Here is a 56,672-nt window from a genome sequence, read left to right on the forward strand (position 1 = left end):
GCAGATGCACAGCGTCGGCCTGATCAACGCCCACTTCTGGCTGGCCACCATCGGTACCGTGCTGTACATCGCCTCCATGTGGGTGAACGGCATCACCCAGGGCCTGATGTGGCGCGCAGTCAACGAAGACGGCACCCTCACCTACTCCTTCGTCGAAGCTCTGGAAGCCAGCCACCCGGGTTACCTGGTGCGCATGATCGGCGGCGCCTTCTTCGTGACCGGCATGCTGCTGATGGCTTACAACACCTACCGCACCGTACGTGCTGCCAAGCCGGCTGAATACGACGCCGCTGCGCAGATCCCGCAAGGAGCTCACTAATGAAGCAACACGAATTAGTCGAGAAGAACATCGGCCTGCTGGCCCTGTTCATGGTGATCGCCGTGAGCATCGGTGGCCTGGTGCAGATCGTGCCGCTGTTCTTCCAGGACGTGACTAACACTCCGGTCGAAGGCATGAAGCCGCGCACCGCGCTGGAACTCGAAGGCCGTGACATCTACATCCGCGAAGGCTGCGTAGGCTGCCACTCGCAGATGGTCCGTCCGTTCCGTGCCGAAACCGAACGTTACGGCCACTACTCCGTCGCCGGCGAAAGCGTCTGGGACCACCCCTTCCTGTGGGGCTCCAAGCGTACCGGTCCGGACCTGGCCCGCGTTGGCGGCCGCTACTCCGACGACTGGCACCGTGCGCACCTGTACAACCCGCGCAACGTAGTGCCCGAGTCGAAAATGCCGGCCTACCCGTGGCTGGTTGAGAACAAGCTCGACGGCAAGCACACCGGCGACAAGATGGAAGCTCTGCGCAAGCTGGGCGTGCCCTACACCGACGAAGACATCGCCGGCGCCAAGGCAGCAGTCAAAGGCAAGACCGAGATGGATGCCGTCGTGGCATACCTGCAAGGTCTGGGCACCGCTATCAAGAACAAACGGTAACGCAAGATGGACATCGGGACTCTCCGCGGCATAGGCACCTTCATCGTTTTCGTCGCCTTCATCGGCGTCGTCCTCTGGGCCTATAGCAGCAAGCGCAAAAGCAGCTTCGATGAAGCGGCCAACCTGCCCTTCGCGGATGAGCCGCCCAAATCCTCCGAGCGCGACGAGCAAGCTTCTAGGAGTAACAAAGAATGACTTCGTTCTGGAGTTGGTACGTAACCCTGCTCACCAGCGCTACGCTGGTGGCGCTGACCTGGCTGATCTTCGCCACCCGCAAGGGCCAGCGTCAGGAAAGCACCGAAGAAACTGTCGGCCATGCCTTCGACGGCATCGAGGAATATGACAACCCGCTGCCCAAGTGGTGGTTCATGCTGTTCGTCATCACCCTGATCTTCGCCGTCGGCTACCTGGTCATGTACCCGGGCATGGGCAACTGGAAGGGCATTTTCCCCGGCTACGGCGAAGTGACCGAAGGCAAGCCGTTCGCTAACGGCCAAAGCGGCTGGACCGGCGTGCACCAGTGGGAAAAGGAGATGGACAAGGCCGATAAGGAATACGGTCCGATCTTCGCCAAGTACGCTGCCATGCCGATCAAGGAAGTGGCCCAGGACCCGAAAGCCCTGAAAATGGGCGGCCGCATGTTCGCGTCCTACTGCTCCGTGTGCCACGGCTCCGACGCCAAGGGCGCCTACGGCTTCCCGAACCTGACCGACCACGACTGGCGCTGGGGTGGCGAAGCCGCCACCATCAAGACCACCATCCTGGGTGGCCGTCACGGCGTGATGCCGGCTTGGGGCGAAGTCATCGGCGACCAAGGCGTACGCGACGTTGCCGCCTTCCTGCGCGTGACCCTGCACGGTCGCGAGCTGCCGAAGGACGTGAAGGCTGATCCGGAAGCTGGCAAGGCCATCTTCGCTGCCAACTGCGTGGCTTGCCACGGTGCGGAAGCCAAGGGCACCCCGGCAATGGGTGCGCCGAACCTGACCCACCCGAACGCCTTCATCTACGGCAGCAGCTACGCTCAGCTGCAACAGACCATCCGCTACGGTCGCCAAGGCACCATGCCTGCCCAGGAGCAAGTCCTCGGCAACGACAAGGTGCACCTGCTGGCTGCCTACGTTTACAGCCTGTCGCAGAAACCTGCTGCAGAAGCTGAAGCCAAGTAATACCCTCGCCTGCCATGCGCGACGCACTGTCGCACATGGCAGGCCGCTATCAGGCGTACCATATATAGCGGACTAGAGAGACTCGGACCGGCAATGCACTGGTCAGAGCACCTGAAACCGCCGTGGTATGAGAACGATGAGCGAACAGATTCCCGTCAAGAACGTCACCCCTCCCCCTGCCAAGGGCGGTGAATCCACCGACCTGTACGCCAGCCGCGAAAAGATCTACACCCGAGCCTTCACCGGGATCTTCCGCAACCTGCGGATGACCGGCGGCGCCTTCCTCTTCCTGCTCTATTTCGGCACCGTCTGGCTCAACTGGAACGATCGCCAGGCTGTCTGGTGGAACCTCCCCGAGCGCAAGTTCTACATCTTCGGCGCCACCTTCTGGCCCCAGGATTTCGTACTCCTCTCCTGGCTGCTGATCATCTGCGCCTTCGGCCTGTTCTTCATTACCGTATTCGCTGGACGTGTCTGGTGCGGCTACACCTGCCCGCAGAGCGTCTGGACCTGGATCTTCATGTGGTGCGAAAAGGTCACCGAGGGTGACCGCAACCAGCGCATGAAGCTCGACAAGGCCCCCATGAGCGGCCAGAAAATCCTGCGCAAGTCCGCCAAGCACGGCCTCTGGCTGCTGATCGGCTTCGCTACCGGCATGACCTTCGTCGGCTACTTCACCCCAGTCCGCGAACTGGTTTTCGAATTCTTCACCGGCAACGCCAGTGGCTGGGCCTACTTCTGGGTCGGATTCTTCACCCTGGCGACCTACGGCAACGCCGGCTGGCTGCGCGAGCAGGTGTGCATCTACATGTGCCCCTACGCCCGCTTCCAGAGCGTGATGTTCGACAAGGACACCCTGATCGTCTCCTACGACCCGCGCCGCGGCGAGTCCCGTGGTCCGCGCAAGAAAGGCATCGACTACAAGGCCCAGGGCCTCGGCGACTGCATCGACTGCACCATGTGCGTCCAGGTCTGCCCCACCGGCATCGACATCCGTGACGGCCTGCAGATCGAATGCATCGGTTGCGCCGCCTGCATCGACGCCTGCGACAGCATCATGGAGAAAATGAACTACCCGAAAGGCCTGATCAGCTACACCACCGAGCACAACCTCAACGGTCAGACGACTCACCTGATGCGCCCGCGCCTGATCGGTTACGCTATCGCCCTCGTCGCCATGATCGGCCTCTTCGCTTATGCCGTGGCCATCCGTTCCCTGGTAGAACTGGACGTGATCAAGGACCGCGTGCTGTTCCGTGAAAACGAACAGGGCCGGATCGAGAACGTCTACACCCTGAAAATTATGAACAAGTCCCAGGCGGACCAGACCTTCGTCATCGACGCTGAAGGCCTCGACGGCCTGGTCTACGAAGGCAAGCGCGAAGTGCGCGCCGACGCTGGCGAAGTGCTCTCGGTACCGGTGGAGCTGTCCATCGAGCCCGACCAGCTGCCGTCCAGCACCAACAAGATCCTCTTCCGCGTCCACAGCGCGGATGACCCGAGTATCAAGACCGACGCCGACAGCCGCTTCATCGGCCCCAGCGTCCGCTAGCAAACGGAAGACCCATGCAGTCCGAAACTCCCAGCCCCTGGTACAAGCAACCCTGGCCCTGGTTCATCCTCGGTATCCTCGGCACCTCCGTGGTGCTGGGCACCACCATGCTGGTGATTGCCACCAAGAACCCGCCGAGCCTGGTCTCCGACAACTATTACGAAGTCGGCAAGGGCATCAACACCTCGCTGGAACGCGAGAACCTCGCCAAACAGCTCGGCATGCGGGCCAGCCTGCAAGTGAATGAAGCGAATGGCGAAGTCGACCTGGAGCTGGTGGGTGAAAGCCGCCCGCAACAACTGGTACTGAGCCTGCTCTCCCCCACCCAGCCGGAGAAGGACCGTCGCGTCGTTCTCCAGCCCCAGGCCGACGGTCGTTACCGTGGTCACCTGCAGGACCCCGTCAGCGGTCGTCGTTTCGTCGAGCTGATCGGCCAGGAACAGGGGCAGGACTGGCGCCTGTTCGAGGAAGAAACCCTGAATCAGGGCAGTGTCCTCCGCCTCGGCGAATAAGCGCCTGATGACTGCACCACTCCCCTGCTACCACTGTGGCCTGCCGGTTCCCGCCGGCAGTCGTTTCGAGGCCCGCGTGCTGGGTGAGACGCGGGCCATGTGCTGTCCGGGCTGCCAGGCAGTAGCCGAGGCCATCGTCGACGGCGGCCTGGAGAACTACTACCGCCACCGCAGCGACACCGCCCCCAACCCCGACGCCCTGCCCCGCGAACTGCCTGACGAGCTGGCGCTTTACGACCGCGCCGAAGTCCAGCAGCCCTTTGTCCAGCATCAGGGCGAGCTGAGCGAAACCTGCCTGCTGATCGAAGGCATCAACTGCGCCGCCTGCGGCTGGCTGATCGAGAAACACCTGAAGACCCTGCCGGGTATTGCCGAAGCCAGCCTCAACCTGTCCAACCATCGCCTGCAAGTGCGCTGGTCCGACAGCCAGATTCCGTTGAGCCAGTTGCTCAAGGAGCTGCGCAAGATCGGTTACGCCGGCCATCCCTACAAGGCGGATGAAGCCGCCGAACGCCTGGCCAACGAAAATCGCCGCGCCATGCGCCAGCTTGGCGTCGCCGGCCTGCTCTGGATGCAGGTGATGATGGCAGCCATGGCCACCTGGCCGGAGTTCAACATCGACCTGTCCCCCGAGCTGGATACCATCCTGCGCTGGGTCAGCCTGTTCCTCACCACCCCCATCGTCTTCTACTGCTGCGGGCAGTTCTTCCGGGGTGCCCTGCGCGACCTGCGCACCCGCCACCTGACCATGGATGTCTCCGTCTCCCTGGCCATCGGCGGCGCCTACGTCGCCGGTATCTGGTCCACGGTGACCGGCGTCGGCGAGCTGTACTTCGACGCCGTCGGCATGTTCGCCCTGTTCCTGCTGGCGGGCCGCTACCTGGAACGTCGCGCTCGCGAGCGCACCGCCGCTGCCACTGCGCAACTGGTCAACCTGCTGCCAGCGTCCTGCCTGCGCCTGGACGCCAAAGGACATAGCGAACGCATCCTGCTCAGCGAGCTGAAAGTCGGCGACCGCGTCCTGGTACCGCCGGGCTCGTTGCTCCCGGCAGACGGAACGATCCTTTCCGGCCAGTCCAGCGTCGACGAATCGCTGCTCACCGGTGAATACCTGCCCCATGCTCGCGGTGAAGGCGATACCGTCACCGCCGGCACACTCAACGTCGAAGGGCCGCTGACCATCGACGTTCAGGCCCTGGGCGACGATACCCGCCTTTCCGCCATCGTCCGCCTGCTGGAACGCGCCCAGGCGGACAAGCCTCGGCTGGCCGAAGTAGCCGACAAAGTCGCCCAGTGGTTCCTGATCTTCATCCTTGCGGCAGCCGCCATCGTCGGCATCGCCTGGTGGGAGATCGATCCGGATCGCGCCTTCTGGGTCGTGCTTTCCCTGCTGGTGGCCACCTGTCCCTGCGCCCTCGCACTGGCCACCCCGACCGCACTCACAACCGCCACGGGGAGCTTGCACAAACTCGGCCTGCTACTGACCCGTGGCCACGTGCTGGAGGGTCTGAAGCAGATCGACACGGTGATCTTCGACAAAACCGGCACGCTGACCGAAGGCCGCTTGACCCTGAGCGCCATCCAGCCGCTGGGTGCGCTGGATCGCGATACCTGCCTGGGGCTGGCCGCGGCCCTCGAGAACCGTTCGGAACACCCCATCGCCCGTGCTTTCGGCCGAGCACCGCAAGCAGCCGATCTGGTGGAAAGCGTGCCCGGTCGTGGGTTGGAGGGTCGTGTTGGCGAACGACGCCTGCGTATTGGCCAACCCGGCTTCGTCGCCGAGCTCTGCGGCATGACGGCACCCGACATCCCCGGCGACCAGGGTCAGTGGTTACTGCTGGGAGATGAACAGGGGTTCCTGGCCTGGTTCGTCCTCGACGACCGTCTGCGTGACGATGCCCCCGCCCTGCTGGATGCCTGCCGCGCATGCGGCTGGAAGATCCTGCTGCTGTCCGGCGACAGTTCGCCCATGGTGAGCGGTATCGCCCAGCAGTTGGGCATCGACGATGCGCGAGGCGGCCTGACGCCAGATGCCAAGCTGGAAGTCCTGCATCAACTCCATCAACAAGGCCACAAGGTGCTGATGCTGGGTGACGGGGTCAACGACGTGCCGGTCCTGGCTGGAGCCGACATCAGCGTCGCTATGGGCAGCGCCACCGACCTGGCCAAGACCAGCGCGGACGCCGTGCTGCTTTCCAACCGGCTCGATAGCCTGGTGCAGGCATTCGCCCTGGCTCGTCGGACGCGCCGCATCATCGTCGAGAACCTCGCCTGGGCGACCTTGTACAATGGCCTGGTGCTGCCCTTCGCCGCCCTTGGCTGGGTCACTCCCCTCTGGGCGGCCTTCGGCATGTCGGTCAGCTCGCTGCTGGTGGTGGTCAACGCCCTGCGCCTGGCCCGCACCTGAACCACGACTATTCAATCGGAGTCCCTGATGCCAGCGCTATACATACTGATCCCGGTCGCCATCGGCCTGGTCGGTTTCGCCATCTGGCTGTTCTTCTGGGCCGTGGACAGCGGCCAGTACGACGACCTGGACGGCCCGGCCCACAGCATCCTCTTCGATGACGAAGACCCCAAGCACCAGGCTGGTATCGCCGAAGCCGAGGGCAGCAATAAGGACAAGACGGACGAGCAGGACAAGCCCCGTGGCTGAACTTGCTCCCCTGCTGCTCTCCGCGCTCATCCTCGGCCTGCTTGGCGGCGGCCACTGCCTGGGCATGTGCGGCGGCCTGATGGGCGCCCTCACCCTGGCCATCCCCCCGGAACAGCGCGGCCACCGTTTGCGCCTGCTGCTGGCCTACAACCTCGGCCGCATCCTCAGCTATACCATCGCCGGCCTGCTCATTGGGCTCGCCGGATGGGCCATCGCCAGCAGCCCGGCCGCCATGGCACTGCGAGTAGTGGCTGCCTTGCTGCTGATCTGCATGGGCCTCTACCTGGCCGGCTGGTGGAGCGGCCTGACCCGCATCGAAGCCCTTGGCCGTGGCCTCTGGCGCCACATCCAGCCTGCGGCGCGCAAGCTGCTGCCGGTGTCCACCCTGCCCCGCGCACTGCTACTGGGTGGACTCTGGGGCTGGCTGCCCTGTGGCCTGGTCTACAGCACCCTGCTCTGGTCCGCCAGCCAAGGGTCGGCGACCGACAGCGCACTGCTGATGCTCGCCTTCGGCATTGGCACGCTGCCAGTTCTGATCGCCACCGGCCTGGCCGCCGAACGCCTGACCGCCCTGCTGCGCAAACGCGGCGTGCGAATCGCCGGCGGCCTTCTGGTTATCCTCTTCGGCCTCTGGACCCTGCCCGGCCCGCACCAGACCTGGTTGATGGGACACGGCAGCCACGGCAGCTCCGCCAGCAGCGGGCACCAGCACAGCCATTGAATGGTCTTGATACAAATCAAGATCGCCCTGACGGGGGCCCCCTAGACTCCCTGGCACTGACAGCCAAACCGGGGACCCCCGCATGCTCGACAACATTCGCTGGGACGCCGGCCTGATCCGCCGCTACGACACCCCAGGCCCCCGCTATACCTCCTACCCCACCGCCGTGCAGTTCAACCACAAGGTGGGCTCCTTCGACCTGCTCCATGCCCTGCGCGATAGCCGCAAGGCCCGCCGGGCACTGTCGCTGTATGTTCACGTGCCGTTCTGCGCGAACATCTGCTACTACTGCGCCTGCAACAAGGTCATCACCAAGGACCGCGGCCGCGCCCTGCCCTACCTTGAGCGCCTGGAGCGGGAGATCGAGCTCATCGCGTGCCACCTCGATCCGCAACAAAGAGTCGAGCAACTCCATTTCGGCGGCGGCACCCCCACCTTCCTGAGCCACGATGAGCTGCGCCGGCTCATGGGCCATCTGCGCAAACACTTCAATCTGCTGGACGACGACTCCGGCGACTACGGTATCGAGATCGACCCGCGCGAAGCCGACTGGTCCACCATGGGCCTGCTCCGTGATCTGGGTTTCAACCGCGTCAGCCTCGGCGTGCAGGACCTCGACCCGGCCGTGCAGCGCGCCGTCAACCGCATGCAGAGCCTCGAAGAGACCCGCGCCATCGTCGAAGCCGCGCGCACCCTGCAATACCGTTCATTGAACCTGGACCTGATCTACGGACTGCCCAAGCAGACCCCGGACAGCTTCGCCCGCACCGTTGACGAGGTGATCGCCCTGCAGCCGGACCGACTCTCGGTGTTCAACTATGCGCACCTGCCCGAGCGCTTCCTGCCGCAACGGAGGATTCGCAGCGAGGACCTGCCCAACCCCGGACAGAAGCTGGAAATGCTCCAGCGCAGCATCGAGCAGTTGAGCGCCGCCGGTTATCGCTACATCGGCATGGACCACTTCGCCCTGCCGGACGATGAACTGGCCATCGCCCAGGAAGACGGCCGCCTGCAACGCAACTTCCAGGGCTACACCACCCACGGCCATTGCGACCTGATCGGTCTAGGGGTATCCGCCATCAGCCAGATCGGCGACCTCTACTGCCAGAACACCGTGCAGCTAAACGACTACCAGAACGCCCTGGAGCAGAACCTGCTAGCCACCAACCGGGGGCTGATCTGCGACGAGGATGACCGCATCCGGCGTGCGGTAATCCAGCAGTTGATCTGCGAGTTCGAACTGGATTTCAGCAGCATCGAATCCCGCTTCAATATCGAATTCAGAGGCTATTTCGACGAAATCTGGCCGCAACTCCAGCAAATGCACCAGGATCGACTGATCGACCTCAGTGACGGCCGGATAGACGTACAGCCTGCCGGCCGCCTGCTGGTTCGCTCACTGTGCATGCTGTTCGACGTCCACCTCGCGGGGCAGAACCAGCAGCGGTTCTCCCGCGTCATCTGATCCGCCTCAGGCGGCGAGCAACTGGCCGAGTTCTACCGCCTGCTCGTCGCTGAGGTCGGATTCACGGACCAGCTTCGCCAGGTTGAGGTTGGCGCTGCTCAGGGCGCTCTGCAGCGACGTGAGCTGACTACGCAGGGCCTCCATGCGCTGGGTGCGGGTTTCGTCATCGAGGTTCTGGTCGCTTGCGATAGCCTCCAGCTCCGCCCGACGCTCCGCGATCTGTGCCTTGAGCTCGCGGATCATCTTCAGCAGCTCCTTGATACCGTCCGGCAGGCTGCTTTTCTCGATGTCGTCATTCTTCTGAGATTTGCTGGGTTTGCCCAGATCCGACAGGCTGACGCGTATGCCCTGACGCACGGCATCGGCGTCCACCGGCTCGCCTTCCCGGCGTGCGACCTGTCGCCGCACCGCCTCGGCCACGTTGGAAATCATGCTGTTGGTGTCCAAGCGCAACATAGGCTGCTCCTTGCCTGAATTTCGCCCCCGATATCGGCCCGTGCCGGCGAAACTTGAGCAACAAGTCAGGTAGGCTTTTTCTGGCCGTTGCATACACCCTGCGTTACCCTTACGAGCATTGTGTGTATGTCTTGCAAGGAATTGCCCATGTCCGAAATCATCAAGGTGCGCAACGTACCCCAGGCCCACTGCAAGGACTGCAGCCTGGCCGCCCTTTGCCTCCCCCTGTCCCTGAACATGGAGGACATGGACGCGCTGGACGATATCGTCAAACGCGGCCGCCCGCTGAAGAAGGGCGAACTCCTGTTCCGCCAGGGTGATGCCTTCGGCTCCGTCTTCGCTGTGCGCTCTGGCGCCCTCAAGACCTTCACCGTCACCGAAACCGGCGAAGAACAGATCACCGGCTTCCACCTGCCCAGCGAACTGGTGGGCCTTTCCGGCATGGATACCGAGCTCTACCCGGTCTCCGCCCAGGCCCTGGAAACCACGTCGGTGTGCGAAATCCCCTTCGAGCGCCTCGATGAGCTTTCGGTCCAGCTGCCGCAGCTGCGCCGCCAGCTGATGCGCGTGATGAGCCGCGAGATCCGCGACGACCAGCAGATGATGCTGCTCTTGTCCAAGAAGACCGCCGACGAGCGTATCGCCACCTTCCTGGTCAACCTCTCTGCGCGCTTCCGCGCCCGTGGCTTCTCCGCCAACCAGTTCCGCCTGGCCATGTCGCGCAACGAAATCGGCAACTACCTGGGTCTGGCGGTGGAAACCGTTTCCCGTGTGTTCACCCGCTTCCAGCAGGCCAACCTGATCGCCGCCGAAGGCAAGGAAGTGCACATCCTCGACCCCATCGAACTCTGTGCCATGGCTGGCGGGAGCATCGAAAGCTGACCCTCGCGAGCCCACCGTCCTGGTGGGCTCGCCCGTTCCATCCCGCCCTTTTTCGCAGGCATCATTGATGATCTTCGACGACTTCTCCATCAAGACACTGATCCGCCCTGTCCTGGACTTTCCCAAGCCCGGCGTGGTCTTCCGCGACATCACTCCGCTGTTCCAGTCGCCCCGAGCCCTGCGTCTGGTGGCCGACAGTTTCATCCAGCGTTACGTCGAGGCCGATTTCAGCCACATCGGCGCCATGGACGCCCGTGGATTCCTGATCGGCTCGATCATCGCCTACGAACTCAACAAGCCCCTGGTGCTGTTCCGCAAACAGGGCAAGCTGCCGGCCGACGTGCTTTCCGAGCCCTATCAGACCGAGTACGGCGAAGCTTTCCTCGAAGTGCACAGCGACAGCCTGTGCGACGGCGACAAAGTGCTGATCTTCGATGACCTGATCGCCACCGGCGGCACCCTGCTGGCCGCCGCCCGCCTGGTTCGCCGCATGGGCGCCAGCGTGTACGAAGCCGCCGCCATCATCGACCTGCCCGAACTGGGCGGTTCCGAGCGCCTGGCCGACGCCGGCATCCCCACCTTCGCCCTCACCGCCTTCGCCCTCGACGAGCGTTGATCGGCGCGCGGGTCCGCACCGGCGGACCCGCCCCAACTGAAGCACGGCCGCCCTGCCCGGGTTACATCCCTGCCACCCGGCGTTACTCCTCGCCCCAACCACCGCCGCAATCACCCGCCGAAAGTTGGCGCCCAGGCCCTCGCGCCTGCTCCTGTGATCCTCAATAGTTACATCGACTGATGGCACGGTCGTCGTGCCCACCGATAACAACAAATGGACGGCTCGCAGAGCCCGAGAGGATCCCCGCATGACAGCCAGCGCCAGCGCTCCCCTGCCCAAGGCCAACTTCCCCGTTCGCCGCATGGACTTCAGCTTCGCGTCGACCCAGAAGTACTGGTGGAGCGGCGACCCTTTCATGACCCACTTCATGAATAACCTCTCCTCGCTCTTCCCCTACGGCGAGAAGTTCTTCGTCGACAGCGTGCGCGCCGTTCGCGACCAGGTCAGCGATCCGCAGCTGCAGAAGGACATCAGTGCCTTCATCGGCCAGGAAGCCATGCACTCCAAGGAACACGCGACCTACAACGACTACGCCGCCGAACACGGCATCGACCTGGAGCGCCTGGAACTGCGCATCAAGGTGCTGCTGGAATGGGTCACCCGCTTCACCACCCGGAAGCAGCGCCTGGCGGCCACCTGCGCCCTGGAACACTTCACCGCTACCATGGCCGAGCAGCTGCTGCGCCGGGAAGACATCAACACCCAAATGGACGACCCGAAGATGTACAAGCTGTGGATGTGGCACGCCATCGAGGAAAACGAGCACAAGGCGGTCTGCTACGACGCCTACAACGCCATCGGCGGCGGCTACCTGATCCGTACCATCACCATGGCACTGACCACCTTCCTGTTCTTCGGCGTGATCATGACCTTCCAGGTCCATCTGATGCGCAAGGACGGCCAGCTCTTCAATTGGCGCAGCTGGGCCCGCGGCCTCAAGACCCTGCTCGGCCCACGCAATGGCTACTTCCCGAAGATGATCAAGCCGTACCTGGACTACTACCGCCCCGGGTTCCACCCCTTCGACCACGAAACCAAGGCGCTGGAGAAACGCTGGAAGGAACGCCTGGGCTTCAACGGCTGACGAATCCGTCATCGCCTTCTGTGGGGGCGAATTCATTCGCGAAGGAGCGCGCAGCGGTCCCATGGCGCTCCCAGGCCGAACCTGCGGTCCGGTCAGCGAATGAATTCGCCCCCACAAAGATCCGGCCAACCCTATCCGGCGAGCCCTTCACCCCCCCTCGAAATACTCCGCGAAGAACCCGTCCAGCTCGCCCTCGTAGCTATCCAGCGAGTACAGGGTGTCGGCTGCAAGCAGATCCAGCAGGATCAGCCCGTTGAGGCTGGAATCCTCCTCAGCGGCGGCCCGCAGGCGGCCGGCCATTCCCAGGTTGACCAGGCGCAGGTTGCGGTACAGCTCGCGCAGCCCGTCCATGTCCCAGTCGGGCTCCAGCCCACGCTGGCGGCGCAGATGCTGGCCCAGCAGGTAAGTGCCCAGCGAGCGATACAGGGTTTCCGCCGAGGTGCTGAACGGCCAGTGGAACCACGCCATCGCCCGCAGCATCCGGGTATGGGGGCAACCGCTGGTCGCCCCGAGCAGCCCCAGCAGAGACCCCAGGGCCCTCTGCAACGTGGTCTGCTGGCGAATCTCCCGCCCCCGCCAGAACACCGCCATCTGCACTTCCTCATAGGAGGGTGAGCGCGCCAGCACCGCCACCGGCCGCGCCAGCGCCAATGCAAAGGGGCAGTCGCGCACCTCTGCAGCGTTCAGCGGGCAATGGCTGCACTGCTGGAAGCCCAGCAGTGCCCATTCCGGTCCAGTCTCCACGCGGCCGCCCTTGCCTGCCAGGTCCACCTCGTGAACCCAGAGGCGGCCATCCGGAAAGCCGAACTCGTAGCGCACCCGTTCATCAGCCCTCGGCTCCAGCCCCATGGTCTACCCTTGCCTTCCTGTTGAAGGGAAATGTCGGCGCCGTCCCACACGTTTTTCGACAGGATTCAGACGCCTAAAATCTGTCATACACTTCGTACAACAAAGTAGGACACGAGCCGGAATTCAACCCTGCCAACCGTTCCACAGCAAAAAAAGCGGGCGACATCATGGAAAGCAGCCCTTTGGATCTTGCCAGAGCCCTGGTTGAACAGATCGAGGTGGGCGTCATCGTCCTCGACCCAGGTCTGCACGTCCTTCACTGGAACGAATTCGTCAGTCAGCGCAGCGGCAAGGCCCTCGGCCCTGCCGTTGGGCAGCTCCTGACCTATGTCTTCCCGGAAGCGGATACACCTCGACTCGCCCAGATGGTGGCCAAGGCTCGCGATCAGGGCCTGCATGCGTACACCCACTGGCGCGAAGACCCTTACCTGATCCAGCTGCCCTACAGCCCCGAAGGCCAGGTGACGCCGCTGCGCCTGCAGAGCACCCTGCTCTTTCCCTTCGACTGCCGGGGTGAACGCTGCTTCGGCCTGCTGCTCTACGACACCACCGAGTTCGCCCGTTCCAACGAGCAACTGGCGGCCGCCCTCAACGCCCTGGGCAGCAAGCAGCTGGAGCAGGAACAGCTGATCCACAAGCTGGAGAAGGCCAACGCGCAGCTGCTGCAATCGGAGAAGCTCGCCGCCATCGGCCAACTCGCGGCCGGCGTCGCCCACGAGATCAACAACCCCATCGGCTACGTCTTCTCCAACCTCAAGACCCTCAGCGGCTACGTCAACGACCTGCTGCGCATCGTTGACGCGGTGGACGGCGTCGGCAGCCTGGAAGAGTTGCAACAGCTCAAGCGCAGCCTGGAATACGACTACATCCGCAACGACGTCGAAGCCCTTATCCACGAATCCGAAGACGGCATCGAGCGGGTCAAGAAGATCATCACCGCCCTCAAGGACTTCTCCCACATCGAGGAAGAGGAATTCCACGCCGCCGACCTGCACAAGGGCTTCGACAGCACCCTCAACCTGGTCAACAACGAGCTCAAGTACAAGGCCGAAGTGGTGCGCGAGTACGGCGACCTGCCGCTGGTGGAATGCATCCCCTCGCAGATCAACCAGGTGGTGATGAACCTGCTGATCAACGCCGCCCACGCCATCGAGAGCTTCGGCCGCATCACCCTGCGCAGCGGCCACCAGGGCGACTGGATCTGGCTGGAGGTCGAAGACAACGGCAAGGGCATTGACCCGAGCATCCTCAACCGCATCTACGAACCCTTCTTCACCACCAAGCCGGTAGGCAAGGGCACGGGGCTCGGCCTCGCGCTCTCCTACAACATCGTGCAGAAGCACAACGGGCGCATCGAGGTCGTCAGCCATCCCGGCCATGGCACCCGCTTCCGCGTCTGGCTGCCGCAGCACCAGCCCCAAGCCAGCGGGGTGCAAGCATGAGCGAAGCCCAGCGCCGCCCCACCCTGCTGCTGGTGGACGACGAAGAGCACATCCTCAGCGCCCTGCGCCGCGTCCTGCGTGGCGAACCCTACGAACTGCTCACCGCCAACGGCGGCAATGAGGCCCTGGCCGTGCTGGCCGCGAATGACGTCGACCTGGTGGTTTCCGACGCCCGCATGCCCGGCCTCGATGGCCCTGCCCTGCTGGCCGAAGTGCAGCGGCGCTGGCCAGCCACCCTGCGCCTGATGCTCACCGGTGCCACCGACCTGGACACCAGCATCCGCGCCATCAACCAGGGGCAGATCTACCGCTACCTGGGCAAACCCTGGAATGACGACGAGCTGCGCTTCACCTTGCGCCAGGCCCTGGCCCACCAGCATGCCGAACGCGAGCACCAGCGCCTGGAACGCCTCACCCTGGAACAGAACCACCGCCTGCAGGAACTCAACGCCAGCCTGGAGCAGCGGGTCCGCGACCGCACCGCCGAGCTGCAACAGACCGCCGACATGCTCGACCTGGCCTACGACGAGTTGCGGCGCAGCTACGTGACCGCCACCGAAGTCTTTTCTTCCCTGCTCACCCAGCGCCTGCCGGGGGACAAGCAAGGCAACGCCCAGGTCATCGCCCTGGTGCGCGCCTTTGCCGGCGAACACCAGTTGGCGGAGACGGAAAGCCGCGACCTGGCCATGGCCGCCGCCCTCTACAACCTCGGCAAGCTGACCTGGGACGACCACCTGCTCAACCGCCCCAGCGACCTGCTGCACCGCGAGGAGCGCGAGCGTTACTGCCGCTATCCGCTGCAGGGGGAAAGCCTGCTGATGGCCCTGGAGCCGCTACACGACGCCGGGCGGCTGATCCGCCATCACCAGGAACGCTGGAACGGCACCGGCTTCCCCGACCAGTTGCACGGCGAGGCCATCCCCTTCGGTGCCCGCCTGCTGAAGCTCGCGGTGGACTTCGTCGAGCTGCAATGCGGCCAGGTGCTGCAACGTCCGCTGCCGCGCCAGGAAGCCCTGCAATTTCTCGCCCGCTATTCCGGGCGCCTCTATGACCCGGAGCTGTGCAAGCAATTCATCGACCTTTGCACCCGTTGCGCGCCGGACCTCCTGGAGACCGACCCCAGCATTCTCGCGGTGGACACCCGCCGGCTGGAACCGGGCATGGTCCTGGCCCGCAACCTCCAGGCCGACAGCGGCATGCTCCTGCTCAACGCCGGCAAGCAGCTCAGCCGCACCCTGATCGACAAGCTCATCGCCTTCGAGGCCAGCGAAGGCGCGCGCTACACCCTCCACGTCCGCCAGCTCGAGGCTGACGCGATCCCGGCCAAGGAGCAGCCCCAATGATCAAGATCCAGCTGGTGGACGACGAGCCCCACATCCTCAGCGCCCTGCAACGTCTTCTGCGGCCACAGGGCTGGGTCCTGCACCCCTTCGACAACCCCGAGACCGCGCTGTCGGCACTGGCCGAGCACCGCTACGCCGTCATCGTCTGCGACCTCAACATGCCGCAACTGGACGGCCTGACCTACCTGCAGTTCGCCCGTCAGCGCCAGCCGGAAGCCCTGCGCATGCTGCTCAGCGCCCACGGTGACCGCGCCACGCTGATGCAGGCAATCAACCGCGCCGAGGTCTATCGCTTCCTTTCCAAACCCTGGGAGAACTACGAAATCGAAAGCGCCCTGCAGGCCGCCGTCGACCTCTATCAGTTGCGCGACGAGAATCGCCGACTGCTGGAACAGGTAAGCGGCCAGCAGAACACCCTCGACCGCCAGCGCCGCGAGCTGCTGCGCCTGGAGACCGAGCATCCGGGGCTGACCCGCGTGCGCCGCGATGCCGACGGCGCCGTGCTGCTGGAGGGCTATGACCTGGATGACTGACCACCGTCAGCCAGGACAGCCCCAGCCAACGGACCGGCACGACACCATGGCAAAGCACAATCGCGACCTCGGCTACCAGGCCTACCTGCATTGCCTGGCCTTCGCCCTCATGGCGCTGGGCGTCATCAGCCTGGGCGCCTTCCTGGCCAACGCCAGCCCCGCACGCCATGAACTGGTGCTGCTGCCCGACAGCGCCCTGATCACCCTGTTCGCTGGTATCGCGCTGCTGGGCGCCACCCGCAGCCTGCGCCGCACCTCTTTGCTGGCGGGCCTGGCGCTGATCGCCCTGGCCGGTTACAGCCTCGGGCACAACGTGCTGGCCGGCGGCAGCGACCAGGGCCGCTCGCTGGTCAGTGGCTACTTTCGGATTCGCAGCGAGCTGGCCATAGTCGCCTGCCTGTTCGGCCTGGCCATGCTCCTGGCGGTCACGCGCCAGGGTGGGCGATGGCTCAGCCAGGTCTGCGGCCTCACCCTGTTCGGCCTGGCCCTGCTCTCGCAACTCTCTCTGCTGGGCGCCGAGTACGGCCTGCCGCGCTTTGCCTTCCGGCCGGAATCCGGGCACGTCGCCAATCTGTTCATCGCCCTGCTCGGCGCCGCGGTGCTGATGCTCTGTGCGCTGCCCGAAGAACACAGGCGCCTGCTCGATCGGCGCAGCATGGCCACCGGCGTGATGGGCGCAGTCACCACCTGCATCGGCTGGTACCTGCTCAGCCTGAACGAAGTCTCCACCCTCGGCGCCCATAGCCACCAGTTGCTGCTGCGCGCCCAGTCGTCCATCGAAAACACTGTCACCGTGCGCCGGCAACTGGTCCAGCGCATGGCCGAACGCTGGCAGAGCCTGCACGGCATGCCACCGGAAAGCCTCTGGCAGCAGGAGGTCGACAGCTACCTGCGCGACTTCCCCAACCTAAACCTGATCGCCGTGCTGGACGCAGACCTCAAGCCCGTCCGTCAGCACTCCCGCAATCGCCAGGCCGACCGCTGGTTGGAGCGCTTCCTGTCCCAATCCGAGCTGCGCGACTGGCTGCAGCAGGTTCGCCAGGGCAGCGAGGCGCAAATGAGCCCGGCGCAGAGCTTCAGCGCCGACAACATCAGCACCCTGGTGGCCACGCCGCTGCGCGTCGACGGGCAAGGCACCGCCCTGCTGGTGGCCAGCCTGGATATCGGCGCCACCCTGGACCGCCAGCTCGGCCGGGACCTGGACGGCTTCGCCCTGGAAGTCTTCGAAGGCCAGAAGCGCATTTACCAATCCGGCACCGGCATCGATGGTCACAGCCTGTTCCCGGTGGGTGAGCAGCGCAGCGAACTCGGCCCCGAAGGGCGCTGGCGCATGCGCACCTACCAGGCCCTGCCGGGCAGGGACAATGCCGCCGTCTACCTGCCACCGCTGTTCATGCTCTTCGGGCTCGGCTTCACCTTCCTGCTGATGGTCAGCCAGAGCTTCTCGCGCCTGGCTATCGAACGCAGCAAGCGACTGCGCGAAAGCAACCTCGAACTGGAGCAGAGCCTGCAACACCAGGCCCGATTGCAGGCACAGAACCAACGGATCATGGATCACTCCATGGACGTGCTCTGCTCCGTCGACGCGGAGGAGCGCTTCATCCAGGTCAGCCCCTCCTGCCACAGCGTGCTCGGCTATCGCCCTGACGAGATGATCGGTCGCCCCTATACCGACTTCGTCCTGGTCGAAGACCGCGATCGCACCCGCGCCGAGGTCCAGGCCATCATCCGGGGCGAGTCCTGGGACGCGGTGCGCAACCGCTGCAAGCGCAAGGACGGCAGCGTCGTGCACCTGCTCTGGTCCGCCGGCTGGTCGGACAGCGAACGCACCCTGTTCGCCGTCGCCCACGACATCACCAGTCTGGTGCGCCACGAAGCCTATGCCGAGGACCAGCGCGACATCCTCAGCATGATCTCCACCGACCAGCCGCTGCCCGAAATTCTCAAGGCCATCTGCCTGATGAGCGAAACCCTGGACCCGACCGCCCTGTGCTCGGTGCTGCTGGTGGATGCCGAGCACAAGCGCCTGCGCCTGGGCGCGGCGCCGAGCCTGCCGGACGCTTTCAACCAGGCGTTGGACGGCCTGCCCATCGGTCCCCTGGCGGGCGCCTGTGGCACCGCCGTGTTCCGTCGGCAGATGGTGGTCAGTGAAAACATCAGCGAAGACCCTCTCTGGCATGAGCACCGCGAGCAGGCCCTGCGCCACGGTCTGCTCGCCTGCTGGGCGATCCCGCTGATTTCCCACCACGGCGACGTGCTCGGTACCTTCGCTGTGTACCTGTGCCAGCCCTGCGCCCCGGATGACGAGGCCCTGCAACTGATCGGCACTGCCGGGCAGCTGGCGGCCATCGCCATCGAGCGCCAGCACGACCGCCTGCGCCTGCAGGAAAGTGAACAGCGCTACCGCTCCCTGTTCATCTTCAACCCCGACACGGTGTTTTCCCTGGACCGCGAAGGGCGCTTCCTCAGCCTCAACCAGGCCGGCTGCGAACTCATCGACTACAGCGCCACCGAACTGCTCGGCCAGCCCTTCTCCGATCTGGTGCAGGAGGATGACGTCGAGCATGGCCTCCAGCACTTCCGCGCCGCCCTCGACGGTCAGGCGCAACGCTTCGAAGTCCGCTGCCGCAACCGCGCCGGCGGGCTGCTGGAACTGGACATCACGCACCTGCCCATCGTCGTCGAAGGCCGGATCGTCGGCGTGTTCGGCATCGCCAAGGACATCGGCGGGCGCAACCGCATGACCCGCGAGTTGCAGGAAACCCTGACCCAATCCGAGCGCAAGGCCCTGCTGCTGCGCGGCCTCAGCGATACCGCACTGCGCATCGGCGGCATCCTCGATACCCGCGCGCTGCTGGATTTCATGTGCGAACAGCTGCGCCTGCTGGTGGGCGCGCACCAGTCGCTGCTCAACCTGACCGACGGCCAGGGCCTGGAAGCCTTCTCGCTTTCCGCCAAGTACCAGGCCTGGCGAGCGCCGCAGTTGCCCGCCGAAGGCCTCGCACTCTATGCCCGCGCTTGTGCCGGGAATCAGCCAGTCCTACTGACCCGCGAAGAGCTGGACGCCAGCGGCGACGAGGGTTCCGGCCAGCTGCCGCTGCAAGGATGGCTGGCGGTGCCGCTGATCGACCACGGCGGACGCCACCTCGGCCTGATCCAGCTATCCGACAAGTTCGACGGCAACTTCAACCAGGACGACCTGGCCATCGCCCAGCAGTTCGCCCAGATGGCGGTGGCGGCACTGGAGAACATCCGCCTGGTGCAGCAGGTGCTCTCCGGCGAACAGCGCCTGCAGGAACAGCTGGACTTCACCTCTGCCATCACCAACAGCGTCGGCGAAGGCCTGCTAGCGGTGGATCGGCAAGGCCGGCTGAACTTCGTCAACCCGGCCGCCGCCGAATTGCTCGGGCAGAGTGTCGAAATCCTGCTCGGCCAGCCCCTGGCGGCGCACCTGCCGCTGGACCTCTACAGTGCCCCGGCCACCGGCAGCCGCCACGGCGAGGTCAGCCTGGACGGCGAACTGCATATCGCCTACGACTGCGCGCCGCTGCTGCACGCACAAACCCTCGGCGGCTGGGTCATCGCCTTCCGCGACATCAGCCGCACCAAGGAATCGGAGAAGCAACTGCGCATCCTCCAGCGCAGCATCGAGGCCAGCTACAACGGTGCGATGATCTGCGACGCCACCACCGACGACCTGCCAGTGGTCTACGTCAACCCCGCCTTCGAGCGCATCACCGGCTACAGCGCCGCCGAGGCCATGGGGCGCAACTGCCGCTTCCTCCAGGGTGCCGACCGGGAGCAGGCCGGCATCGCCGAAATCCGCCACGCGCTGTCGGAGAAGCGCGAAGTCCACGTGGTGCTGCGCAACTTCCGCAAGGACGGCACGCCCTTCTGGAACGATCTCTACATCGCCCCGGTACCCAACGAGCACGGCGAGATCACCCACTTCATCGGCGTGCAGAACGACATCTCCGAGCAGAAACGGGTGGAGTCCGAGCTGGCCTACAACGCCAGCCACGACGTGCTCACCGGCCTGCCCAACCGCTCCCTCCTGGAAGACCGCCTGCGCCAGGGCTGCCAGATCAGCCAGCGCTACCAGCGCAAGCTGGCGGTGATGTTCATCGACCTCGACGGTTTCAAGCCGATCAACGACTCCATGGGCCACGGCATCGGCGACCAGATACTGGTGGAAGTGGCGCGGCGCCTGACCCAGCAGGTGCGCCCCGGCGACACCGTGGCGCGGCTCGGAGGCGACGAATTCATCCTGATCCTGCCGGACCTGGCCCGTGAGGAAGACGTGCTGCAAGTGGCCGAGCGAGTCATCGATTGCATCGCCCGCCCCTATCCCATCGCCGGCAGCGAGCTGCACATCACCGCCAGCCTGGGCATCGCCATGAGCGAGCAAGGCATGCAGCAGCCCATGCAACTGATCCAGCAGGCGGACCTGGCGATGTACAAGGCCAAGCAGCAGGGGCGCAACTGCTACCAGTGGTACACCACCGACCTGGAGCAGAAGGTCAGCGAGCGCGTGACCCTGCGCAACGAACTGCAGAAGGCCCTGGAAGCCAACGCCTTCATGCTCTACTACCAGCCGCAGATCGACGGCCGCAATGGCCGCGTCACCGGCTTTGAGGCCCTGCTGCGCTGGCAGCATCCGCTACTCGGTTTCATCTCGCCGGCGCAGTTCGTGCCGGTGGCCGAGGACACCGGGCAGATCATCCCGTTGAGCGAATGGGTGCTGGCCACCGCCTGCCGTGCCTGCCGCGAACTGCTCGACCGGGGCATGACCGGAACCGTGGTGGCGGTGAACATCTCGGCGGTGCACTTCCAGCGCAACATCTTCGTCGACAGCGTGCGGCGCGTCCTCGAGGAAACTCGCCTACCCGCTGAGCTGTTGGAACTGGAAATCACCGAAACCGTGCTGCTGGACAACGCAGAGCGTGCCATCGCCACCCTGCAGGCGCTGAAAGCCCTGGGGGTGCGCCTGTCCATCGACGACTTCGGCACCGGCTTCTCCAGCCTCAACTACCTGAAGCGCCTGCCCATCGACAAGGTGAAGATCGACCGCGCCTTCGTGCAGGAAATCATCAGCGACCGCCACGACGCCGCGATCACCCAGGGCATCATCTCCATGGCCCATCACCTGCGCCTGCGGGTGATCGCCGAAGGGGTGGAAAGCGAGTCCCAGTTCGCCTTCCTGAAGAAGAGCCACTGCGACGAGTTCCAGGGCTATTACTTCGCCCGGCCCATGCCCTTCGAGCAGCTCGACCAGTTCCTCCATGAGCATCACAAGAGCCCGGCGGCCTACCTGGATACCCGCGCTGGCCCCAGCAATACCCAGACCCTGCTGCTGCTCGACGACGAGGAAAACATCATCCGCGCCCTGACCCGCGTGCTGCGCCGCGACGGCTACCAGATCCTCACCGCCAGCCGCGCCCAGGACGCCTTCGCGCAACTGGCCAAGCACGACATCCAGGTGATCCTCTCCGACCAGCGCATGCCGGAAATGAACGGCACCGAGTTCCTCAGCCGGGTCAAGGACCTCTACCCGGACACCATCCGCATCGTGTTGTCCGGCTACACCGACCTCAAATCCGTCACCGATGCCATCAACCAGGGCGCCATCTACAAATTCCTCACCAAGCCCTGGGACGACGAACAGCTCCGCGCCGTGATCGCCCAGGCGTTCCTCCACCACAGCATGGCCAAGGCGAAGGAAGAGAATGCGGCGGTGGAACAGGATGAGGAGTGAAGGGCTCTTGTGGGGGCGATTTCAATCGCCAAGGGACGCAAAGCGTCCCCAATGGATCAGGGCAGACCTTCGGCCTGCTTGGCGAATGAATTCGCCCCTACACGGCACCTACCGCCTGCAACACGCTGGCGCCGGTGAAGAGGAACAGCACCTGCTCCTCCGCCTCCGCACGGATCGCCTCGCGGCGTTCCGGCTCGCCGATGTAGTCCAGGGACATCTGGAACAGGTTGCGGCTGATCAGCCGTGACACGCGCCGCACCACCGGTTCCGACACCAACGCCGGCAGCAGTTTGTATTCGCGGACATCCTCGGCCATGTCGGCGGCAAAACCCTCCATCACTTCCTGAAGCGCCTCACGCAACACCGGGGAGGCGCCATGCAGCTCGCGCACGCCGATGATGAAGGCCTCGGCGTTACCGTCGACGAAATCGAAGAACAGCTGCACGGTCTCGTGGCAGACGCGCCGCCCACGGCCCAGGTCGATGCCCATCAGCTTCGGCAACACACCGCCGTCGCCCTGCACGGCGCGCGCCGCCGCTTCCCGGCGCAGGTCACGCAAGGGCTGGCGCAACTGGGTGGAAATGTTGCGGATGATGGCCAGTCCCAGGTCATCCACATCCTTGAAGTGGCGGTAGAAAGTATTGGGGTTCAGCCCGGCCTCCCGCGCCAGTTCGCGCAGCCCCAGGCTGCCCAGGCTGCGGCTCTGGGAACCCAGGCGCAGCGCGGCTTCCATGAGCAGGCGCTTGCCGGGGGCATCGGGAGCTCGTTCTGGCGACTGGCGCTCGTCGCCGCTGGCGGAATTCATCTCTGGCCCTACCTAAGGTTGGTTGTGACGACGCTGGATTGCCGGCGAGTATACAGATGTCTACCTTGGTATACAGCTGTATACGCCGCAATTAATAAGAACAGGAGCCCGGCCAATGACTGCGTCACCCCGACCCTCTGCCCGCCATTGCAAGATCGCCATCATAGGTTCCGGTTTCTCCGGCCTCGGCATGGCGATCCGCCTGAAGCAGAAAGGCGAGAACGATTTCCTCATGTTCGAGAAGGAGCCCGGCATCGGCGGCACCTGGCGAGTGAACAACTACCCGGGCTGCGGCTGCGACGTGCAATCGCACCTGTATTCCTTCTCCTTCGAGCCGAACCCGAACTGGACGCGGATGTTCGCCAAGCAGGAAGAGATCAAGACCTACCTGGAAGGCTGCTGGGAAAAGTACCGCCTGCAGGACAAGACCCTGCTGGGCACCGAGATCACCCGCCTGGCCTGGAACGACGTGGACGAGCTGTGGCAGATCGAAGACGCCGCCGGCAACCACTACAGCGCGCAGTTCGTGGTCTCCGGCATGGGCGCCCTGTCCACCCCGTCCATCCCGGCGCTGAACGGCCTGAAGAACTTCAAGGGCGAGACCTTCCACTCCCAGCAGTGGAACCACGACTTCGACCTCACCGGCAAACGCGTTGCCGTGGTCGGCACCGGTGCCTCCAGCATCCAGTTCGTGCCGCAGATCCAGAAGCAGGTCGCCCAGCTCGACCTCTACCAGCGCACCGCGCCCTGGATCATGCCCAAGCCCGACCGCGCCATCAGCGAGGGCGAGCGCTCCCGCTTCAAGCGCTTCCCCTTCCTGCAGCAGCTCTGGCGCGGCGCCATCTACGCCATCCTCGAAAGCCGCGTGATTGGCTTCGCCCTGACGCCGAAGGTGATGAAGCTCGCCGAACTGGTTGCCCGGGGCTACATCAAGCGCAAGATCAAGGACCCGGTCCTGCGCGCCAAAGTCACGCCCGACTACACCATGGGCTGCAAGCGGGTGCTGATCTCCAACGACTACTACCCCGCCCTGACCCAGTCCAACGTCGACGTGATCACCGACGGCATCCAGGAAATCCGCAAGAACAGCATCGTCACCGCTGACGGCAAGGAACGCGAGATCGACGCCATCATCTTCGGCACCGGCTTCACCCCCAGCGACCCGCTGCCCCGTGGCGTGGTCTTCGGCCGCAACGGTGTCGACCTGCTGGACACCTGGCCGCAAGGCCCGGAAGCCTACAAGGGCACCCTCACCGCCGGCTTCCCCAACCTGTTCTTCCTCATGGGGCCGAACACGGGCCTGGGCCACAACTCCATGGTCTACATGATCGAATCGCAGATCCATTACGTGCTCGGCGCCCTGGACCTGCTCGACGCCCGCCGCCTGCGCAGCCTGGAGGTCAAGCGCGACGTGCAGGACAAGTTCAACGGCAAGCTCCAGGGCAGCCTGGGCAATACCGTGTGGAATGCCGGCGGCTGCATGAGCTGGTACCTGCACCCGGTAAGCGGCCGTAACTGCACCGTGTGGCCCGGCTTCACCTGGCGCTTCCGCCTGCTGACCCGCAACTTCGACCCGGCGGCCTATCACTTCAGCCGCAGCGTGCCGGTGCACACCGCCCAGGGCCCACTGCAAATGTCCACCCAGGAGGTGCCGGCATGAAATCCTTCGAGAACAAAGTCGCTGCAGTCACCGGTGCCGGCTCCGGCATCGGCCGCGCCCTGGCCTGTGCCCTCGCCCGCCAGGGCTGCCACCTGGCCCTGGCCGACGTGAACACCGACGGCCTGGCGGAAACCGCCGCCATGGCCCGCAAGCTGGGCGTGCAGGTCACCGAAACCCGCGTCGACGTCGCCAATCGTGATGCCGTGCACGCCTGGGCCGAGCAGGTGGTGCTGGACCACGGCCGGGTCAACCTGGTCTTCAACAACGCCGGTGTCGCCCATGCCGGCACGGTGGATGGCAGCGACTACTCGGAATACGAGTGGATCATGAACATCAACTTCTGGGGCGTGGTGTACGGCACCAAGGCCTTCCTGCCGCACCTCAAGGCCAGCGGCGAGGGCCATGTGGTCAACGTCTCCAGCGTATTCGGCCTGTTCGCACAGCCCGGCATGAGCGCCTACAACGCCACCAAGTTCGCCGTGCGCGGATTCACCGAATCACTGCGCCAGGAACTGGACATGGAAGGAAACGGCGTTTCCGCCAGCTGCGTTCACCCCGGTGGCATCCGCACCAATATCGCCAAGACCGCGCGGATGAACGACAGCCTGGCCAAGGTCACCGGCCAGGATTCCAGCCGCGCACGCCAGCAGTTCAATGACCAGCTGCTGCGCACCAGCCCGGACAAGGCCGCCGAGGTGATCCTGCGCGGCGTGCTGCGCGACAGCCGCCGCATCCTCATCGGCGCCGATGCCTGGGCCCTGGATGGCATGCAGCGCCTGCTGCCGACCCTTTACCAGCGCCTGGTTACCACCTCCATGCGCCTCGCCGCGAAGTTCGCGCCTAAGCCAAGGGCGGTGGAAGTGTCCAAGGCGGTCGATTGATCGGAGCGCTTCTACTTGTGGGGGCGATTTCAATCGCAAAGCAGACCGGAGGACTGCCCTGCTGGTTATCAGGGGGGCAGCTCCGCCGCCCTCAGCGAATGAATTCGCCCCCACAAAACACGGACCTGCCTTTCCTTGTAGGGGCGAATTCATTCGCCAAGCAGGCCGAAGGTCTGCCCTGGAACGTCCAGCGAGCTGCCGCCGCCCTCACCCCAACCCTCTCCCAGAGGGAGAGGGGGCTTTTTGTGCCTCGGCACCACCCCCTCCAGACATGACCACAAAGTCACCCGTTCGGAAACCCGAACGACATTCGGAACGCATATTCGGAAGCCCGGACGCGACCCAAATCCAGATAGCCTCCTATCGATATAAAATCATTAAATATCAATAATTTAAGTAAAACTTCAGACCACCATACAGCTGGCACGCATTCTGCCAATACAGATCCCGACGGACGCGACTTCCTACTCGCGCCGATAAGAACAAACAACATCGAGGACTGTCGTTCATGCGTATGCTCCCCAAGGTTCTGGCCACCGCTATCGCAGCAACCCTGATCTCCGCTCCGGCTTTTGCCGCCGAGCTGACCGGTACCCTGAAGAAGATCAAGGAGACCAGTACCATCACCCTCGGTCACCGTGACGCTTCCATCCCCTTCTCCTACCTCGGCACCGAGCCGGGCAAGCCCATCGGCTACTCCCATGACCTCCAGCTGAAAGTGGTCGAGGCCATCAAGCAGGAACTGGGCATGCCGGAACTGAAGGTCCGCTACAACCTGGTGACCTCCCAGACCCGTATCCCGCTGGTGCAGAACGGCACCGTCGACATCGAGTGCGGCTCCACCACCAACAACCTGGAGCGCCAGAAGCAGGTCGGCTTCTCCGTGGGCATCTTCGAAGTGGGCACCCGCCTGCTGTCCAAGAAGAGCGCCAGCATCAACGAGTTCGAAGACCTGAAAGGCAAGAACGTCGTGACCACCGCCGGCACCACGTCCGAGCGCCTGCTCAAGTCCATGAACGCCGAGAAGCAGATGGGCATGAACATCATCTCGGCCAAGGACCACGGCGAGTCCTTCCTGATGCTCGAATCCGGCCGCGCCGTGGCCTTCATGATGGACGACGCCCTGCTCTACGGCGAAATGGCCAAGGCCAAGAAGCCCGATGACTGGGTCGTGACCGGCAAGCCGCAATCCTTCGAAATCTATGGCTGCATGGTTCGCAAGGACGACGAAGCCTTCAAGAAAGTGGTCGACAAGGCCATCGCCGACACCTTCGCCTCCGGCGAAATCAACGGCATCTACGACAAGTGGTTCACCCAGCCCATCCCGCCGAAGGGCCTGAACCTGAACTTCCCCATGAGCGAAGAGCTGAAGAAGCTGGTCGCCAATCCCTCCGACAAGTCGGCTGAAGAAATCTGACGCCTTGCTCCCCTCTCTCAAAGGGAGAGGGGCCGGGGGTGAGGGTGGTGGGCTCCGCGCGATGTCATGCAGCCCTCACCCCAACCCTCTCCCAGAGGGAGAGGGGGCTGTCCGGAGTCGGCCTGAAATATCGCCGTACGCCTGACAGCCACCCCCTTCCACTGCCTTCAACCGCAGACAGATCGACTTGATAGGGGACAACCCTGATGAATTACAACTGGGACTGGGGCGTGTTCTTCAAGTCCACCGGGATCGGCAGCGAAATCTACCTGGACTGGTTCGTCACCGGCCTGGGCTGGACCATCGCCATCGCCCTGGCGGGCTGGATCATCGCCTTGCTGCTGGGCTCGCTGCTCGGCGTGATGCGCACCGTACCGAACCGCTGGGTTTCCGGCTTCGCCACCGTCTATGTGGAAGTCTTCCGCAACGTGCCGCTGCTGGTGCAGCTGTTCCTCTGGTACTTCCTGGTGCCGGACCTGTTGCCCGAACCGCTGGAAATCTGGTTCAAGCAGGACCTCAACCCGGCCACCTCGGCCTACCTGAGCGTCGTGGTATGCCTCGGCCTGTTCACCGCCTCCCGTGTTTGCGAGCAGGTGCGCACCGGTATCCAGGCACTGCCCAAAGGCCAGCTCGGCGCAGCCCGCGCCATGGGCTTCCGCCTGCCGCAGATCTACCGCTACGTGCTGCTGCCCCAGGCCTTCCGCATCATCATTCCGCCGCTCACCAGCGAGTTCCTCAATATCTTCAAGAACTCCTCCGTGGCGTCGCTGATCGGCCTGATGGAGCTGCTGGCGCAGACCAAGCAGACCGCCGAGTTCTCCGCGAACCTGTTCGAAGCCTTCACCCTGGCCACCCTGATCTACTTCACCCTGAACATGAGCCTGATGCTGTTCATGCGCCTGGTGGAGAAGAAGGTCGCGGTGCCCGGCCTGATCTCCGTAGGGGGTAAGTGATGGATTTCTCCGCAATCATCCCCGCCCTGCCGGGCCTGGCCGACGGCCTGCTGATGACCCTCCAGCTGATGGTGCTGGGCGTCGTCGGTGGCGTGGCCCTGGGCACCGTCCTGGCCCTGATGCGCCTGTCGCACAACCCGATGCTGTCGAAGATCGCCGGGCTGTACGTCAACTACTTCCGCTCCATCCCGCTGCTGCTGGTGATCACCTGGTTCTACTTCGCGGTGCCCTTCCTGCTGCGGGCGATCACCGGTGAAGACACGCCCGTAGGCGCGTTCACCTCGTGCCTGGTGGCCTTCATGATGTTCGAGGCGGCGTATTTCTGCGAAATCGTCCGCGCCGGCATCCAGGCCATCCCGAAAGGCCAGATGGGTGCGGCCTCGGCCCTGGGCATGACCTACAGCCAGAGCATGCGCCTGATCATCCTGCCCCAGGCCTTCCGCAAGATGACCCCGCTGCTGCTGCAGCAAAGCATCATCCTGTTCCAGGACACCTCGCTGGTTTACACCGTGGGCCTGATGGACTTCCTCAACGCCGCCCGTTCCCGTGGCGACATCATCGGCCAGCCGCATGAGTTCCTCATCTTCGCCGGCCTGGTCTACTTCAGCGTCAGCTTCATCGCCTCCCAGCTGGTCAAACTCCTGCAGAAAAGGTTAGCCGTATGATTTCCATCAAGAACGTCAACAAGTGGTACGGGGACTTCCAGGTGCTGACCGACTGCAGCACCAACGTGAAGAAAGGTGAAGTGGTGGTGGTGTGCGGCCCGTCGGGCTCGGGCAAGTCCACCCTGATCAAGTGCGTGAACGCCCTGGAACCCTTCCAGAAGGGCGACATCGTGGTCGATGGCACGTCCATCGCCGACAAGGCCACCAACCTGCCCAAGCTGCGTTCCCGCGTTGGCATGGTGTTCCAGCACTTCGAGCTGTTCCCGCACCTGTCCATCACCGAGAACCTGACCATCGCCCAGACCAAGGTGCTCGGCCGCAACAAGGACGAAGCCCTGGAGAAAGGCCTGAAGCTGCTCGACCGCGTCGGCCTCAAGGCCCATGCCCACAAGCACCCCGGCCAGCTCTCCGGCGGCCAGCAGCAGCGCGTCGCCATCGCCCGCGCCCTGGCCATGGACCCGGTGGTGATGCTGTTCGACGAACCCACCTCCGCACTGGACCCGGAAATGGTCAACGAAGTGCTGGACGTGATGGTCGAGCTGGCCCAGGAAGGCATGACCATGATGTGCGTGACCCACGAGATGGGCTTCGCCCGCAAGGTCGCCGACCGGGTGATCTTCATGGACCGCGGACAGATCGTCGAAGACTGCGCCAAGAACGAATTCTTCGGTGACGTGAACGCCCGTTCCGACCGCGCCCAGCAGTTCCTCGCCAAGATCCTCCAGCACTAAGCGGCTCTTGTAGGAGCCAGGGGGACGCCCAGTTCTTGCTGGCGAAACGTGCTCGGCGATTCGCGAGCAAGCTCGCTCCTACATCGCTCCGCACCACTCCACCGCTCGGTCCCTGCGCCGGGCGGCGACTGGCATGGCCCGGATGTCTATGATGCAATGCCCCACCGCCAGCTTCCGCGCCATGCCGCCAGCCCTGACCGTGAAACCGCGTCTTTCCCGCCACCTGCTGCTGTTCCTGCTGCTGCTCCTGTGCATGGCGGGCTTCGGCTACATCGGCTTTCACCTGAGTGAGGAAGCCGGCATCCGCCAGCTGCAGGTCAACGGCGAGCGCCAGCTGGAACTCCACGCCCGCGCCGTGGAAAGCGAGATCAACCGCTACACCTACCTGCCCAGCCTGCTGGAGCTGGAATCCAGCGTCAGCCACCTGCTGCTCAACCCCACGCCCTACCGGCGCAACCTGGTCAACGACTACCTCGAAGGCCTGAACCGCCGCAGCGGCGCCCGCGCCATCTACCTGCTGGACACCAACGGCCGCGTGCTCGCCACCAGCAACTGGCGTGACGCCGACAGCTACCTGGGCGAGGACCTGGCCTTCCGCGCCTACTTCCAGGAAGCCGTGCAGGGTCGCCCCGGCCGCTTCTACGGCATCGGCAGCACCACCGGCGAAGCGGGTTACTACCTGGCCCACGGCCTGCGCTACCAGGGCCGGATCATCGGCGTCGCGGTGGTCAAGGTGAAGCTCGAAGCCCTTCAGGAACGTTGGGAAAAGGCCCGCCTGCAAGCCTTCGTCAGCGACGAGAACGGCATCATCATCCTGTCCAGCGACCCGGCCCTTCGCATGAAGGCGGTGCGTCCGCTTTCCGCCGAAGACAAGGAGCGCCTGGCCCGCAGCCTGCAGTACTACTGGTGGGCCCTGAACGAATGGGAGCCACGCACCCGCGAGGTGCTGGGCGAAGGCCTGGAAGCCATCAGCTTCGCCGCCAGCGGCCCGCAGGGCGAGGCGGAAGGCGACGTCGCCTACCTGGCGCAGACCCGCACCCTCAACGACACGCCCTGGCACTTCACCCTGCTCTCGCCGCTGGCCGACCTGCGCCGCGAAGCGGTGATCCAGGGCATGCTCGCCGCCGTCGGATTCGCCCTGCTGGCCTTCCTGCTGATCGCCTGGAACGAGCGCCGCAAGGTCATCGCCACCCGCCTGGCCGCCCGTGAAGCGCTGCTGGCGGCCAACAACGAACTGGAACGCAAGATCGCCGAACGCACCCAGGACCTGCGCGCCAGCAACAGCCGCCTGCTGGCGGAAATCCGCGAGCGCAAGCAGACCGAAGACAACCTGCGCAAAGCCCAGGACCGCCTGGTCCAGGCCGGCAAACTGGCGGTGATCGGTCAGATGTCCACCAGCATCGCCCACGAGCTCAACCAGCCCCTGGCCGCCCTGCGCACCCTGTCCGGCAACGCCATGCGTTTCCTCGAACGCGGCGCGCTGGACACCGTCACCACCAACCTTTCCGCCATCAACGAACTGGTGGACCGCATGGGCCGCATCACCGCCAGCCTGCGGGCCTTCGCCCGGCGTTCCGACGACCACGGACAAGCACGCCTGGGCAAAGCGGTGGACGCGGCCCTGTTCCTCCTCAACGCCCGCCTGGAACGCTCGCCGCTGGCGCTGCACCGGGACGTGGACGACGTGCTCCTGGCCATCGACCAGACCCGCCTGGAGCAGATCCTGGTCAACCTCATCACCAACGCGCTGGACGCCATGAGCGGCCAGACCGACTGCCAGCTCTGGCTCAGCGGCCGGGCCGACGGCGGCCTCTACCGCATGCAGGTGCGCGACAACGGCCCCGGCATCGACCCGGAAAACCGCGTGCACCTGTTCGAGCCCTTCTTCACCACCAAGCCCGGCGAGCACGGGCTCGGCCTGGGCCTGACCCTCTCCGCCAGCCTTGCCACCGCCGCCGGCGGCAGCCTCGCGGCGCACCACCCCGACAGCGGCGGCACTGCCTTCGAGCTCAGCCTGCCGCTGCTGGACAGCCCCGATTCGAACGCGAGCCCCCGACCATGACCGAGCCGCTCAACGTCCTCATCGTCGAAGACGATCCCCATGTCCTGCTCGGTTGCCAGCAGGCCCTGGCCCTGGAAGACATCCCCAGCATCGGCGTCGGCAGTGCCGAAGAAGCCCTGGCAAAAGTGGGCGAGGACTTCGCCGGTATCGTCATCAGCGACATCCGCCTGCCGGGCATGGACGGCCTGACGCTGCTGGAGCGCCTCAAGGCCCGCGACCGCCAGCTGCCGGTGGTGCTGATCACCGGCCACGGCGACATCAGCATGGCGGTGGGCGCCATGCGCAGCGGCGCCTACGACTTCATGGAAAAGCCCTTCTCCCCCGAGCGTCTGGTGGACGTCACCCGCCGCGCCCTGGAGAAGCGCCGCCTGGACCGCGAGGTCAGCAGCCTGCGCCGCCAGCTGGCCAGCCGCCAATCCCTGGAGCAGCGCATCATCGGCCGCTCACCGGCCATCCAGGCCCTGCGCGAGTTGATCGCCAACGTCGCCGACACCTCGGCCAACGTGCTGATCGAAGGCGAGACCGGCACCGGCAAGGAACTGGTCGCCCGCTGCCTGCACGATTCCAGCCGGCGCCACACACGCGAGTTCGTTGCCCTCAACTGCGGCGGCCTGCCGGAGAACCTGTTCGACAGCGAAATCTTCGGCCATGAAGCCCACGCCTTCACCGGCGCCAGCAAGCGACGCATCGGCAAGATCGAGCACGCCCACCAGGGCACCCTGTTCCTCGACGAAATCGAGAGCATGCCGATCAACCTGCAGATCAAGTTCCTCCGCGTGCTGCAGGAGCAGACCCTGGAGCGCCTGGGCTCCAACCAGCCGATTCCGGTGGACTGCCGGGTGATCGCCGCCACCAAGTTCGACCTGAACGAGGAAGGCAAGTCCGGGCGCTTCCGCAGCGACCTCTACTACCGCCTCAACGTGGTCACCCTGGAATTACCACCGCTGCGCGACCGCCGCGAAGACATCCTGCTGCTGTTCGAGCACTTCCTGCAGCTCGCCTCCCTGCGCTTCGACCGCGCCGCGCCGGAGCTGGACAACGCCACCGTCTCCGCCCTTATGGCCCACGACTGGCCCGGCAACGTGCGCGAGCTGCGCAACGTGGCCGAACGCTTCGCCCTCGGCCTGCCGGTGTTCAAGAAGAGCGGCCAGACCCCGGACGGCAACGAACCGCGCTTCGCCGAGGCGGTGGAAGCTTTCGAAAAGAGCCTGCTCAGCGCCGCCCTCGAACGCCACGGCGGCAACCTCAGCCAGGCCTGCATTGCGCTGGGCATGGCCAAGACCACGCTGTTCGACAAGGTGAAGAAGTACGGGCTGTGATCGAGCCCCTGGGGGCGGGCTGAACCTTGTGGGGGCGAATTCATTCGCTAAAGGGCAGCGCAGCTGCCCCCACCCTGAAAGACAGACCTTCGGCCTGCTCAGCGATTGAAATCGCCCCCACAACAAAGCGCTCCCCACCAGCCCCCGCAGCAGCCGATACCAGCACCCCGCTCCGCCATGGTCTAAAACCACCAGACCACCCCACACGAACCTCCGCCATGTCCCTGCTGCACCGCGCCATCCATGCCAGGCCCGGTGAACTGGCCCCGGCCCTGGCCGCCTTCGCCCTGCTGCTGTGCCTGTTCGGCGGCTACTTCATGCTGCGTCCGGTGCGCGAGTCCATGGGCATCGCCGGGGGCGTGGAGAACCTGCAGTGGCTGTTCAGCGCCACCTTCGTCGTCATGCTGCTGGCAGTCCCGGCCTATGGCTGGTTGAATGCGCGGGTCCCCCGGCGGATCTTCCTCGACTGGGTCTACCTGTTCTTCGCCAGCAACCTGCTGGGCTTCGCCTGGCTGCTGTGGCGCACGCCGGACCCGCTGTGGGCGGCGCGGGCCTTCTACGTCTGGCTGTCGGTCTACAACCTGTTCGTGGTGTCCCTGGCCTGGAGCCTGCTGGCCGACGTGTTCGACCGTCGCCAGGCCAAACGGTTGTTCCCCTCCATCGCTGCCGGCGCCAGCCTCGGCGGGCTGATCGGACCGCTCGCGGGCGGCCTGCTGGTGAGCGATCTGGGAACCACCGGATTGCTGGTGCTGGCCGCCCTCCTCCTGCTGCCCACCCTGGCCATGCGCCGTGTGCTGATGGACTGGCGAGGAACCGGCGGTGCCGGGCGACCCGGAGCGGAAAGCGAACCACCGGAACGGCCGGTACCCGGCAACCCCTTCGCCGGTATCAGCCAGGTGCAGGGCTCGCGCTACCTGCTGGGCATCTGCGCTTTCGTCCTGCTGCTTTCCTGCACCAGCACCTTCCTCTACTTCGAGCAGGCGCGGCTGGTGGCGGCGTTGTATCCGGACAGTCACCAGCAAGTACGCGTCTTCGCCCTGATCGACTTCACCGTGCAGGCCCTGTCCCTCGCCTGCCAGCTGTTCATCGCCGGACGCGTGGCACAGCGCTTTGGCGTCGGCGCGCTGTTGGCGGTGGTGCCGCTGCTGGTGGCCCTGGGCTTTCTCGGCCTGGCAATGCTGCCGCAATTCGCCGTACTGGCCTCGGTGATGGTGCTGCGCCGGGTAGGTGAGTACGCCTTCGTGCGGCCGGGCCGGGAAATGCTCTTCGTACCACTCGGCGCCCAGGAGAAATATCGAGCGAAGAACTTCATCGATACCGTTGTCTATCGCGGAGGCGACGCCCTGAGCGCCTGGCTCAATGCGCTGCTCACCGGCATCGGCCTGGCCTCCGCCGCAGTGGCGCTGGTGGGCGCGGCTGTAGCCCTGGCCTGGTCCGCACTGGGCTGGCGTCTCGGCCACCGGCACGAGCACACTGAATCTTCGTCCCCATCACAGGAGACCGAGCCATGAGAACCGGCATCACCCGCGCCGAATTCCTTCGCCTGAGTGCTGGCACGGCGCTCCTGGCCATGAGCCCCTTCGGCCTCGGCGCCGACATGGGGCAACAGCCGGTGCTCCGTCGCGCCATTCCCTCCACCGGCGAGCAGGTGCCAGTGATCGGCGTCGGCACCTACCGGGGTTTCGATATCTCCCACGACGCCAGCGCGGCCTGGGCGGATTGTCGCAAGGTGCTGGAAGCACTCTTCGCCGCCGGTGGTTCGGTGATCGACAGCTCGCCCATGTATGGCCAGGCGGAAGAAGTGGTGGGTGGCCTGCTGAGCGAACTCAAGGCCCAGGACCGGGCCTTCGTTGCCACCAAGGTGTGGACCCAGGGTCGCCAGCACGGCGTCGAGCAGATGCAGCACTCCATGCGCCTGCTGCGGCGCCAGCGCATCGACCTGATGCAGGTGCACAACCTGGTGGACTGGCAGGAACACCTCACGACCCTGCGGCAATGGAAGGAGGAAGGCCGCATCCGTTATCTCGGCGTCACCCACTACACCTCCAGTGCCTATGACGAACTGGAGCGGGTGCTGCGCGCCGAAAAGCTGGACTTCCTGCAGATCGACTACGCCCTCAACGACCGCGATGCCGAGGAACGCATCCTGCCCCTGGCGCAGGAGCGCGGTGTGGCGGTGCTGATCAACCGTCCCTTCGGCGGCGGAAACCTGCTGCGCAACCTGTTGCAGCAACCGCTGCCGGAGTGGGCCGGCGAGTACGGCTGCACCAGCTGGTCGCAACTCCTGCTGAAGTTCTGCCTGAGCCATCCGGCGGTGACCTGCGTGATTCCCGGAACGGGAAACCCCCGTCACATGCTGGACAACCTCCAGGCAGGACGGGGGAAGGAGCCGGATCAGGCGCTGCGGGACAGGTTGATCCGCCTTTTGTAGGGTGGAAATCGCTCTTCATTTCCACCGCTTTCGTAGGAGCGAGCTCTGCTCGCGAAACCTCGCACGGACCGTTCGCGAGCAAGCTCGCTCCTACACGCCATCCTACGGGCGACCATCTGCCCGTCGTCAGGCCGAGAACCCGCCATCGATCGTCAGGTTCGCGCCGGTGATGTAGCCCGATTCCGGGCCGGCCAGGTAGGCCACGAAGCTGGCGATCTCCTCCGCCTTGCCATAGCGCGGCAGGGCCATGAGCTGCTTGAGGGAGTCGGCGAAATCGCCATCATCCGGGTTCATGTCGGTATCCACCGGGCCGGGCTGCACGTTGTTGACCGTGATGCCGCGCGGGCCGAGGTCGCGGGCCAGGCCCTTGGTGAAACCGGCCACCGCCGCCTTGCTCAGGGCATAGACCGAACCACCGGCGAAGGGCATGCGTTCGGCATTGGTGCTGCCGATGGTGATGATGCGGCCCCCCTCGCCCATCACACGGGCGGCTTCCTGGCTGGCGATCACCACGCTGCGTACGTTCACGTCCAGCGTGCGATCCAGGTCTTCGATGCGGAACTCTTCGATGGGCGCCACGGCCAGTACGCCGGCGTTGTTCACCAGGATGTCGAGACGGCCGAAGGTATCCACGGTATGGCGGATGGCAGCACGGATGGCCTGCTCGTCGCGGCTGTCGGCCTGGATGGCGATGGCGCGACCGCCTGCCGCTTCGATGGTCTGCACCACGTCCAGCGCACCAGCGGCGGAAGCGACGTAGGTCAGGGCGACGGATGCGCCGTCACGGGCCAGGCGCAGGGCAACGGCGGCACCGATGCCACGGGAACCGCCCTGGATGAATGCGACTTTGCCTTCGAGGGTTTTGCTGGTGCTCATTTGAGGTCTCCTGAAACGGGGAAGTGGGTGGAAGACGGCCCCAGTATTCACCTCGCATTCGCAACCGATAAGCTGGCAATCGCTATATTCAGTCGATACCAAAGGTTTATGGAGAGCCCATGGAAACCCTCAGCAGCATCGAGTGCTTCGTGCGCGCCGCCGAGGCTGGAAGCTTCGCCGAAGCCGCGCGGCGCTTGGGCCTGACGCCCGCAGCGGTGGGCAAGAACGTGGCTCGGCTGGAGTCCGGCCTGGGTGTGCGCCTGTTCCTGCGCAGCACCCGGCGCCTGACCCTGACCGAAGCGGGAGAGCGCTTCCTGGCGGAGGTGAGTGGCGGCCTGGCGACCATCCAGGGCGCCGTGGCCAATCTGGCCACCAGCCAGGGCCAGCCGGCGGGTACCCTCAAGGTGAGCATGGGCGTGGCCTTCGGCCGCGATTACATCCTGCCGCACCTGTCCGACTTCCTCGCCCGTTACCCGGCAATAGTCCCCGACTGGCACTTCGACAACCGCCCGGTGGACCTGATCGGCGAGGGTTTCGACGCGGCCATCGGCGGCGGTTTCGAGCTGCCGCCCGGGGTGATCGCCCGCCAACTGGCGCCGGGCCATCGGGTGCTGCTGGCGTCGAAGGACTATCTGGCCCGGCACGCGGCCATCGAATCACCGGACGACCTGGCCCGGCACGACGGCATCCTCATCCGCTCGCCCCAGACCGGCCGCGTGCGCAACTGGCCGCTGCGCACCCGCGACGACCGCCAAGCCACCTTCGAACTGAAGCTGCGCATGACCATGAGCGACCCGGAAGTGGCTTGCCATGCGGCGATGCAAGGGCTGGGCGTCACCCTGGTCAGTACCGTGCACGCCCTGCCCCACCTGCAACGCGAAACGCTGGAGCGGGTGCTGCCGGACTGGTACGTGGAGACCGGCAGCCTGTCCCTCTACTTCAGCGCACAGAAGCTGCTGCCGGCCAAGACCCGCGTGTTCATCGACTTCATCGTCGAACGCTTCCGCGAACAGAAGCTGGCGGAGAAATTCAGCGCCAACTGGCGGCCCTGATTGCACGGATGACCATCGTTGATGGGTATCGCTCCGCTCCACCCATCCTACAAAGCTGGGACAGCCCGTAGGATGCGGTAGAGCGAAGCGAAACCCATCAGCCAGGGTCGATGGGTTTCGCAAGTCGTAGGGACGGTCAGAGGTGTTCGCTCTTGGCCGCCACATGCAGGTTGCGCCCGGCACCGAGGCCGAACGCCGTGGCGGCCAGGCTGATCACCACGAAGATGATCCCCACCGCACTCCAACCCTCTGTCAGGTCGTGCACCACGCCCACCATCAGCGGACCCATGGCGGCCAGGGTGTAACCCACGCCCTGGGCCATGCCGGAAAGGTTGGCGGCCACGTGGGCATCCCGCGAGCGCAGCACGATCAGGGCCAGGGCAATGCTGAAGGTGCCGCCCTGTCCCAGGCCGAGCACCACGGCCCAGCCCCAGATACTGGATAGCGGCGCATAGAGCATGCCCAGCAGGCCAGCCAGGGTCAGGCCCATCACCAGCACCACGGCAGCGCGCTGGTCGCGGCCGCGGGTAGCCAGCCAGGGCGCGCCAAGGGCGCTGATCAGTTGCACCATCACCGACCCGGATAGCACCAGGCCCGCCTGCACTGCACTCAGCCCACGGTCGATCAGGATCGACGGCAACCAACCAAACACGATGTAAGCCAGGGAGGATTGCAGGCCCATGTAGAGGGTCACCTGCCAGGCCAGCGGGTCGCGCCACAGGCCAGTCACCTTGTAGACCTGGCGGTGGGCGTGCTGGGCCTGGCGGGTCTGGGGCAGCCAGATCAGCGCGGCGAGGATGGCCGGCAATGCCCAGAAGGCCAGCGCCGGCTGCCAGGCACGGTCCATCAGCTCGGCCAGCGGTACCGTTGCGCCGGCGGCCAGCGCCGCGCCCAGGCACAGGGCCATGGTGTAGACACCGGTCATCAGCCCGGCGATATGGGGGAAGTCGCGTTTGACGATGCCCGGCAGCAGCACGCCGATGATGCCGATGCTCGCCCCCGCCACCAGACTGCCGAAAAACAGCCCCGCCACTGGGAACAAGCTGCGCAGCACGATGCCGCCAGCCAGGGTGAGGAGGATCAGCAGCACCGTGCGCTCGCTGCCCAGACGCCGCGCCAGGATAGGCGCCAGCGGCGCGAACAGGCCGAGGCAAAGCACCGGCAAGGTGGTCAGCAGGCCAGCGCCGGTGGCCGACAGGCCCGTGGCCTCACGCACCATGTTCAGCATCGGCGCCAGGCTGGACAGCGCCGGGCGCAGGTTCAGCGCCACCATCACCAATCCCACCAGCAGCAGCCAGGAACTGCCTCGCAGCACATGGGGTTGGGGTTCGTCGTCGGCTTCGGCGTCGATCAGCAGCTCTTCCGGCGGGCAGGCCGGCTTGGGGTCATCCATGGGGTTCGGGGCGTTCATGCAAGGCAGCTCCAATAAGGGGGCAAGGTCAGATCAGCAACGCACGGTTGGCCGCTGCGGCGGCGTCCGCGTCTTGTCGTTCGATGGCGTCGAGCAGGTCACGGTGCAGGTCGAAACTCGGCTGCGGCCGTTCGGGGTCGGAGATGGTGCGCTCCAGGCCAACGCGGATCACCTGGGAGAAGTAGCGATACAGCTGGCTCAGCACCGGGTTGTGGGCGCTGTCCACCACCCGCTGGTGGAAAGCCAGGTCGTGGACGATGTAGTCGTCGATGTTCTCGTAGCCGGAACGTGCGGCGGACGCGGCCAGGGCCACGCGCAAATCCGCCAGGTCCGCTTCGGTACGACGCAGGGCCGCCAGCCGGGAGGCCTCGACCTCGATCATTCCGCGCGCCTCCAGTGCCTGCTCCACCGAGCTGCGAGCCAACGCCTGCATGGTGGAAAGCGGGTCGGCGCAGGCGCGCACGTAAGTGCCGTCGCCCTGACGCACTTCCAGCACGCCGGAGAAGGTCAGCACCCGAACCGCCTCGCGCACGGTGTTGCGGCTGATGCCGATGATCTCGGCCAGTTCGGGTTCGGGTGGCAGTCGCTGGCCCAGGGGCCAGGTGCCGTTGTCGATGCGCTGACGGATCTGCTCCAGGGCGATATCCACCAGGGAGCGCTTGAGGGCGGGAGCGGACATGGCAAACATCCAATCATCCGATGAATTTGAGAAGGCAAAGGTTAGTCTGCTCACTATCTCCCTGCAATCGCGGCATCCTTGCGGTTGAGGCAATAGTCATTATCTACGGGGATGATTTTTCCCCCTCCCGGTCGGTTGGTAGCCTGCACGCACTCACCAATACACACCGGGGACACCCATGAAACACGCACACATCCTTGCGCTGTCCGTAATGGCGCTGATCCTCGCCGGCTGTGCCAGCCAACCGGAACCCGAGCAACGCCCCTACACCGACGCCGAGGTGAAGCAATTCGCCCTGGAGATGCTCAGCCGCGCCGGCCTGCCCTACGACGACTACGAGAAAGTCCGTCAGGCCATCATCCACCCCAAGGTGCCCGAGGCGGGGAAAGACCTGCCCAAGGAACTGCCACGCAAGGGTTGATGCCTTCACCGAGCCCGACCGGGCTCACTGTGGGGGCGATCTCAATCGCTTAGCGGGTCGACGACCTGCCCTCGCAAAAACGCCGCACTCACAAGGTGCGGCGTTTCTTCTTTCAGACAGTTAGTCGGTATTGCCATATGCAGGCCCGTAGGATGCGGTAGAGCGAAGCGAAACCCATCAGCGGAGGTCGATGCATCTCGCAAGCTCAACCCATTCTGCGAGGTGCTCATCCGCACAGTCCCAGTGATCAGGCTGGCAACGACGCCCCCAGCCGATTGATTTCCACCGTCACATGCGCCAGTTCCTCATGGATGGCGAGTGCCTGCCGCACGCTGTCGGCGTCGATCGTCCCCGTCGTGGCCAGGGTGAGGACACAGGCGTAGCTGTCCTTGCTGACCCGCCAGACATGCAGGTCGGTGATGGTGGGAGCCGTCGGCAGCGCCTCAATCACCTCGCGGATTTCTTCGACCACCGGTGCATCCATCTCCGCATCCAGCAGCACCCGGGCGCTATCCCTCAGCAACCCCTTGGCCCAGCGCGCCACCAGCACGGCGCCCACCAGGCCCATTACCGGGTCGAGCCAGGCCGCGCCCCAGAACTTGCCGGCCAACAGGGCAACGATGACGAGCACCGAAGTCGCGGCATCGGCGACCACGTGCAAGTAGGCCGAACGCAGGTTGAGGTCGTGGTGATGGTGGTGGTCATGATGGTGATGGGCGTGCCCGTGACCATGATCGTGGTGATGGTGGTCACCGCGCAGCAGCCAGGCACAGAGCAGGTTCACCACCAGCCCCAGTACCGCGATGGCAATGGCTTCGTCATAGTGGATCGGCCCCGGCGACAGCAGACGCTCCACCGACTGGAACACCATCAGGCCCGCCACCCCCAACAGCAGGATGGCGCTGGAATAACCGCCCAGTATCTCCACCTTCCAGGTCCCGAAGGCGAAACGCCGGTCATGGGCCAGCTTGCGCGCAGCGGCATAGGCGAACAGCGAAAGGCCGAGCGCCAGCGCGTGGGAGCTCATGTGCCAGCCATCGGCCAGCAGCGCCATGGAGTTGAAGTACCAGCCCCCGGCAATCTCGGCCAGCATCATCACCGCGGTAATCCACATCGCCAGGCGCGTCTTGCGCTCCGCCGACAGGTTGCTCTGGTGGAATTGGTGGGAGTGCACCCAGTGTTCCGGGTTGCGCGTGGTCATGGCTATCATGCTCCAGAAAAATCGCTCGCATACTATACCCCAGTATACCTACCAAGGAGAAAAGCCATGGCGCATACGCTCAAAGGCAAGAAGCAGCTGCTGACGCGGATACGCAAGATCAAGGGACAGGCCAGCGCCCTGGAAAGCGCGCTGGAGCAGGAAGGTGACTGCCTGGCGATCCTTCAGCAGATCGCGGCGATCCGTGGTGCGGTGAACGGCCTGATGGCCGAAGTGATGGAGGGGCACATCCGCGACCACCTGGGGGCCGAAGATCTGAGCGCCGAAGCGCGTCGGGCTGAGGTGGACCAGATCGCCACCTTGCTGCGTTCGTATATGAAGTAGCCGAAGCCACTCAGGAGGGTCGTTGCGCTGCCGCACGGGGTACGCCCCTGCCACTTGGCTAACCGTGGGGTGCGCCTCGCGCACCGATTCCAAGGTCAACCCACCGCCGCAAATCGCCGGTGCGCGCAGCGCACCCTACCGGCTCGGCCTCGGCAACACTCTTACGAGGCGCGTTTTCGCCACACACTCGCCAGCCAGGGCTGCTGCTCCCGTGGCAGGCCGGCTGGGCGGTAATAGTGTTCCAGGGCGTCGAAGCCAGCCGCTTCCAGCAGTGCCTTCCAGCTCTCGTAGTCGTGCCAGGAGCCGTAGCGGCTACCGTTCCAGCCTTCGTCGTTCTTGCCACGGGGGTTGGAGCTGAAGAGCACGCCGCCGGGCTTCAGGGTGTCGCAGAGCTGGCGCAGGACGCGGGGCAGTTCCTGGCGCGGGACGTGGAACAGGCTGGCGTTGGCGAAGATGCCGTCGAAGCGCCCAGCCGGCAGGTCGAGGTTGAGGAAATCCTGATGCCAGACCTCGCAGCCGGAGTCGGCGCGAGCCATGGCGACGAAGCTTTCCGCGCCGTCCAGGCCGATGGCCTTGTGGCCCAGCCGGGTGAAGGTAGCGAGGTCGCGACCGGGGCCACAGCCGAAGTCGAGGATGGTGAACGGCACCTCGCCCCGGATATGCCGCAGCAGCGCCTCGATGTTCTGGCTCACGTCGTGGTCGCGGGTGCCTTCACGGAATCCTTCGGCGTTGCGGTTGTAGTCGTCGAGGGTGGTGGAGGTGATGCTGGCGAGGTCTTCGGGGTGCAGGGGCATGGGCTGCTCTGTGCGGTATGTTGCAGGAAGGTGAATTCTACGCCTGGCATTGCGGCAGCAACGCCGGACGCCGCCTATCTTTCTGGAGATGTTTTCCCAAGAAGGATTCGGACATGACGGCTTCCGGCAAGAAAATGGGCCTTACCGGGCTCACGACCCTGGTGGCGGTGAACATGATGGGCTCGGGCATCATCATGCTGCCCTCCAGCATGGCGCAGCTGGGGGCAATCTCCCTGTTGTCCTGGGTGATCACCGCGATCGGTTCCATGGCCATCGCCTACTGCTTCGCCCAGTGCGGTATCTTCTGCACACGTTCGGGCGGGATGTCCGCCTACACGGAAGAAGCCCACGGCAAGTCGGCCTTCTTCCTCTGCTCCTATCTCTATTTCCTCTCCCTGGCCATCGGCAACGTGGCGATCGCCATTTCCGCCGTGGGCTATCTCACGCCCTTCATCCCCTGGCTGGGCAGCGGCGCCATACCGCTGTTCGTTGGCGCCGTGGTGCTCATCTGGCTGACCACCCTGGCCAACTTCGGCGGCCCGAAGATCACCGGGCATATCGGCTCGATCACCGTCTGGGGCGTGATCATCCCGGTGGCCGGGCTCTCGGTGATTGGCTGGTTCTGGTTCGACTCCAATATCTTTGCCGCCGCCTGGAACCCTAATGGCATCTCCACCAATGACGCCATCACCCAGAGCATTCCGCTCACCCTCTGGGCGTTCCTCGGCATGGAATCGGCGGCGCAGAACTCCGACGCCGTGGAAAACCCCAAGCGCAACGTGCCGCTGGCCTGCCTGCTGGGCACCCTGGGCGCGGCGGTGATCTACGTGCTGTCCACCTCGGTGATCATGGGCATCGTGCCCAACCCCGAGCTGGCCAACTCCAGCGCGCCCTTTGCCTTTGTCTACGCGAAAATGTTCAACCCGCTGGTGGGCAACGTGATCATGGCGCTGGCGGTGATGGCCTGCGTCGGTTCGCTGCTGGGCTGGCAGTTCACCCTGGCGCAGACCGCCAAGGTCACCGCCGACCAGCACATGTTCCCGGCGCTGTTCGCCAAGGTCACCCTGCTGGGCGCGCCCATCGCCGGGCTGGTGGCCAACGCCTTACTGCAGAGCGCCATGGCGGTGTCGACCATCTCGCCCAATGCCTCGGAACAGTTCGGCAAGCTGGTGAGCCTGGCGGCGGTGACCAACATCGTCCCCTACATCACCTCGCTCTCGGCGCTGCTGGTGATCATGCAGAAAGCCGGGGTGACGGGTTACCCACACCACCGCAACGTCGTGGTGTTGCTCATCGCCATGGCCTACAGCTTCTACGCGCTCTATGCCTCCGGGACCGAGGCGGTGTTCGGCGGCATGATCGTCACCGCGGTGGGCTACCTGATGTTCGGCTACATCGCCGACCGCTTCCTCGAAGAACGCGCCGCAAATGCCCGCGCCCTTGGCCTGGAGGACAACGCATGAGCCCGAAAGCGCTGGCCTCGCTGCCTCTGTTGCTGACCCTGCTGCTGCCGTCGCTGGCCCCGGCCCAGACCCTGGACCGCATCCGCGCCAGCGGCACCTTCACCCTAGGCTACCTGCCGGACCAGCCGCCGTTCTCGTCCGCCGAGGGCGAAGGCGCATCCGGCTACACGATCGACCTCTGCCAGAAGGTCGCCGACCAGATCCGCAGCCAGCCAGGGCTGGCCTCGCTCAAGGTGCGCTTCGTGCCCCTGGCGCCAAACAAGGCGCTGGGCGTGGTGCGTGACGGCGGCGTGGACCTGCTCTGCAGCCCCATGGCGGAAACCCTGAAGCGTCGCCAAAGCGTGTCCTTCTCCCTGCCGGTGTACACCGCCGGAATCGGCGTCGTGGTGCGCAAGGACGCGCCTGTTTCCCTGGTGAAGGTGCTCAATGGCGAGGTGGAGCAGACCGGCCCCACCTGGCGCGCCACCCTCAATCGCGGCCTGGCCGCCCATACCTTCGCGGTACAGAGCGGTTCGGTAGTGGAAGACTGGGCGCGGGAAAAACTGCGCCTGCTGAAGGTGCTGGTCAGCCTGGAAACCGTGGCCAGCCCGGTGGAAGGTGTGGCACAGGTAGCCGACGGCAAGGTGGACGCCTTCTTCGCCAGCCAGATGATGCTGCGCAGTCTGGTGGCACGGGACACCGCCAACACCAACCTGATGGTGCTGGACCGGCGCTTCGAGTTCTCGCCGGTGGCCCTGGCGCTGGCCCGTGACGACGAGGACTTTCGCCTGGTGGTGGACACCGCGCTGAGCCAGGTCTATCGATCCGGCGCCATCGTGCCGCTCTACAGCAAGTACTTCGGCGCTCCCAGCGAACTGGACCAGACCCTGTTCAAGGTGTATTCGCGTCCCTGAGGGCGGCGAATTCGAGCGCAAGCGACGGAGTGCCCCGGCGCTTGCGCCCGCCTATGCTCGGCGCCCACCACAGAACAGGGGCACGGACATGAAAGCCATCGACAACCTGGACTGGCCACGCATCGAGGCGGACCTCGACCGCGATGGCTGGGCCCTGGTCCGCCAGTTGCTGGACCCGCGTGAATGCGCGGCGCTGGCCGACCTGTATGGCGACCAGGAGCGCTTCCGCTCGCGCATCCGCATGGCCAACCACGGTTACGGCCAGGGCGAATACCAGTACTTCGACTACCCGCTGCCGCCGCTGGTAGCCGCCCTGCGTACCCGCCTCTATCCGCACCTGGCGCCGCTGGCCAACCTCTGGCATGAGCGCCTGGGCCTGGACGGCAGCTTTCCCGCCGAACACGCCGATTTCCTCCAGCGCTGCCACGCCGCCGGCCAGCTGCGCCCTACCCCGCTGCTGCTGCGCTATGTCGAAGGCGACTACAACTGCCTGCACCAGGACCTCTACGGCGAGCAAGTCTTCCCGATGCAACTGGCGGTGCTGCTGTCCGAGCCTGGCCACGACTTCGAGGGCGGCGAGTTCGTCATCACCGAGCAACGCCCGCGCATGCAATCGCGGGTGCAGGTGGTGCCGCTGGGCCTCGGCGACGGCGTGCTATTCGCGGTGAACTTCCGCCCGGCTCAGGGCCTGCGCGGCTACCACAGGGTCCGCCTGCGCCACGGCGTCAGCCAGCTGCGGGCCGGCAGGCGGCATACCCTGGGGGTGATTTTCCATGACGCGCTCTGAACGAATTCGACCGCAAGAGTCAGGATGCACGCCCCCGACCGGCCGCATACTCTCTGCCATGACCGAACAGAAAGCGGAGAGCGCCATGAAGCCCGCAGCCATGACCGCCATCGAACAGGACCCGCGCTGGGCCGCCGTGCAGGCACGGGACCCGGCCGCCGACCGGCAGTTCGTCTACGCGGTGAAGACCACCGGCATCTACTGCCGCCCCAGCAGCCCGACCCGCCTGCCGCGTCCGGAGAACGTGGAGTTCTTCGACAGCGCCGAGCAGGCCGAAGCCGCCGGCTACCGCCCCAGCCGCCGCGCCGCCGCCAGCATGACCCACGTGGCCGAGCAGCACGCGGCGCTGGTTTCAGCCGCCTGCCGGCAGATCGAAATCGCCGAGGAACTGCCCGGCCTGGAGGCCCTGGCCGAATCGGCAGGCATGAGCGCTTCTCATTTCCACCGGGTGTTCAAGGCAGTCACCGGATTGACTCCCAAGGCCTACGCCCGAGCCCGCCGCGCCCGTAAGGTGCGCGACCAGCTCGGCCCGGGCGCCTCGGTGACGGAGGTGATCTACGACGCCGGCTTCAATTCCAACAGCCGCTTCTACGCCGACTCGGCCCAGGTGCTGGGCATGAAGCCGGCCGACTACCGCGCCGGCGGCGCCAACAACGAGATCCGCTTCGCCCTGGGCGAATGCTCCCTGGGCCACTTCCTGGTGGCGCAGAGCGGCGTCGGTGTTTGCGCCATCCTCCTGGGCGACGACCCGGATGCGCTGTTGCGGGACCTGCAGGACAAGTTCCCCCGCGCGCGCCTGATCGGTGGCGACAGCGACTTCGAGCAACTGGTGGCCAAGGTCATCGGCTTCATCGAAGCACCCAGGCTGGGCCTGGACCTGCCGCTGGACGTACGCGGTACGGCCTTCCAGGAACGGGTCTGGCAGGCCCTGCGGGAAATTCCGCCGGGCAGCACCGCGAGCTACGCGGAAATCGCCGAGCGCATCGGCTCACCCCGCGCCGTACGCGCCGTGGCCCAGGCCTGCGCGGCCAACAGCCTGGCGGTGGCCATCCCCTGCCACCGCGTGATCCGCAGCGACGGCAACCTCTCCGGCTACCGCTGGGGCGTGGAACGCAAACGCCGCCTGCTGGAGCTCGAGGCCGAGAGGTGAAAACCTGGACCCTGCTGGGAGTGGACGGGAAACCATACGCCAGCCCCGCTCCCGGAACACTGGGTGGCCACCGCAAGTCGCACATATACGGCCGCCTCGACTGCCCCACCGCCCTGCGCGCCATCGCGCGGGGCGGCTATGTGAGGGAGCGGGTGTTCTTTCTCGATGAAGCCACCGCGCAGGCGGCGGGGTATCGGCCTTGTGCGCGGTGTATGAGGGAGGCGTACCGGGAGTGGAAGGCAACCTGACTTGTAGGGGCGAATTCATTCGCTAAGCAGGCCGAAGGTCTGCCCTGCGAACTCCGCAAGGGGACAGCGGCGCCGCCCTTAGCAATTGAAATCGCCCCCACAACAAAACGATCCCCTCCCGCGTCGCCCGATGGCAGGTTCTGAGCACCCTGTGGGGGCGAATTCATTCGCCAAGCAGGCCGAAGATCTGCCCTGCGAACTCCACAAGGGGCAGCTGCGCCGCCCTTGGCGATTGAAATCGCCCCCACAAAAGAGCGATCCCCTTCCGCGTCGCCCGATGGCAGGTTCTGAGCACCCTGTAGGGGCGAATTCATTCGCCAAGCAGGCAGAAGGTCTGCCCTGCGAACTCCGCAAGGGGGCAGCTGCGCTGCCCTTGGCGATTGAAATCGCCCCCACAAACAAGCGATCCCCTCCCGCGTCACCCGATGGCAGGTTCTGAGCACCCTGTGAGGGCGAATTCATTCGCTAAGCAGGCCGAAGGTCTGCCCTGCGAACTCCGCAAGGGGCAGCTGCGCCGCCCTTGGCGATTGAAATCGCCCCCACAAGAAAGCGATCCACCTACTTCGCGACCATTACCCGCAGACTCCCAACGCCCTGTGGGGGCGAATTCATTCGCCAAGCAGGCCGAAGGTCTGCCCTGCGAACTCCACAAGGGGGCAGCTGCGCCGCCCTTGCCGATTGAAATCGCCCCCACAAACGAGCGATCCCCTCCCGCGTCCCTCGATGGCAGGTTCTGAGCACCCTGTGGGGGCGAATTCATTCGCCAAGCAGGCAGAAGGTCTGCCCTGCGAACTCCGCAAGGGGCAGCTGCGCCGCCGTTGGCGATTGAAATCGCCCCCACAACAAAACGATCCCCTCCCGCGTCGCCCGATGGCAGGTTCTGAGCACCCATAAACTACTGCGCGACCACCACTGTTCCACCTTCCCGCGCCGCCTGGGCGATGGCTTCGACCACCCGCAGGTTCTGCAGGCCGTCGCGCACGCTCACCAACGGCTCCGCCTCACCACGGATGACCTGGCAGAAATGCTCCAGCTGCCGTGCCAGCGGGTCTTCGCGCACCAAATCGGCCACCTCGCAGCTGAACGGCTTCCACCAGGAGCGATCCTCCGGCTGGTCGTAGCACTTCAGGCGCATGGTGGGCACGGCCAGGGAACCGCCGGTACCGGCGATGAGATAGCAGTCTTCGTCGTCGTAGCTCGGGTAGTCGCGGTTCTCCTGCGACGTCTGCTCCCAGCTGCGGGCCGAGGCGGCGGTGTCGGAGAGCAGGAAGCTGCCCAGGGCGCCGCTGGCGAAGCGCAGGTTGATGGACACCGTGTCCTCCACCGGAAACCCCCGAGTGACACTGGAGGCCAGGGCCTGTACGGCAACTATCTCGCCGCACAGCGAGCGCAGGTTGCCGATTTCGTGGATCAGGTTGATCAGCACCGGTCCGCCACCCGCCTGGCGGCGCCAGGGCGCGGCGTCGAAGTAGTCGTCCGGCTTGTAGAACAGCGCGCTGCCCATCACTGCCACCAGGTTGCCCAGGCGCCCCTCGCGGATGATCGCCCGCGCCCGTTCCAGGATCGGGCTGTGCGCACGGTGGTGGCCCACCAATAGCGGCACCTTCGAGCCTTGTGCAGCCGCCAGCAGGCGCTCGCCTGCTTCCAGCGTGTGGGCCACCGGTTTTTCTATCAGCGCCGGCACGCCCGCTTGCAGGCAGGTCAGTGCCTGCTCCACATGCAGCTGATTGGGCGTGGCGAGGATGATGCCGTCAGGGCGTCCGGCTTCGAACAGCGCCTCCAGCGAGGGGAACAGCGGCAGGCCGGCGCGCTGTGCCACGGCTTCGGCGGAGGGAGCCGGGTCTACCAGGGCGACGGGGTCGCAGGAGGCGCTGGCCTGGAGGAGTTCGAGGTGGCGCTGGCCGATCAGGCCGGCACCGGCAATGGCGATGCGGAGGCTGCTCATGTCGTTCGATCGATTCCGGTGTGGGAAGGTCGATCGAGAGACTAATATTCACTATCCAACCAATAATCAGCCTCCATGAAAAATCAGAATGCGCTTTTAGCGAATAATGATCCCTTCCTCCGCGACCTCCTGCTGTTCTGCACCGTGGCGCGGCGCTCCAGCTTCGTCGCCGGCGCGACCGAGCTGGGCATCTCACCGGCCCATGTCAGCAAACGCATCGCGATGCTGGAGGAATCCCTCGGGGTCAAGCTGTTCAACCGCACCACGCGGCGGGTGAACATCACCGCCGATGGCGAGGCGGCCTTCCTCTGGGCGCAGAAAATCCTCGAAGACGTGGAAGGCATGGTGGAGGCGCTCTCGGGCCTGAAGGGCGAACCGCGTGGCGTGCTGCGCCTCGCCACCAGTCTGCGTCTGGGGCGGGACTATGTGTCGCCGGTGCTGTCGCTGCTGCGCCAGCGCCATCCAGGGCTGGAAGTCTGGCTGGAACTGCTGGACCGGCGGGTGGACCTGATCGGCGAGAACTTCGACATCGACCTGCGCGTGGGTGAGGTGCACGAGCCGCACCTGATCGCCCACAAGATCGCCGAGAGCTACCGCATGCTCTGCGCCGCGCCGTCCTACCTGGCCCGACGCGGGCAGCCGCGAACTCTGGCGGACCTGGCGCAACACGACTGCCTGCTGTTCCGCGAGCGCGAGCTGGGGTTCGGCGTCTGGCGCCTGTCCGGTCCGAATGGCGAGGAAACGGTGAAGGTCACCGGCCCCATGGCCTCCAATCACAGTGACGTGGTGCGCCAGTGGGCCCACGAGGGCCACGGGGTGATCATGGCCTCGGTCTGGGATGCAGCCCCGAGCATCCGCGCCGGCAAGCTGGTGCGCGTGCTGCCGGCCTACCAGCAAAGCGCCGATGTCTGGGCGGTGACGGCCGCGCGGGCCTCGGGTTCGGCCAAGGTGAAACTCTGCATCGACTTCCTCAAGGAGCAGCTCGCCGAGGGGCCCCACGCGCTGGACACCCGCCTCTGAGCGGGTCGACAAGCCCGCCATCCTTGGCTAGACCTCCAGGCATGTGGTCCCGCCTGTTGCGGGGCAGTCCCTGGCAGGAAGCACCGACGTGACGCTGAGTCCCCTGGATACCCTTCTCCTGGCCGCCCTCGCCCTGCTGCTCGGGCGCCTGGTCAACCGCCTGATCCCCTTGCTGTCGCGCTATAACATCCCCGAACCCATCACTGGCGGGCTGCTGTTCGCCATCGCCCTGGCCATCGCCGGCGCTGTGAGCGACTTCAGCGTGGAGTTCGACACCACCATGAAACCCGCCCTGCTGCTGGCATTCTTCTCCGCAGTGGGGCTGTCGGCAGACCTGGCCATGCTCAAGCACGGCGGCAAGCGCCTGTTGATGTTCGTCATCGCCCTGATCCCCTTCCTGTTCCTGCAGAACATTCTCGGCATTCTGGTCGCCTGGGGCCTGGACATGCACCCGCTGATGGGCCTGGTGGGCGGCACCATCACTCTGGTCGGCGGTCATGGCACCGGGGCGGCCTACGCCGAGCGCTTCGCCGAGGTGAACAACCTGCAGGCGATCATGGAGCTGTCGATGACTTCCGCCACGCTTGGCCTGGTGGCCGGCGGCATCATCGGCGGACCACTGGCGCAGTGGCTGATCAAGCGCCACCAGCTGGCGGGCAACGTCCCCACCGGCGAGCACCACGAGATCACCGGCGAAATGGCTCCGCCGGTTACCGCGAGCAACTTCCTCAATGTTCTGGCGGCCACCATGGCGGCCCTGGTGGGCGGTCAGTTCCTGGCGGGGATGTTCGGCGAAGGCGCCGTGACCCTGCCGAGCTTTCTCTGGTGCCTGCTGCTGGGCGTGCTGATCCGCAACGTCCTGCCAGTGGTGGGCGTGCGGCTGAACGACGGCGCCATCGACCTGATGGCGTCGGTCACCCTGTCGCTGTTCCTGGTAATCACCATGATGGCGCTGAGCCTCGGCCACGTAGCCAGCGTGGCCGGGCCGCTGCTGGTGATGCTGATTGCCCAGTCAGCCCTGGCCATGGTCTACGGCGCCTGGGTGGTCTACCGCTACACCGGCCGCGACTACGAAAGCGCTGTGCTCTCGGCGGCCTTCTGCGGCTTTGCCATTGGCGCCACGGCCACCGCTGTCGCCAACATGCAGGCCATCGCCCACAAGTACGGCCCGGCCCCGGAGGCCTTCATCGTCGCGCCGCTGGTGGGCGCCTTCCTGATCGATCTGCTCAACGCACTGGTACTCACGGGCTTTCTCGCATTGCCGGGAATGGGAGGTTGACCATGCTGCGCGCCCTCCTCATCGCCCTCCTCGCCCTGACCGTCACTGCCTGTTCCCGTGGTCCCGACCAGGCGACGCTGGAAGCCGAAGTGCAGCAACGCCTGAAGCAGGCTTTCGGCAGCGGCGTGCTCAGCCTTGCCGAGCTGAGCCGGCGCGGCTCGGCCCGCGACGCCAACGCGCCAGAAGGCGAGAAACGCCTGGTGATCTACTTCGACAGCACGCTGAAGGTGGAGCGCGACCAGGACTTCGGCTCCTGGGATTCCCCCGGCGTCGCCAGCCTGATCAGCGCCCTGGGCGCCGGGCCGCGCGGGCTGTCCGGCATCCGCAATGAAGGCAACAAACAGGGCGACCTGCTGAGCGCCCACGGCAGCCTGATCTACCGCGAGACGGACAGCGGCTGGGTGGCCGTCGTGCCCCAGGGCTTCAAGGCGCCGCCCGCGCCCGAGACCATCGAGCCCGGCGTCGGCCAGACCCGCGAACAACTGGTGGCCGCCATCGGCACCGCGCTGAATCTGGCACCCGGCGGCACGGGGACGAAGGAGCGCAGCATCATCGCCGACGAGCTGAGCCGCTCACTGAACAATATTCAGAGCCGCCTGAGTCGGCTGCAGAAGGGTTACCCATTGGCGGGCGGCCCGGCGTCCGGGCAGTACGCGCGGCTGGCCCAGGCCATGGCCAGCCTGATGCGGCCGAAGGGCCTGCAACTGACCCCGCTGACCACCGAAGGCGGCCTCGACAACCTGCGCATGCTGCGCCGGGGCGACGTGGTGGTGGCCCTGTCCCAAAGCGACATGGCGCAATTGGCGGTGAGCGGCAGCGGCCCCTTCACCGAGGGCGGCCCCTACACCGGGCTGCGCGCCCTGGCCAGCCTCTATCCCGAGCCCGTGCATGTGCTGGTACGCGGCGACAGCCCCATCCATGACCTGGCGGGCCTGCGCGGCAAACGGGTCAACCTCGGGCAGCCCGGCTCAGCCTCGCGGGATACCGCTGTCGCTGTGCTGGCGGCCCATGGCATCGGCACGGCGGACCTGGCCGAAGCCACCAGCCTGGATTTGCAGCAGGCGCTGACCGCCATCCGCGACGGCAACCTGGATGCCACCCTGCAGGTGATCGGCGCCCCCGCCGACAGCATCCGCGCCGCCAGCGAAGCCATGCAGCTGCGCCTGCTGCCGCTGGAGGAATCGGCCATCCGCCAATTGGAAACCAGCCGCCCTGGCACCTTCGCCGCCCAGGTGGCCGCCGCGACCTATCCCAACCAGACGGCGCCGGTGCCCACCATTGCGGTGAGTGCGCTGTTGCTGTGCGACGAGCAATTGAGTGCGGGCGAGGCTGAACAACTGGTGCAACAACTGTTCGCGCCGGACAACGACTGGCTGGCGGCCGGCAGTATCCAGGGCGAGCAGCTGTCGAAGGCCAACGCCCGGCGCGGGCTGGCGATTCCGCTGCACGAAGGGGCGTTGAAGGCGTTGGAGAAGCCCTGACTATTTGTAGGGGCGAATTCATTCGCCAAGGGACGCCTAGCGGCCCCGTAGGTTGGTCCGAGTCCACGAGGCCCAACGCGCCACGACACAGGCGCCGCAGCGTTGGGTTTCGCTGCGCTCTACACCAACCTACGAAAGCTCCTTCGCCCTGCCAGGGCCGAACTACGGCACGTAATCACTCTCCATCACATCCCGATAGGCCGTGACGAAGGCTTTCCAGTCCTCATCGGGCATGGGTTTGCGGTGCTGCTTGAACAGCTCGAAATCGTGCTTGGACGCGCTGTAGGCCGTCAGGCGGTGGTTGCTCTTGGCCAGCCCAAGCAAGGCTATCTCCACCTTCCTGTCCCGCTCGCCGCTGACCTTGACGAAGATGTTCTTCGGATACAGCCGGCCATGCTCCCAACCCGCCCGGTGCATGCGGCCGATGGTGTTGGCCAGTTGCTGGATCATCTGCTGGCGCAGGTCGGCCGATTCCGGCCGGGCGTACCACTCTTCGAGGCTGATGAAGCCATCGAGGCTCTCGGTCACCAGCAGCGCCTGCCATTCGGTGTCGGTCTTGCGCGCGGCACTGAACACCACCTTGGGCACGCGGATGCCCAGCTGGGCCAGGGCCTGCAGCGCCTTCATCTCATGCAGGATGGTCGGCTCACCGAAGGGATGAACGAGATCGCGGTGGAAGTGGTTGATCTGCCGTTTGCTGTACAGCACCTGGCCATCCGGGGCGTGAAGGCGCTGGATGCCGCTTTCGCCGCTCAGGAGCTGGTCCTGGGAATCGAACCACTCGCCGTAGGAATCCCACCATTTGTCGAAGCTGCCTTCCGAAGCGCCGTTGTCGTGCCTGAACCACTGGGTGTTCATGAGAGCACCTCCTCGTGAAGCGCCATCGCTCCACCGGGCTACTGCCGAGGCAACCCGACACGGGCCGCCGCCTGGGGCCGGGATGGGCCCCTGGATTCACGTTAGCGCCCTTTTGCCAACTTTGCCGGCGCGTTCCCAGACACCTGGGGGTCGAATCCAGACAACTCCCGGCACAGCGTTAGACCTATGGTGACGGACCTTTCATCAGATCGTTTGGAGCTGAAATGTCCGACTTCATCACCGTTCTGCGCGAGACCTGCCCTACCCCCGTGCTGGATGCCACCAAGTGGAAGCGCATCGGCGGCGATCCGCACACCGTGAACCTCAACGCCTACCTGTCGAAGGACGGCAGCAAGATCATGGGTACCTGGATCTGCACCCCCGGCAAGTTCGAGGTGAACTACGAGAAGTGGGAGTACTGCCACTTCCTGGACGGCTACTGCATCATCACGCCCGAAGGCGAGGCACCCAAGCACCTGAAGGCGGGCGATGTGTTCGTGATCGAGCCGGGCATGAAGGGCACCTGGGAAGTGGTGGAGACGGTGCGTAAGTACTTCGTGTTTGCCTGATTTCACCCGCACGGCGTCCTGCTGTGGAACGAAACCCATCGATCCGTCCGCATGGGTTTCGCTCCGCTCTACCCATCCTACAAACCCCCACCCCGTAGGATGGGTCGAGGAACGAAACCCATCACCACGATGTTGCGGGAAAGCACACCACTGGCTCCGTTCTCTGGGCTGCCTGTGGGAGCGAAATCATTCGCGAAAAAAAAGGCCGGGCAATTGCCCGGCCTTTTTTCATCTGGCCCCGATCAGGCCTTGTAACGATCCGCCGCCGACGAGCGCGACAGATTCGGCGCCATGTGGAAGCGCGCGGCGGTGAAGCGGTCCCAGTCTTCCTTGTCCGGCAGCGAGGGGATGGTCACCAGCTCGCCCTGGTCCAGGCCGGCCAGTGCGGCGTCCACCATTTCGACCACGTCCATGAGGATCTCCTGCGGGATGTTCTCGATGCCGGTGCCCGAGCGTTCCCAGATTTCGGTACGGGTCGCGCCCGGCAGTACCACTTGCACGCGCACGCCCTTTTCCTTCACTTCCGCATTCAGCGACTGGCTGAGGTTGAGCACGAAGGCCTTGGTGCCGCTGTAGGTGCCGTTGAACATTTCCGGCGCCAGGGCCAGTACCGAGGCGATGTTGATAATGGTGCCGCGCCCCTGGGCGACGAAGTTGGCGGCAGCGGCGGCAGCGAGGTGGGTCACGGCCACCACGTTGAGCTGGATCATCGCGTCGAAGCGGTCCAGGTCGGTGTCCAGCAGGCTGCCGCTGACGGCTACGCCGGCATTGTTCACCAGCACGCTGATGGCAGCATCACTGCGCAGGCGCTGGGCCACGCGGGTCAGGTCAGCGCGGTCGGTCAGGTCGGCCTTCAGTACTTCCACCTTCACGCCCGCCTGCTCGCGCAGCTGGGCAGCCAGCGCCTCCAGGCGGTTCTGGTCACGGGCGACCAGCAGCAGGTCATGGCCCCGTTCGGCCAGGCGCTTGGCATAGGTGGCGCCGATGCCGGTTGATGCGCCAGTGATCAGGGCAACGCCTTGGTGCTTCTGTTCGCTCATGGTTCTGTCTCCGGGGAAAGGGCTTGGGGTTCCAAGCGATGGACTTAAATTACACTCGTAATATTATGAGCGCAATATACTTCCGTTAACCATTCGTCGCGGCACTTGTAGGGGCGAATTCATTGTCTGCGTTAGCTGTTGCCAGAACCGTCGGTCCAGGAGCCTTGTAGGAGCTAGCTTGCTAGCGAAAAGGGGCCATTCGCTGGCAAGCCAGCTCCTACGGGCAAAGCAGCTACTTGCAACACTTAATCCTGCCCTGGACCGACCATTGGGGCTGCTTCGCGGCCCATGGCGAATGAATTCGCCCCTACAGGAAGTTGGTCGCACAAAGAATGCGGGCAATAAAAAACGGCGCGCGGGCAGCAATCCCGGGCGCCGTAAAACTGCCTAGCAGCTGTGGTGTCGGACCGCCGGCCCTGGTAGCCGGCAGTCCGTAGTGGGGCTGGAAACAGCCCCGACTTCCGCGCGGTGATTACCACCGCGATGTGTTCTCAGTTCAGCAGCGCTGCCGCCATCCGGTCGATCGCCTGGCGCTGGAACGCACGGAATTCGGCATTGGGCTGCTGCCCTTCCAGCATCGGCAGGAAGGGGTCTTCGACTGCCGTCCGCACGCCGGCCAACTCTTCGATTACCGCATGGCCGCAGAACGGTACGTAGGCCTCCGCATAGCCCCCTTCGTGAACCAGCGCCAGCCGGCCGCCACAAAGGCGGTCGGCCGCCTCCCGCAAAATGGCCGTCATCGCGCGGAACGATTCGCTGTGCAGCAGCATCCGCGCCAGCGGGTCCACGCCGTTGGCGTCGAAGCCACAGGCGACCACTATCAGCTCCGGTTCGAAACGCTCCAGCGCCGGCACGATGACTCGCTCCATGGCGTAGCGGTAGGCGTCGTCGCCGCTGCCCGGGAACAATGGCAGGTTGAGGTTGTATCCAAGCCCGGCGCCCGTGCCCCGCTCCTCCACTGCGCCCTGACCGACAGGGAAGCAGTTGTCCTGGTGGATCGACAGGGTCAGCACATCGTCGCGGCCGTAGAAGATCGATTGGGTGCCGTTGCCGTGGTGTACGTCCCAGTCCAGTACGGCCACCCGGCCGACACCGTGGCGGGCCTTGGCAGTTTCCACGGCGACAGCAATGTTCGCCAGGTAGCAGAACCCCATGCCGCGATCCGCCAGGCAGTGGTGGCCCGGCGGGCGCGACAGGGCATAGGCGTTGTCCAGCTCACCACGCAGTACGGCATCTACGGCGGCAATGGCCAGCCCCGCTGACTGCCGGGCGATTTCATAGGTACCCGGCCCGACGGCAGCCTCCTCGCCCAGCTCACCGTGGCCGGCATCACTCATGGCCTTGAAGCGCGCCAGGTACTGGGCCGGATGGACCCGCAGCAGGTCCTCCTCGGCTGCCATCGGCGCGCTGGAGAGCACCAGTCGGTCACTCAGTCCGGACACGTCCATCAGGCTCTTCAGCCGGCGCTTGGTTTCCGGCGACTCGGCATGACCGGAACCACTTGGCGGCTGCAGCCAGCCCCCCACCGGCAGCACCAGGCTATGCAGCCCGGCGGCGTGCCAGAAACAGCGCTCGTCGAAGAAGAATCCGCTACGACGGGTCATCAGGCACCTCCTTGAGCGGTCTGGGCCAGGGCACGGGTCCGACCGCCGAGGCGGCAGGCCAGGTAGTAGACCGGCGAAATCACACCCAGGCCAACGATCCAGGAAATATCGGCACCGTCCATAGCGCGTGCCACCGGGCCGGTATAGAGGGCGGTGGACATGAAGGGGATCTGCACGATGATGCCGAGCACATAACAGTTGACCGCCGTCCAGTTGCAGCGACCGTAAAGGCCACCATCACGACGGAAGAACGACGGCAGGTCGTAGCGACCGTGGGCCACCAGGTAGTAGTCCACCAGGTTGATGGCGCTCCAGGGCACCAGCACGTACAGCAGCAGGAGAATGAAGTTGGTGTAGTTGACCATGAAGTCGTCCTGCCCCAGCAGCGCCAACGCCAGGGAGCCCGAGAACAGGATCAGCGAGATGAGGATGCGTGCACCGGCCCCGGCCGACCAGGACGGCACCAGGGTCTGCCCCACGGTGATGGTGGACAGGGCACCGCAGTACAGGTTCATGGCGTTGGTAGCAGCGATGCCGATGGAGAGCACCGCCACCAGCAAGGCGCTGAGGCCGCCGGTGGCCTCGATCAGGCCACCCACCACGTCATCGCCGTCGATACTCAGGGCCACCATCACCCCCAGCAGCATGGGCAGAAGGGAGCCCAGGCAGCAGC

The 56,672-nt window shown here is 65.3% G+C and carries 52 protein-coding genes (1 of these 52 running past the window's edge); 39 read left to right on the forward strand and 13 right to left on the reverse strand.

The window, feature by feature from the left end:
* The 10 genes from E8F06_RS16330 to hemN form a co-directional block, all read left to right on the forward strand.
* The coding region (locus E8F06_RS16330; RefSeq protein WP_280369121.1) for a cbb3-type cytochrome c oxidase subunit I at nt 1-319 on the forward strand (319 nt) is incomplete at its 5' end.
* Nucleotides 319-930 carry a cytochrome-c oxidase, cbb3-type subunit II gene (ccoO, locus tag E8F06_RS16335; protein WP_151135195.1) on the forward strand — a complete coding sequence of 204 codons (612 nt, stop codon included), beginning with the start codon at nt 319-321 and terminating at the stop codon, nt 928-930. The genes E8F06_RS16330 and ccoO, both read left to right, overlap by 1 nt.
* A gap of 6 nt (nt 931-936) precedes the next feature.
* Complete coding sequence (locus E8F06_RS16340; RefSeq protein ID WP_151135197.1) at nt 937-1,125, forward strand: cbb3-type cytochrome c oxidase subunit 3; 189 nt, start codon at nt 937-939, stop codon at nt 1,123-1,125.
* The gene (gene ccoP / locus E8F06_RS16345) at nt 1,122-2,096 is read left to right on the forward strand and encodes a cytochrome-c oxidase, cbb3-type subunit III (RefSeq protein WP_280369123.1); all 975 of its coding nucleotides are present in this window, start codon (nt 1,122-1,124) and stop codon (nt 2,094-2,096) included. Before E8F06_RS16340 ends, ccoP begins: the two co-directional genes overlap by 4 nt.
* A gap of 136 nt (nt 2,097-2,232) precedes the next feature.
* Nucleotides 2,233-3,648 carry a cytochrome c oxidase accessory protein CcoG gene (gene ccoG, locus E8F06_RS16350; protein WP_280369125.1) on the forward strand — a complete coding sequence of 472 codons (1,416 nt, stop codon included), beginning with the start codon at nt 2,233-2,235 and terminating at the stop codon, nt 3,646-3,648.
* Nucleotides 3,649-3,662: 14 nt separating this feature from the next.
* Nucleotides 3,663-4,160 (forward strand): FixH family protein, encoded by a 498-nt coding sequence (locus tag E8F06_RS16355; RefSeq protein ID WP_280369127.1) that lies wholly within the window; start codon nt 3,663-3,665, stop codon nt 4,158-4,160.
* Between the two features lie 7 nt (nt 4,161-4,167).
* The gene (locus E8F06_RS16360) at nt 4,168-6,567 is read left to right on the forward strand and encodes a heavy metal translocating P-type ATPase (protein WP_280369129.1); all 2,400 of its coding nucleotides are present in this window, start codon (nt 4,168-4,170) and stop codon (nt 6,565-6,567) included.
* Between the two features lie 27 nt (nt 6,568-6,594).
* Complete coding sequence (ccoS, locus tag E8F06_RS16365) at nt 6,595-6,816, forward strand: cbb3-type cytochrome oxidase assembly protein CcoS (protein WP_280369131.1); 222 nt, start codon at nt 6,595-6,597, stop codon at nt 6,814-6,816.
* The gene (locus E8F06_RS16370; protein WP_280369134.1) at nt 6,809-7,537 is read left to right on the forward strand and encodes a sulfite exporter TauE/SafE family protein; all 729 of its coding nucleotides are present in this window, start codon (nt 6,809-6,811) and stop codon (nt 7,535-7,537) included. Before ccoS ends, E8F06_RS16370 begins: the two co-directional genes overlap by 8 nt.
* A gap of 82 nt (nt 7,538-7,619) precedes the next feature.
* Nucleotides 7,620-9,002, forward strand: a complete 1,383-nt coding sequence (hemN, locus tag E8F06_RS16375; protein WP_280369136.1) for an oxygen-independent coproporphyrinogen III oxidase — start codon at nt 7,620-7,622, stop codon at nt 9,000-9,002.
* Nucleotides 9,003-9,008: 6 nt separating this feature from the next.
* Here hemN and E8F06_RS16380 read toward each other — a convergent pair whose 3' ends face one another.
* Nucleotides 9,009-9,458 carry a hypothetical protein gene (locus tag E8F06_RS16380; protein WP_348532259.1) on the reverse strand — a complete coding sequence of 150 codons (450 nt, stop codon included), beginning with the start codon at nt 9,456-9,458 and terminating at the stop codon, nt 9,009-9,011.
* 147 nt (nt 9,459-9,605) lie between these two features.
* Here E8F06_RS16380 and fnr point away from each other — a divergent pair, with 147 nt between their 5' ends.
* The 3 genes from fnr to E8F06_RS16395 all read left to right on the forward strand — a co-directional run bounded on the left by fnr (nt 9,606) and on the right by E8F06_RS16395 (nt 12,040).
* Nucleotides 9,606-10,340: a fumarate/nitrate reduction transcriptional regulator Fnr gene (gene fnr / locus E8F06_RS16385; protein WP_280369137.1), complete on the forward strand. Its 735-nt coding sequence runs from the start codon at nt 9,606-9,608 to the stop codon at nt 10,338-10,340.
* Between the two features lie 67 nt (nt 10,341-10,407).
* Nucleotides 10,408-10,956: an adenine phosphoribosyltransferase gene (locus E8F06_RS16390; RefSeq protein WP_280369139.1), complete on the forward strand. Its 549-nt coding sequence runs from the start codon at nt 10,408-10,410 to the stop codon at nt 10,954-10,956.
* Between the two features lie 247 nt (nt 10,957-11,203).
* Nucleotides 11,204-12,040, forward strand: a complete 837-nt coding sequence (locus E8F06_RS16395) for a metal-dependent hydrolase (RefSeq protein WP_280369141.1) — start codon at nt 11,204-11,206, stop codon at nt 12,038-12,040.
* A gap of 147 nt (nt 12,041-12,187) precedes the next feature.
* Here the strand turns inward: E8F06_RS16395 and E8F06_RS16400 are convergent, their stop codons facing one another.
* Nucleotides 12,188-12,889 carry a hypothetical protein gene (locus E8F06_RS16400; protein ID WP_280369144.1) on the reverse strand — a complete coding sequence of 234 codons (702 nt, stop codon included), beginning with the start codon at nt 12,887-12,889 and terminating at the stop codon, nt 12,188-12,190.
* A 182-nt stretch (nt 12,890-13,071) separates the two neighbouring features.
* Here E8F06_RS16400 and E8F06_RS16405 point away from each other — a divergent pair, with 182 nt between their 5' ends.
* From E8F06_RS16405 to E8F06_RS16420, 4 genes are read left to right on the forward strand one after another with little or no spacing between them, the layout of a single operon-like run.
* A complete protein-coding gene (locus E8F06_RS16405; RefSeq protein WP_280369146.1) occupies nt 13,072-14,331 on the forward strand; it encodes an ATP-binding protein in 1,260 nt (419 codons plus the stop codon).
* Nucleotides 14,328-15,674 (forward strand): HD domain-containing phosphohydrolase, encoded by a 1,347-nt coding sequence (locus tag E8F06_RS16410; protein WP_280369148.1) that lies wholly within the window; start codon nt 14,328-14,330, stop codon nt 15,672-15,674. The genes E8F06_RS16405 and E8F06_RS16410 overlap by 4 nt, the downstream gene beginning before the upstream one ends.
* Entirely contained in the window at nt 15,671-16,207 is a 537-nt protein-coding gene (locus E8F06_RS16415) for a response regulator (protein ID WP_280369150.1), read from the forward strand. Before E8F06_RS16410 ends, E8F06_RS16415 begins: the two co-directional genes overlap by 4 nt.
* Nucleotides 16,208-16,253: 46 nt before the next feature.
* Complete coding sequence (locus E8F06_RS16420) at nt 16,254-21,962, forward strand: EAL domain-containing protein (protein WP_280369152.1); 5,709 nt, start codon at nt 16,254-16,256, stop codon at nt 21,960-21,962.
* Nucleotides 21,963-22,059: 97 nt separating this feature from the next.
* Here E8F06_RS16420 and E8F06_RS16425 read toward each other — a convergent pair whose 3' ends face one another.
* A complete protein-coding gene (locus E8F06_RS16425) occupies nt 22,060-22,767 on the reverse strand; it encodes a TetR family transcriptional regulator (protein ID WP_280369155.1) in 708 nt (235 codons plus the stop codon).
* A gap of 115 nt (nt 22,768-22,882) precedes the next feature.
* Between E8F06_RS16425 and E8F06_RS16430 the strand changes: the two genes are divergently transcribed.
* From E8F06_RS16430 to E8F06_RS16475, 10 genes are all read left to right on the forward strand, one after another.
* The gene (locus E8F06_RS16430; RefSeq protein WP_280369157.1) at nt 22,883-24,427 is read left to right on the forward strand and encodes an NAD(P)/FAD-dependent oxidoreductase; all 1,545 of its coding nucleotides are present in this window, start codon (nt 22,883-22,885) and stop codon (nt 24,425-24,427) included.
* The gene (locus E8F06_RS16435; RefSeq protein WP_280369160.1) at nt 24,424-25,308 is read left to right on the forward strand and encodes an SDR family NAD(P)-dependent oxidoreductase; all 885 of its coding nucleotides are present in this window, start codon (nt 24,424-24,426) and stop codon (nt 25,306-25,308) included. Before E8F06_RS16430 ends, E8F06_RS16435 begins: the two co-directional genes overlap by 4 nt.
* 508 nt (nt 25,309-25,816) lie before the next feature.
* Nucleotides 25,817-26,725, forward strand: a complete 909-nt coding sequence (locus E8F06_RS16440) for a glutamate/aspartate ABC transporter substrate-binding protein (protein WP_280369162.1) — start codon at nt 25,817-25,819, stop codon at nt 26,723-26,725.
* Nucleotides 26,726-26,931: 206 nt separating this feature from the next.
* Nucleotides 26,932-27,678, forward strand: coding sequence for an amino acid ABC transporter permease (locus tag E8F06_RS16445; protein ID WP_151132748.1), 747 nt, complete (start codon nt 26,932-26,934; stop codon nt 27,676-27,678).
* On the forward strand, nt 27,675-28,343 hold the full coding sequence (locus E8F06_RS16450) for an amino acid ABC transporter permease (protein WP_280369165.1): 669 nt from the start codon (nt 27,675-27,677) through the stop codon (nt 28,341-28,343). The genes E8F06_RS16445 and E8F06_RS16450 overlap by 4 nt, the downstream gene beginning before the upstream one ends.
* Nucleotides 28,340-29,074: an amino acid ABC transporter ATP-binding protein gene (locus E8F06_RS16455; RefSeq protein ID WP_179061980.1), complete on the forward strand. Its 735-nt coding sequence runs from the start codon at nt 28,340-28,342 to the stop codon at nt 29,072-29,074. Before E8F06_RS16450 ends, E8F06_RS16455 begins: the two co-directional genes overlap by 4 nt.
* A 151-nt stretch (nt 29,075-29,225) precedes the next feature.
* Nucleotides 29,226-31,136 (forward strand): sensor histidine kinase, encoded by a 1,911-nt coding sequence (locus tag E8F06_RS16460; protein WP_280369168.1) that lies wholly within the window; start codon nt 29,226-29,228, stop codon nt 31,134-31,136.
* Nucleotides 31,133-32,455: a sigma-54 dependent transcriptional regulator gene (locus E8F06_RS16465; protein ID WP_280369170.1), complete on the forward strand. Its 1,323-nt coding sequence runs from the start codon at nt 31,133-31,135 to the stop codon at nt 32,453-32,455. Before E8F06_RS16460 ends, E8F06_RS16465 begins: the two co-directional genes overlap by 4 nt.
* Before the next feature lie 218 nt (nt 32,456-32,673).
* Complete coding sequence (locus E8F06_RS16470) at nt 32,674-33,966, forward strand: MFS transporter (RefSeq protein ID WP_280369171.1); 1,293 nt, start codon at nt 32,674-32,676, stop codon at nt 33,964-33,966.
* Nucleotides 33,963-34,886 (forward strand): aldo/keto reductase, encoded by a 924-nt coding sequence (locus tag E8F06_RS16475; RefSeq protein ID WP_280369173.1) that lies wholly within the window; start codon nt 33,963-33,965, stop codon nt 34,884-34,886. The genes E8F06_RS16470 and E8F06_RS16475 overlap by 4 nt, the downstream gene beginning before the upstream one ends.
* 126 nt (nt 34,887-35,012) lie before the next feature.
* On the opposite strand, the gene E8F06_RS16480 is transcribed toward E8F06_RS16475, so the two are convergent.
* Nucleotides 35,013-35,762 (reverse strand): 3-oxoacyl-ACP reductase family protein, encoded by a 750-nt coding sequence (locus E8F06_RS16480; RefSeq protein WP_280369176.1) that lies wholly within the window; start codon nt 35,760-35,762, stop codon nt 35,013-35,015.
* A gap of 119 nt (nt 35,763-35,881) precedes the next feature.
* On the opposite strand from E8F06_RS16480, the gene E8F06_RS16485 reads away from it, so the two are divergent.
* Entirely contained in the window at nt 35,882-36,814 is a 933-nt protein-coding gene (locus E8F06_RS16485) for a LysR family transcriptional regulator (protein WP_280369178.1), read from the forward strand.
* 136 nt (nt 36,815-36,950) lie between these two features.
* On the opposite strand, the gene E8F06_RS16490 is transcribed toward E8F06_RS16485, so the two are convergent.
* Nucleotides 36,951-38,225 carry a CynX/NimT family MFS transporter gene (locus E8F06_RS16490; protein ID WP_280369180.1) on the reverse strand — a complete coding sequence of 425 codons (1,275 nt, stop codon included), beginning with the start codon at nt 38,223-38,225 and terminating at the stop codon, nt 36,951-36,953.
* Between the two features lie 28 nt (nt 38,226-38,253).
* Nucleotides 38,254-38,904, reverse strand: coding sequence for a FadR/GntR family transcriptional regulator (locus tag E8F06_RS16495; protein ID WP_280369182.1), 651 nt, complete (start codon nt 38,902-38,904; stop codon nt 38,254-38,256).
* Nucleotides 38,905-39,082: 178 nt separating this feature from the next.
* On the opposite strand from E8F06_RS16495, the gene E8F06_RS16500 reads away from it, so the two are divergent.
* On the forward strand, nt 39,083-39,325 hold the full coding sequence (locus E8F06_RS16500) for a hypothetical protein (RefSeq protein WP_280369184.1): 243 nt from the start codon (nt 39,083-39,085) through the stop codon (nt 39,323-39,325).
* Between the two features lie 247 nt (nt 39,326-39,572).
* Here E8F06_RS16500 and dmeF read toward each other — a convergent pair whose 3' ends face one another.
* Nucleotides 39,573-40,526, reverse strand: coding sequence for a CDF family Co(II)/Ni(II) efflux transporter DmeF (gene dmeF, locus E8F06_RS16505; protein ID WP_280369186.1), 954 nt, complete (start codon nt 40,524-40,526; stop codon nt 39,573-39,575).
* A 66-nt stretch (nt 40,527-40,592) separates the two neighbouring features.
* Here dmeF and E8F06_RS16510 point away from each other — a divergent pair, with 66 nt between their 5' ends.
* On the forward strand, nt 40,593-40,868 hold the full coding sequence (locus E8F06_RS16510) for a metal/formaldehyde-sensitive transcriptional repressor (RefSeq protein WP_190829954.1): 276 nt from the start codon (nt 40,593-40,595) through the stop codon (nt 40,866-40,868).
* Between the two features lie 161 nt (nt 40,869-41,029).
* On the opposite strand, the gene E8F06_RS16515 is transcribed toward E8F06_RS16510, so the two are convergent.
* The gene (locus tag E8F06_RS16515) at nt 41,030-41,662 is read right to left on the reverse strand and encodes a class I SAM-dependent methyltransferase (RefSeq protein ID WP_280369192.1); all 633 of its coding nucleotides are present in this window, start codon (nt 41,660-41,662) and stop codon (nt 41,030-41,032) included.
* 113 nt (nt 41,663-41,775) lie between these two features.
* Here E8F06_RS16515 and potE point away from each other — a divergent pair, with 113 nt between their 5' ends.
* The 5 genes from potE to E8F06_RS16540 all read left to right on the forward strand — a co-directional run bounded on the left by potE (nt 41,776) and on the right by E8F06_RS16540 (nt 46,203).
* Complete coding sequence (potE, locus tag E8F06_RS16520) at nt 41,776-43,125, forward strand: putrescine-ornithine antiporter (RefSeq protein ID WP_280369194.1); 1,350 nt, start codon at nt 41,776-41,778, stop codon at nt 43,123-43,125.
* Nucleotides 43,122-44,018 (forward strand): amino acid ABC transporter substrate-binding protein, encoded by an 897-nt coding sequence (locus E8F06_RS16525; RefSeq protein WP_280369197.1) that lies wholly within the window; start codon nt 43,122-43,124, stop codon nt 44,016-44,018. The genes potE and E8F06_RS16525 overlap by 4 nt, the downstream gene beginning before the upstream one ends.
* Nucleotides 44,019-44,106: 88 nt before the next feature.
* On the forward strand, nt 44,107-44,805 hold the full coding sequence (locus tag E8F06_RS16530) for a 2OG-Fe(II) oxygenase (RefSeq protein WP_280369200.1): 699 nt from the start codon (nt 44,107-44,109) through the stop codon (nt 44,803-44,805).
* Between the two features lie 85 nt (nt 44,806-44,890).
* On the forward strand, nt 44,891-45,955 hold the full coding sequence (gene ada / locus E8F06_RS16535) for a bifunctional DNA-binding transcriptional regulator/O6-methylguanine-DNA methyltransferase Ada (RefSeq protein ID WP_280369203.1): 1,065 nt from the start codon (nt 44,891-44,893) through the stop codon (nt 45,953-45,955).
* On the forward strand, nt 45,952-46,203 hold the full coding sequence (locus E8F06_RS16540; RefSeq protein ID WP_280369205.1) for an Ada metal-binding domain-containing protein: 252 nt from the start codon (nt 45,952-45,954) through the stop codon (nt 46,201-46,203). Before ada ends, E8F06_RS16540 begins: the two co-directional genes overlap by 4 nt.
* Before the next feature lie 895 nt (nt 46,204-47,098).
* Here the strand turns inward: E8F06_RS16540 and E8F06_RS16545 are convergent.
* The gene (locus E8F06_RS16545; protein ID WP_280369207.1) at nt 47,099-48,148 is read right to left on the reverse strand and encodes a Gfo/Idh/MocA family oxidoreductase; all 1,050 of its coding nucleotides are present in this window, start codon (nt 48,146-48,148) and stop codon (nt 47,099-47,101) included.
* Nucleotides 48,149-48,223: 75 nt separating this feature from the next.
* Here E8F06_RS16545 and E8F06_RS16550 point away from each other — a divergent pair, with 75 nt between their 5' ends.
* The 3 genes from E8F06_RS16550 to E8F06_RS16560 all read left to right on the forward strand — a co-directional run bounded on the left by E8F06_RS16550 (nt 48,224) and on the right by E8F06_RS16560 (nt 51,928).
* Complete coding sequence (locus tag E8F06_RS16550; protein ID WP_280369208.1) at nt 48,224-49,168, forward strand: LysR family transcriptional regulator; 945 nt, start codon at nt 48,224-48,226, stop codon at nt 49,166-49,168.
* Nucleotides 49,169-49,256: 88 nt separating this feature from the next.
* The gene (gene gltS / locus E8F06_RS16555; protein ID WP_280369211.1) at nt 49,257-50,447 is read left to right on the forward strand and encodes a sodium/glutamate symporter; all 1,191 of its coding nucleotides are present in this window, start codon (nt 49,257-49,259) and stop codon (nt 50,445-50,447) included.
* 2 nt (nt 50,448-50,449) lie between these two features.
* Entirely contained in the window at nt 50,450-51,928 is a 1,479-nt protein-coding gene (locus E8F06_RS16560; RefSeq protein WP_280369214.1) for a TAXI family TRAP transporter solute-binding subunit, read from the forward strand.
* A 162-nt stretch (nt 51,929-52,090) separates the two neighbouring features.
* Here E8F06_RS16560 and E8F06_RS16565 read toward each other — a convergent pair whose 3' ends face one another.
* Nucleotides 52,091-52,786: a lipopolysaccharide kinase InaA family protein gene (locus tag E8F06_RS16565; RefSeq protein ID WP_280369216.1), complete on the reverse strand. Its 696-nt coding sequence runs from the start codon at nt 52,784-52,786 to the stop codon at nt 52,091-52,093.
* A 224-nt stretch (nt 52,787-53,010) separates the two neighbouring features.
* Between E8F06_RS16565 and E8F06_RS16570 the strand changes: the two genes are divergently transcribed.
* On the forward strand, nt 53,011-53,355 hold the full coding sequence (locus E8F06_RS16570) for a cupin domain-containing protein (protein WP_151132725.1): 345 nt from the start codon (nt 53,011-53,013) through the stop codon (nt 53,353-53,355).
* Nucleotides 53,356-53,597: 242 nt separating this feature from the next.
* Here the strand turns inward: E8F06_RS16570 and E8F06_RS16575 are convergent, their stop codons facing one another.
* The 3 genes from E8F06_RS16575 to E8F06_RS16585 form a co-directional block, all read right to left on the reverse strand.
* A complete protein-coding gene (locus E8F06_RS16575; protein ID WP_280369218.1) occupies nt 53,598-54,395 on the reverse strand; it encodes an SDR family oxidoreductase in 798 nt (265 codons plus the stop codon).
* Nucleotides 54,396-54,886: 491 nt separating this feature from the next.
* The gene (locus E8F06_RS16580; protein WP_280369220.1) at nt 54,887-55,999 is read right to left on the reverse strand and encodes a class II histone deacetylase; all 1,113 of its coding nucleotides are present in this window, start codon (nt 55,997-55,999) and stop codon (nt 54,887-54,889) included.
* Nucleotides 55,999-56,672: the 3' end of a cytosine permease gene (locus E8F06_RS16585; RefSeq protein ID WP_280369222.1), read on the reverse strand. 736 nt of this gene lie beyond the right edge of the window; 674 of the gene's 1,410 nt are visible here — the last part of the coding sequence; its start codon lies off the right edge, out of view — the gene reads right to left on this strand; it ends in the stop codon at nt 55,999-56,001. The genes E8F06_RS16580 and E8F06_RS16585 overlap by 1 nt, the downstream gene beginning before the upstream one ends.

It is taken from the genome of Pseudomonas sp. BN411, assembly GCF_029871235.1.
In the GTDB taxonomy this organism is placed as follows: Bacteria; Pseudomonadota; Gammaproteobacteria; order Pseudomonadales; family Pseudomonadaceae; genus Metapseudomonas.

Bases quoted from the DNA above. Each gene is read 5' to 3' on its own strand.
- E8F06_RS16575 (WP_280369218.1), bottom strand. From the start codon at position 54,395: ATGAGCGAACAGAAGCACCAAGGCGTTGCCCTGATCACTGGCGCATCA.
- dmeF (WP_280369186.1), bottom strand. From the start codon at position 40,526: ATGACCACGCGCAACCCGGAACACTGGGTGCACTCCCACCAATTCCAC.
- E8F06_RS16480 (WP_280369176.1), bottom strand. From the start codon at position 35,762: ATGAGCACCAGCAAAACCCTCGAAGGCAAAGTCGCATTCATCCAGGGC.
- ada (WP_280369203.1), top strand. From the start codon at position 44,891: ATGAAGCCCGCAGCCATGACCGCCATCGAACAGGACCCGCGCTGGGCC.
- ccoP (WP_280369123.1), top strand. From the start codon at position 1,122: ATGACTTCGTTCTGGAGTTGGTACGTAACCCTGCTCACCAGCGCTACG.
- E8F06_RS16570 (WP_151132725.1), top strand. From the start codon at position 53,011: ATGTCCGACTTCATCACCGTTCTGCGCGAGACCTGCCCTACCCCCGTG.
- E8F06_RS16490 (WP_280369180.1), bottom strand. From the start codon at position 38,225: ATGAACGCCCCGAACCCCATGGATGACCCCAAGCCGGCCTGCCCGCCG.
- E8F06_RS16465 (WP_280369170.1), top strand. From the start codon at position 31,133: ATGACCGAGCCGCTCAACGTCCTCATCGTCGAAGACGATCCCCATGTC.
- E8F06_RS16550 (WP_280369208.1), top strand. From the start codon at position 48,224: ATGAAAAATCAGAATGCGCTTTTAGCGAATAATGATCCCTTCCTCCGC.
- E8F06_RS16410 (WP_280369148.1), top strand. From the start codon at position 14,328: ATGAGCGAAGCCCAGCGCCGCCCCACCCTGCTGCTGGTGGACGACGAA.
- fnr (WP_280369137.1), top strand. From the start codon at position 9,606: ATGTCCGAAATCATCAAGGTGCGCAACGTACCCCAGGCCCACTGCAAG.
- E8F06_RS16545 (WP_280369207.1), bottom strand. From the start codon at position 48,148: ATGAGCAGCCTCCGCATCGCCATTGCCGGTGCCGGCCTGATCGGCCAG.
- E8F06_RS16500 (WP_280369184.1), top strand. From the start codon at position 39,083: ATGAAACACGCACACATCCTTGCGCTGTCCGTAATGGCGCTGATCCTC.
- E8F06_RS16470 (WP_280369171.1), top strand. From the start codon at position 32,674: ATGTCCCTGCTGCACCGCGCCATCCATGCCAGGCCCGGTGAACTGGCC.
- potE (WP_280369194.1), top strand. From the start codon at position 41,776: ATGACGGCTTCCGGCAAGAAAATGGGCCTTACCGGGCTCACGACCCTG.
- E8F06_RS16475 (WP_280369173.1), top strand. From the start codon at position 33,963: ATGAGAACCGGCATCACCCGCGCCGAATTCCTTCGCCTGAGTGCTGGC.
- E8F06_RS16400 (WP_280369144.1), bottom strand. From the start codon at position 12,889: ATGGGGCTGGAGCCGAGGGCTGATGAACGGGTGCGCTACGAGTTCGGC.
- E8F06_RS16565 (WP_280369216.1), bottom strand. From the start codon at position 52,786: ATGAACACCCAGTGGTTCAGGCACGACAACGGCGCTTCGGAAGGCAGC.
- ccoS (WP_280369131.1), top strand. From the start codon at position 6,595: ATGCCAGCGCTATACATACTGATCCCGGTCGCCATCGGCCTGGTCGGT.
- E8F06_RS16380 (WP_348532259.1), bottom strand. From the start codon at position 9,458: ATGTTGCGCTTGGACACCAACAGCATGATTTCCAACGTGGCCGAGGCG.
- E8F06_RS16460 (WP_280369168.1), top strand. From the start codon at position 29,226: ATGCAATGCCCCACCGCCAGCTTCCGCGCCATGCCGCCAGCCCTGACC.
- E8F06_RS16435 (WP_280369160.1), top strand. From the start codon at position 24,424: ATGAAATCCTTCGAGAACAAAGTCGCTGCAGTCACCGGTGCCGGCTCC.
- E8F06_RS16355 (WP_280369127.1), top strand. From the start codon at position 3,663: ATGCAGTCCGAAACTCCCAGCCCCTGGTACAAGCAACCCTGGCCCTGG.
- E8F06_RS16495 (WP_280369182.1), bottom strand. From the start codon at position 38,904: ATGTCCGCTCCCGCCCTCAAGCGCTCCCTGGTGGATATCGCCCTGGAG.
- E8F06_RS16440 (WP_280369162.1), top strand. From the start codon at position 25,817: ATGCGTATGCTCCCCAAGGTTCTGGCCACCGCTATCGCAGCAACCCTG.
- E8F06_RS16530 (WP_280369200.1), top strand. From the start codon at position 44,107: ATGAAAGCCATCGACAACCTGGACTGGCCACGCATCGAGGCGGACCTC.
- E8F06_RS16420 (WP_280369152.1), top strand. From the start codon at position 16,254: ATGGCAAAGCACAATCGCGACCTCGGCTACCAGGCCTACCTGCATTGC.
- E8F06_RS16445 (WP_151132748.1), top strand. From the start codon at position 26,932: ATGAATTACAACTGGGACTGGGGCGTGTTCTTCAAGTCCACCGGGATC.
- E8F06_RS16485 (WP_280369178.1), top strand. From the start codon at position 35,882: ATGGAAACCCTCAGCAGCATCGAGTGCTTCGTGCGCGCCGCCGAGGCT.
- E8F06_RS16415 (WP_280369150.1), top strand. From the start codon at position 15,671: ATGATCAAGATCCAGCTGGTGGACGACGAGCCCCACATCCTCAGCGCC.
- ccoO (WP_151135195.1), top strand. From the start codon at position 319: ATGAAGCAACACGAATTAGTCGAGAAGAACATCGGCCTGCTGGCCCTG.
- ccoG (WP_280369125.1), top strand. From the start codon at position 2,233: ATGAGCGAACAGATTCCCGTCAAGAACGTCACCCCTCCCCCTGCCAAG.
- E8F06_RS16430 (WP_280369157.1), top strand. From the start codon at position 22,883: ATGACTGCGTCACCCCGACCCTCTGCCCGCCATTGCAAGATCGCCATC.
- E8F06_RS16560 (WP_280369214.1), top strand. From the start codon at position 50,450: ATGCTGCGCGCCCTCCTCATCGCCCTCCTCGCCCTGACCGTCACTGCC.
- E8F06_RS16580 (WP_280369220.1), bottom strand. From the start codon at position 55,999: ATGACCCGTCGTAGCGGATTCTTCTTCGACGAGCGCTGTTTCTGGCAC.
- E8F06_RS16515 (WP_280369192.1), bottom strand. From the start codon at position 41,662: ATGCCCCTGCACCCCGAAGACCTCGCCAGCATCACCTCCACCACCCTC.
- E8F06_RS16395 (WP_280369141.1), top strand. From the start codon at position 11,204: ATGACAGCCAGCGCCAGCGCTCCCCTGCCCAAGGCCAACTTCCCCGTT.
- E8F06_RS16360 (WP_280369129.1), top strand. From the start codon at position 4,168: ATGACTGCACCACTCCCCTGCTACCACTGTGGCCTGCCGGTTCCCGCC.
- E8F06_RS16425 (WP_280369155.1), bottom strand. From the start codon at position 22,767: ATGAATTCCGCCAGCGGCGACGAGCGCCAGTCGCCAGAACGAGCTCCC.
- E8F06_RS16455 (WP_179061980.1), top strand. From the start codon at position 28,340: ATGATTTCCATCAAGAACGTCAACAAGTGGTACGGGGACTTCCAGGTG.
- E8F06_RS16390 (WP_280369139.1), top strand. From the start codon at position 10,408: ATGATCTTCGACGACTTCTCCATCAAGACACTGATCCGCCCTGTCCTG.
- E8F06_RS16510 (WP_190829954.1), top strand. From the start codon at position 40,593: ATGGCGCATACGCTCAAAGGCAAGAAGCAGCTGCTGACGCGGATACGC.
- E8F06_RS16525 (WP_280369197.1), top strand. From the start codon at position 43,122: ATGAGCCCGAAAGCGCTGGCCTCGCTGCCTCTGTTGCTGACCCTGCTG.
- hemN (WP_280369136.1), top strand. From the start codon at position 7,620: ATGCTCGACAACATTCGCTGGGACGCCGGCCTGATCCGCCGCTACGAC.
- E8F06_RS16340 (WP_151135197.1), top strand. From the start codon at position 937: ATGGACATCGGGACTCTCCGCGGCATAGGCACCTTCATCGTTTTCGTC.